The sequence below is a fragment of the Acinetobacter sp. EKM10A genome, from assembly GCF_011075215.1.
In the GTDB taxonomy this organism is placed as follows: Bacteria; Pseudomonadota; Gammaproteobacteria; order Pseudomonadales; family Moraxellaceae; genus Acinetobacter; species Acinetobacter baumannii.
Genome location: NZ_JAALLK010000004.1, coordinates 1 through 57671, shown reverse-complemented (window position 1 = coordinate 57671; position 57671 = coordinate 1). Strand labels below are relative to the sequence as shown.

Below are 57671 nucleotides of genomic sequence, written 5' to 3'. Positions count from 1 at the left end.
GGCCTCAACAATGTGTTCACCTTCTGTCACGGGTGCTTTTGCCATGAGGTAAGCATTTGGAGTAATGGTTTTAAAATCTTGTTCTAAATAATCTGGAATCAGTGCTGCATCAACTAAACGATCTTCGACCTGAACAGGTACATCATTTTCATAATGCACAATAATCGAGTGAAATAATTTTTGCCCTTCGCGAGTCTGCATTAACACGCTTTGCTCTGCATTTGCATAAATTTGTTCTAAGACTAAAACTTCAGCATGATGCTTATGGTTTCGTGCAATAATCTCATCGGCAATATTGTTAATTTGAAAAAGTGCAGTTCGGCCTTGCCCTTCAGCAACGAAAGAACCAACACCCTGAATTCGAACAAGTAAGCCTTCTGTTGTTAACTCGCGTAGCGCACGGTTTACCGTCATACGGCTACAGCCGAGTTGATTAACGAGTTCACTTTCCGAAGGAATTTTTTTATTTACAGCCCAAGAGCCTTCATAAATCTTTTGTGAAATCAGCTGTTTTACGCGCTGATATAAAGGAACTGGACTATCAGCTTCAATCGAAAGCTCAGTATGTTCTTGTTTTGATGTTCTGGGCATAACAAATACTCAAAAAGGCAGCAGGCAAAAAGGTATTTTAGTTGACATGCTATGTATATACAACCACATACAACATGTTAATTTATGAATTAAATATATTTTAAAAAGTTTAAAAAATAAACATAGCTCGACAAGAGCTAATTTAAAGTTTTATGTAGAGAAATTCAAATATATAAAGGCTTTATCAACATTTATTTAATAGTTATTTTTGCTAAGTCAGTGCCCCATCCTAGAAAACAAAAATATCATTTTTTCTGGTTTACGAAATGATGCTTAAATTTTTTATTTAAAATAACTGATCGATAGTATTCTTCTGCCACACAGTATATTAATAAAACTGGAAGCACATCGAATGCGTAATTATAAAATAGATATTCTTCGAGGAATTTCTATCCTTTTGGTTCTTTTACATCATTTTAATATTCCCTATAAACTTAAAGATACATGGTTAGGTTTTGATTTCTTAGGTGAAGCATTTAGCACAGTCATCGCAAGAAATGGAAATTATGGCGTCACCATGTTTTTTGTGATTTCGGGTTTTTTAATTACCCATCACACTTTAAAACGAGACAAACAATTTTCTGCAATTAACCTCAAGCATTTTTATATCCGACGAGCAGCACGTATTTTACCGTGTCTGGTATTACTCATTTTAGGTGTAAGCATACTTGGTTCATTTGACTTAAAACCCTTTATGAACCAAGCACCGAATGGCATTGAGGTCTCTTATCCTTTAACCATATTTGCAGCCTTAACCTTCTGGATGAATATCCTGATTATTAAATTTGGTTGGGTAAACTACGCTTTGGGCGTGTTGTGGTCGCTCTCTGTAGAAGAAGTTTTTTACTTTGTTTTTCCATTATTGTGTCTACTCACCCGTAGTAATAAGGTCTTTATTGCTGTACTTGTTGGAGTGATTTTATATGGGCCTTATTTTAGGTCTCTCCATTTTGGAGAAGAAAGCGGCGCTTATTTATATCATTATTTTTCAAGTTTTGATGGTATAGCGGTGGGCTGTTTAACGGCGATTTTTTCTCATAAATATCAGCCAAATTGGACTTATAAAAAACCTCTTTCGTGGTTAATTATTTTGAGCATGACTGCTCTATATTTATATGCACCAATTAAAGAAGTCAGCACATGGGGTATTAGCTTATTTGCTCTTGCCACAGGCTTACTGATTTTGTGTTTTCAGCATCCTTCCGAAACACAGGCGCATAACCTATTTACCAAAGTGATGGTCTGGTTGGGGCAAAGAAGTTACGAAACTTATTTGTTTCATCTGGTTGTGCTGGGCCTTATGAAGGTTGCTTTTATTCCAGCTCAAACCGACGCTAGCATCAAAATTATGCTTTTAATTGGCTATTTGGTCCTGACTTTCATCATTAGCGCTGCTATTGAAAAATATTATTCGACACCGCTTAACAGCTACATTCGAAAGGTTTTTATTAAAGATAAATCATAAAAAAATAAGCCCCTTGAAAATAGGGGCTTTTTTATTAAGCGATCAACATCGTTTCATCATCTTGCTTAAAAGGATTAGACCAGCTCTGCCATGCTTGTGGTCCTAAAGCCATTTCTTCATCGTTTAACAAGCAGCTATCTAAGCGTTGTATTAAAGCTTGCTCATCCATTTGCATACCAATTAAAACCAGCTCCTGACGCGCATCACCTGTGCGGGCATCCCAGTTTTTCTTAATTTCTTCAATACTGGCTAGGTCACTCGGCCAGTCTTCTTCTGCAACGGCTGCCCACCAATAACCAGCTAAACCGTGTCGAGCCATTGCTCCCGCTTGTGACCATGAGTAAGCCAATGTCGGTTCGGCAGCCAACCAGAAAAAGCCTTTGGAACGCACAACTCCCGGCCATTCAGCCTGTACCAAATCATAAAAACGTTCTGGATGGAAAGGTCGGCGGGCACGGTAAACAAAGCTACTTATTCCATATTCTTCAGTTTCAGGTGTATGCTCACCGCGTAACTCTTTTAACCAGCCCGGTGCTTGCGCAGCTTCATCAAAATCAAATAGCTGTGTATTTAAGATTTTGTCTAAAGCGACCTTTCCAAATTGAGCAATTTCAATTCGGGCACGCGGGTTTAACGTTTTTAAAATGGCGATAAGCTGGTCTTGCTGAGCCTGATCAATCAAATCAATTTTATTCAGTATAATCACATCACAAAACTCAATCTGATCGATAAGAAGGTCAACCACAGTTCTCTCATCTTGCTCGCCTAATGATTCGCCGCGTTGTTGTAGGGTGTCAACTGAGCTGTAATCTTTAAGAAAGTTAAAAGCATCGACTACCGTAACCATAGTGTCGAGTCGAGCAAACTCATTGAGTGAGTTTCCATCTTCATCTTCAAAGGTAAAGGTTTCTGCCACAGGTAATGGCTCTGAAATGCCAGTTGACTCAATCACCAATTGGTCAAAGCGTCCTTCATTGGCTAAACGTCTCACCTCAACCAATAAATCTTCTCGTAACGTACAACAGATACAGCCGTTACTCATTTCAACCAGTTTTTCATCTGTTCTTGAAAGCTCTGCCCCACCTTCGCGTACTAAAGCCGCGTCAATATTTACCTCTGACATATCATTAACAATCACGGCAATACGGCGGCCTTCGCGATTATTTAAAATATGGTTGAGTAATGTGGTCTTTCCTGCACCCAAAAAGCCCGATAAAACAGTGACGGGAAGCTTGGCAAATGAGTTGGCGATTGCAGTGTGCATGGCTTGATCTCTTTGAATAATATTTAAACTGATCATGGCTGGCCATTTAAATATGGCCAGATCACAGGCGTAATCTATTTCTAAAACACAATAATGTTATGTTATAACATAACTATTGATCAAGTTTTTATTCCAGTTTTATCTAAGCCAAATCACTTAGTCTTTGAAAAAGTTGCTTTTATAGTCCCTGACAAATTGAGGTTCTATAGTGATGGTCTGGCCCCCATGCTCTAAAACCTTGACTATCAATATGGATTTGTCCTGAAGCATAAACACCCAGTCCCATATTAAACGCTTGGCCTTTAGTCGCCCAGAACTGACAAAGCTTGGTTTTAGTTTGTTGAATATTGAACTGGTCTAAGTCGCTAGGCTGTTCTGGCCCAATTCTAAAATCAAGTGCTGCATTAAAGACATGTCGGGAAGCATCAGCACCACCTGCACAACGGTTTAAAGCTAAAGCTCGATAGACCGAAGTCACTTCAAAATCGTTAATTACGCCATCATCAACCAACGCTTTTAATATATTGAGCGTCGGAACAATATTGGACCAAATCTCGCGTGGTGGAACTGCGTAAGGCTCAACTCCACATTTTTGCCAGTCTCTGGCTGAACGTAATAACTCGTGGTCTGGAACTAAATCGGCAAGTCCTTTTTGCTTAAGAAATTGCTTATAAGCTTGTACAGACTGTCTGTGATCTAAGGTTGCGATCCAAACGACATAATCTTCAGGCTGTTGTTTGATTTTAACCACAGTTTTAGATGGTTGAGGCAAAGTGGGAGAACGATGAGTAATCGTCGGCTGGGGTGTTTGAGTACTACAAGCCGCCAGAGATAATACGAGTAAACCTAAATAACGCTTCATAAATATATTCTATCTTCCCTAAACATCTGAAAGCCTTTAATCATTTAATTTCAGAAATGTTATAATATAACAATTATTAAATCCTTTAATTTCTGTTGTAAATTTTAAAAAATAAAAAAGGACGTATTTATACGTCCTCTTTAGCTTCTAACTATCTGTTTACATATCGGCTTCTAAAGCATGAACAGGCTGCTCAGCTTTTATTTTACGGCGCTTAAATTGATAAGCCACCATCAAACACAAAATCCATCCTGGAATCATCATAACTGCCACACGCATGTCTGGCGTTAAAGACATCACAACTAAAATTCCAAGCATGAATGCCATGCAAAGATAGTTGCTAAATGGATACATGAAGCTTGGGAATTTAGTCGTTTGGCCTTGACGTTGCATGAATTTACGGAATTTTAAATGTGTCCATGAAATCACTACCCAGTTAATTACAATCGCTGCTACGACAAGCATCATGAGTAAACCGAATGCTTTTTCAGGGAATATATAATTGAGTAAAACACACAATACCGTCACAAATGCAGAGACTAGAACCGCATTGGTTGGAATACCTCGTTTATTAATACGGGCAAGAGCTTTCGGGGCATTACCTTGTTGGGCAAGACCTAAAAGCATACGGCTGCTGCAATAACTGGTTCCGTTATAGACGGAAACCGCAGCTGTCAAAATAACGAAATTTAATAATGTCGCAACACCTTGGCTATCTAAAGAGGCAAAGACCATCACAAAAGGACTGCCACCTTCTGCCATTTGATTCCATGGAAATAATGAGAATAAAACAAAAAGTGTCGCAATATAGAAAATCAAAATACGATAGATAATCTGGTTTACAGCTTTAGGTAAAGTTTTGTCTGGATCACGCGCTTCAGCAGCAGTAATACCGAAAAGCTCAATACCGCCAAAAGCAAAAATAATCACAGCCATTGCCATAACCAAGCCTTCAATACCAAATGGGAAGAAACCACCTAATGCCCAAAGGTTAGAAATACTGGCCTGAGGCCCTGCTGTGCCGGTTGCAAGTAAATATGAACCGAAACCAATCATAGCTAAAATTGCTAAGATTTTAACAATGGAAAACCAAAATTCCATTTCGCCAAAAAACTTAACATGCAGTAAATTGATGCCATTAATGAGAATAAAGAACGTTAGAGCAGATGCCCACGTTGGGATTTGCGGCCACCAATATTGAATATAAAGACCAATTGCACTTAACTCCGCCATACACACAAGTACATTGAGTACCCAGTAATTCCATCCTGACATGAAGCCTGCAAAAGGTCCCCAATATTTGTAAGCGAAGTGGCTAAAAGATCCACTTACAGGTTCTTCTACGACCATTTCACCGAGCTGGCGCATCATTAAAAAAGCAATAAATCCTGCAATCGCATAACCCAAGATTACCGATGGACCTGCCAATTTAATCGATTGTGATATACCAAGAAACAGCCCTGTACCAATCGCTCCACCCAACGCAATCAGCTGGATGTGACGATTACTCAAACCATGTTTCAGGTTTCCTTGCTCTTGTGTTGACATATGATTATTCTCATCCTTGTCACGTAATTTTTTTCCAATAAATTACGTATATCATAAATTGATCGGATTTTCATAGAGATTGATGAAAAAATAATTGCGTTACTTTTCTCACAACCGCGCATGAAAACAGAAAATGCAAGAAATAACAATTATTATGCAATGTGTAATTAAATTATGTATTGCGTAATTTGATGAATTCAGTATTATAAGAACCATGAAGTAATTGGTTGTTCTCGGTCTCTATCAAACTCATAAGTAAAAAGATGATCTAAATAACGGTTAAAACTTATTGAGTAGCTCAGTCCCTAGACCGAACTTTTATTTGTATAAGACGCGAGATGAAGACAAGGAAGCGAAAATGGAACAAAAACTAAACTCTTTTATTGAAGTTTCACCTCAATCTGATTTCACTATTCATAATTTGCCTTATGGTATTTTTAGTAGAACAGCCGAAGGCGAGCGTCAGGTCGGTGTAGCTATCGGTGATTGGGTCATTGATCTCGCTGCTCTTGAAAAGCATGGTCTTTTAAAACTTTCAGATCAAGACACATACTTTAACCAGCCTACACTGAATAAATTTATTGAATCGGGCAAAGCCAATTGGTCTAAAGTTCGTAAAACGCTACAGTCTCTTCTTTCAGTTGATAATTTAACGCTTCAAGAAAATGAAGCATTGCGCCAAGAAGTTTTGGTTAAGCAAGACAGTGTTACTTTGCATTTACCACTTCAAGTATCTGGTTATACCGATTTCTATTCTTCTAAAGAACATGCCACCAATGTAGGCTGTATGTTCCGCGACCCTAAAAATGCCTTACTTCCAAACTGGACTGAATTGCCTGTTGGTTACAATGGCCGTGCTAGCTCTGTTGTAGTCAGTGGAACTTACGTCGTACGCCCTTCTGGTCAGATTAAACTTCCAAATGAAGAACGTCCGGTTTTCTCAGCAACTCGCAAGCTCGATTTTGAACTTGAGACTGCATTTATTGTGGGGAAACCAACTCAATTAGGTCAACCAATCGCCATTGAAGATGCATGGGATCATATTTTTGGCATGGTTCTGCTAAACGACTGGTCAGCACGTGATATCCAACAATGGGAATATGTACCTCTAGGTCCTTTCAATTCAAAATCTTTTGCTAGTGCCATCTCACCTTGGGTAGTCACGCTTGAAGCACTTGAGCCATTTAAAGTGGAAGCCCCAAAACAAGAGCCTAAACCTTTAGCGTATCTACAAGAAAATATCGCGAATAGTTACGACATTAATTTGAGTGTTGAAATTCAAAGCCCGAAATCAACACAACCTGATGTGATCTGCCGTACTAATTTTAAATATATGTATTGGTCTATGGCTCAGCAGCTAACTCACCACACCATTGGAGGCTGTAACGTTCAGGTTGGTGATTTAATGGGTTCAGGTACTATCTCAGGTTCTACACCTGACTCTTATGGTAGCTTGCTTGAGTTGACTTGGAACACCACCAAGCCTCTAACACTTGCGAATGGTGAAACTCGTGGTTTCTTGCAAGACGGCGACACACTCATCATGAAAGGCCACTGTGAGAAAAATGGTATCCGTATTGGTTTTGGTGAAGTCCGAAATACGGTACTTCCTGCATTAACTTTTGATTTTGCAGAAACTTCGGAGCCTGATTATGAAGCTGTATAGTTACTTTCGTAGCTCTGCAGCTTACAGAGTACGGATTGGTCTCAACCTTAAAAATCTCGCTTATGAAACTGTACCCGTTCATTTAGTTAAAAATGAGCAGCAAAGCGAAGACTATTTAAACTTAAATCGCAGTGCCTTAGTACCAACTTTAGTGGACGGCGATTTAACCCTGTCACAGTCATTAAGTATTTTGGAATATCTGGATGAACAATATCCTGAAACCAAATTACTTCCAAATGATGTGAAAGAAAGAGCCAAAATCCGTGCTTTTGCCCAAGCAATCGCTTGTGATATTCACCCGTTAAATAACTTACGCGTGCTGAAATATTTAAAAAATGATTTAAATGTTTCGGACGAACAAAAAAATTACTGGTATCAGCACTGGATTCTTGAAGGTTTTCAAACACTCGAACAGCAACTTCAAGATTCAAATGGACAATTTTGTTTTGGACAACACGCAACCATTGCCGACTGCTGCCTAATTCCACAGGTTTACAACGCGAAACGCTTCAAGATTGATTTGTCGGCGTTTCCAAAAATTGAATCAATTTATCAACATTGTTTGTCTATCCCAGCCTTCTATAACGCGGCGCCAGAACAACAACCAGATTGGGAATAGTAAAAAGGAGTTTCAACATGACATTTGCCATTAAAAAAATACATCACGTTGCATATCGCTGTAAGGATGCGAAGGAAACTGTTGAGTGGTATAAAAAAATGCTCAACATGGACTTTATCTTAGCTTTTGCAGAAGACCATGTACCTTCAACGAAAGCTTTTGACCCGTATATGCATTTATTCCTAGATGCAGGCCAAGGCAATGTTTTAGCATTTTTTGAATTGCCAACCCAACCAGAAATGGGCCGTGATGAAAATACGCCTCAATGGGTACAACATATTGCCTTTGAAGTTGAAGATTTAAATGCCCTTTTAGCTGCCAAAAAACATTTGGAAGACAACGGTGTTAAAGTATTAGGTATTACTAACCATGGTATCTTCCACTCAATTTATTTCTTTGACCCAAATGGACATCGTTTAGAACTGACTTATAACGATGCACATGCTGAAGAAAAAATTGCAAAAATTACTGAAGAAATGAAAACTGAAATGTTAGAGGAATGGAGCAAAACCAAACGCGCTCCACACCATACTCATTTCTTGCATGAAGAAGAATTAGGCGCGTAATTCTTTCAAAGCAATCGTTTTAAAAGTCGGCATTGATGGGAATAGTTTAAATGAACTGTTCTATATCAATGCCGATTTATATTGTTTAAATCTACTAAACCTCTATCAATTTACGCTATAAATGTAAGATGAAGGTGTTTGTAAAAATTGTGGATTATTAAACATGTGAATTTCGCTAATAGAAAAAGGTGATTTCTATTTTTCTATAGGCTCAGGCATGATGTAAAACGCATCAATGCCAATTTATGTTCTGAACAAAACTGTTTAACTGTTGAAGTAAATCGATTAAGGGTATTTAAATGATTGAAGAAAAAATATCTGGGGGGGTTCAATCACTTGAAGTTGGCTTATCCGTACTAAATGCCCTTTTAGAGCACAATCAACCCATTATTCTCAAAGACTTATCTAGTAAGCTTGAGATGCATCCTGCCAAAGTACACCGCTACTTGGTGAGCCTAATTCGCATGGATTACGCCAAACAACTTGAAGATGGCCAATATGCCTTAGGTGATCAGGCATGGCGTTTAGGCTTAAACTGCATTCAGCACAGCGATACTTTACAGTTAGTACAACATTTAATTTACGACTTACAAAGCAAAATTGGCTGTGGTATTCAAATTAGTAAGTGGTCACCCAAAGGCCCTGTCGTGGTTCAATCGATTGAATCTAACCACCCAATTTCGATTGTGACCAAAGTTGGCTCAATTATGCCTTTAGTCAATTCTGCTGCTGGGCGTTTATTTGCTTCTTACCTTCCTGAACATTTTGTTCGTCCTTTATTAGAAACTGAGTGGCAAAAACATCAGGAACTTGGGCTAAACATTGCGCCACATAACTGGGAAGAGTTTTTAGAACTTAAAGAGACGATCCGCCAACAACAAATGTCTGCGGCGAAAGGTGATTTACTTACCGGTATTAACGCAGTAGGCCTGCCAGTATTTAACTCAAACCAAGGGATTGAGTTTTGTATTGTGGCGCTTGATAGTGAAATGTTTTTACCCGTCGATCCACAAAGTAAAATTATTGAAACGCTTAAAAATGAGATTAATTCAATTAATCAATATATTAAAAGCCGCTAATCAATAGCCATAAAAAAACCAAGAGCCTTGCTCTTGGTTTTTTTTAGATTAGAGACAAAGCAAAACTTATTTTGCTTCGAGCACACCACGGCGAATCTGGTCACGTTCAATCGATTCAAACAGTGCTTTGAAGTTACCTTCACCGAAACCGTCGTCATCTTTACGTTGAATAAATTCGAAGAAGACTGGCCCAATCATATTTTCAGAGAAGATTTGTAATAAAAGCTTCTTCTGGCCATCTTTAGTACTGCCGTCTAATAAAATACCGCGTTGTTTTAACTCTTCAGTTGGTTCACCATGTTCAGGTAAACGCTCTTCAAGCATTTCATAATACGTATTTGGCGGTGGTGTCATAAACTTAAGACCAAGGCCTTTTAACTTATCCCAAGTCGAAATTAAGTCATCACAAATAAACGCGATATGCTGAATACCTTCGCCATTAAAATCAGCTAAGAATTCTGCAATTTGGCCGTTACCCTTGTCTGAGTCTTCATTTAAAGGGATACGGATCATGCCATCTGGTGCAGTTAATGCTTTAGAGGTTAAACCTGTATATTCACCTTTAATGTCGAAATAACGAATTTCCTGGAAGTTAAAAATCTTCTCGTAGAAGTTTGCCCAATACTCCATACGTCCTTTGTAGACGTTATGAGTTAAGTGATCGATTTCTTTTAAGCCCGCACCTTCAGGGTTACGCTGCGCATCATCAAAGAAAACAAAGTCATTTTCATAAATATCGCGGTCAACTAAGAAGATTGGCATGCCACCAATACCTTTAATTGCCGGAATGTTAAGCTCCATTGGCCCAACTTTTGAGTACATTGGTTCTGCACCAAGCTCAACCGCCTTTTTAAAAGCTTTTGCTGCATCACGAGTTTTGAATCCCATCGCACAAGCAGATGGACCATGCTCATTAAAAAAGAATGAAGCATAAGATTCTGGCTGATAATTCAGGATAATATTGATATTTCCTTGACGCCATAAGTACGCTTTTTTCGATTTATGCTTGGCTACTTTTGAAAAGCCGATTGTTTCAAAAATTGGATCTAATTCATTTTCTTTTGAAACAAACTCAATAAATGCAAAACCGCATAATTCTAATGGGTTCTCTAAAATATCCATCTAGTTTCCCTCTGGTAATTACCTGATCCGTTTACTTCTCATGCTGATCTGGTCAGCTCCTTTCTCTATAGAATACGCATTTGCTGGGAGTATGTTTGAACCGTCAAAATGCCTTAGCCCAACGCATCCTATGAGAAAAAAACCAATAACTAAAACGAAGATTGAGTGAGCGCAAAGCCGATGATTAATTTCCCTTCTATATGGTGTTTGTTTTCCATACACACTGTCCTTTCTTATCTAAAAGTACGATTGAGATTTTTCAATAAACCTTTAAAAATCGTCTTTTCCTAAAGTTATTCCTAGATTTATGGAGGCCAACATCCTTGTTGGACCCCCAATGGCCATTTACCTTAAAACAGATGCTACTAAAAACAATTAAATTATGCAATACATAATTTAATTATGAATTGTGTAATTTATTAATCAAGTTACTTCGTTTGCTTGTGCTTGTTTTAGATTTCATATTTTATAAATCATTGGGTACACTCACATGGCTTTTAAAGTTCTAAGGGCGGAAAAAATCATGCTTTTAATCAGTGCCTGTTTAATTGGGGAGCCTGTACGCTACGATGGCCGCTCTTGCTTACACACTACACTTAAGCAGTTATTTTTAAATAAAAAAGCGCATGCACTTTGTCCAGAGTTATTAGGTGGATTTAGCACCCCTCGTCTACCCGCAGAAATTGTGGGAGGAACAGGGCAAGATGTACTTGATGGCAAGGCAAAAATCCTAGATTCATCTGGTTTAGATGTGACTGAGCTATATTTAAAAGGCGCCTATCGTACTTTAGACATTGCACGGCAAATACAAGCAACTTGTGTTGTTCTAAAAGAAAACAGTCCGTCTTGCGGTAGTCAAAAAATTTATAACGGTACTTTTCAAGGCGAGAAGATCACGGGTGTTGGAATTACCACGGCACTGTTACAGCGCCATGGTTTTGAAGTGATTTCTGAAAATGAGATTGAAGAATGGTTAGCAGCACATCCTCTTTGTTGATCTACCCAATCAAAAACCTCTTAATTGCTTTCTAAAACGAAAACAGAAGGCACTCAATACACAAGCTACTAAATAGCTTATGGCCGCCATACTCCAGAAACCATAAATTCCCATTGCAGATATAGAGTGACTCCCCCAGTGCAGCCCTTTATAAGCCATCCACCAACCACCGCCCAATCCGAAACATAGCACCACGACTAAAAAAATCAGCATGGGTAAAATCGACACATCCCAACAACGCAGCAAAGAGGTTAGTAACGTCATTAAGCCATCAAGAAAATGAGACATGCAGACAATCAAGAGCAGTGATGCAGCCAAAATTTGTACAGCCAAATCATCTGAATAGAACGTGACAATTAAGCCCCTCTCCAACCATAAACACAAGGATAAACTGCCACTCACTGCCATAATGACCCATATACTTTGTCTGGCAATTTTGTCTGCTTCTTTCATGTTTCCGCTGCCCATAGTTCTTGACACCAAAATGCTATAAGCCGAGGCAATTGAGGAAGGAAAAATAAACATAAAACCGCCAGTGCTCGCGACAATTTGATGGGCTGCAGACACCACACTCCCGAAAGGCAAAATCAGAATAGCAACTGAACAAAATGCAACAACGTCCATCAACGCCATGATCGCAGTAGGTATCCCTATTTTTAAAATCATACGCAGACTTTGCCGGCTATCTTCATCTGACCGTTCTGGATGTTGAATAAAGATGTACTTTTTCTCTAGAAAAAACAGGTAATAAACGGTCAACATAAACCACCGTACAATGATAGTGGCTAACAACGCCCCTATCGCCCCGAGTGGCGGAATTGAAAATAAAGCGACACCATAAATCAGAAGATAAGACAAAATAATTTTAAGAATGAAGAAAAGACTATCTGATAATAAAACCTTATAAGCATTTTCAGTGACCTGAGACAAAGCTGTAAATAAGCGCATCAGTAAATGGGCAGGTAAAATAAATACCAAAGCCCAAATACAGTTTTTAGTAATTAAAACGACATGTTCAGATGCACCAAATAATTTTGGTAGATCACGGAACAAGTAAAGCAAGGCAATACTTACAAATGCCGAACCTAACATCAGCCAAACGCCTTGGATAAAAGTTTGACGAATACGTGGTATGTCATGGCAACCATAAGCTTCCGAGAGCTTAAGCATCACACCTTGCAGTATCCCCATTCCAATGACATAAACCACTGTATATAAAGATAAGGACACCGATAAGGCGGCAACATGGTCATTACTAAAATGCCCTACATAAGCAATATCAATCAATCCACTTAAAATTAGAATCAAATTGCTAGAGAGCATGGGAATAAATAATTTAAAAATCTGGTTCATCAAAAAAATGCCTTATTTTTTTCTTTGCGATTTATGTTGATATTCACGTTATTTTTAGTGCATCAATTCGAAGCAAAAGACATACCAGTTTTAAATTCAGCTCAAATAAAAAGTGCTTTAAATAAAAAGACCAAACTATCCGTTTGGCCTTCTTTTCTAATGTATATCGTTTATATAGTTATTCTTGTTTGTGTTTACTTGCCCAATAAGTCGCAAGTGCAGGACCAGAAATATTATGCCAAAGGCTGAAAATAGCACTTGGTACGGCAGTAATCGGGGAAGCCGCAAAATGCACTGCTGCAAGCGCCACGCCCAAGCCTGAGTTTTGCATTCCTACTTCTACCGCAATTGCTTTACTGTCCGCATAAGGCAATTTAAAGAAACGCGCTGCGGCAAAACCTAATAAATATCCAAGCCCATTATGCAATATCACTACCGCCAAAATGAGCAAACCCGACTGTAAAATAGCTGCTTTACTGCCACCAATAATGGCTGCCACAATCGCTACAATTGCAATCACTGAAACTAATGGCATGACTTGAATATAGGATTCAACCTGACGTTTAAGCCAAGTTCGCAAAATCAGCCCAATCACAATCGGAAGTAGTACGACCTGCAAAATCGAAATAAACATCGAAGCCGCGTCAATCTTTAGCCATTGGCTGGCGAGTAGATAGAAAATTGCAGGTGTTAACACAGGAGCCAAGAGTGTTGATACCGAGGTACAGGCGACCGATAAAGCCACATTGCCTTTGGCCATATAGGTAATGACATTTGAAGCTGTTCCTCCTGGGCAACAACCTACCAAAATAACGCCGACCGCAATTTCAGGAGGCAAATTAAATAATTTACATAAAATAAATGCCAAGCCCGGCATCACCACAAACTGCGCGACAACCCCAATTAACACGGCTTTAGGGCTTTGTAGTACCCCTTTAAAATCATCAACGGTCATGGTCATTCCCATGCCAAGCATAATAATGCCCAAAATCCATGGGATGTACGCTTTGAGCCAAACAAAAAATTCAGGTTGCCATAGCGCCAGAGCTGCAAAAATAATTACCCATAGGGCAAACGTCTTTTGAACAAACTGAGTAAAACGGAGTAATGCAGACATACTGTTCATCCATACCAAATCGCAATTAAAGTCCAAGCATCAAAATCAGTATCTCTAGCATTCATTCAACAGATCAGTCGATTGAATACGAACAACACCTTGTTGCTGCATAGTTTGCCATGCTTGTTCTAATGAACCATTAAGATCAATACCTTTGCACGCATCTTCAATTACTAAAGTTTTAAAGCCTTGCTTAACCGCATCTAAAGCAGTCCATGCGACACAAAAGTCTGTAGCAATTCCGACCACATAGACCGTATCAATACCACGTTCTTTTAAATATCCCGTTAAACCTGTCATTGTGGTGTGGTCAGCTTCCATAAAAGCCGAGTAACTATCAATATGAGCATGAAAACCTTTTCGGATAATCAGTTGAGCTGTCGGGATATTTAAATCCGGATGAAATTCGGCATCATGAGTGCCTTGTATACAATGCTTAGGCCAAAGCACCTGTGATCCATAATCCAGTTCAATCGTTTCAAATGGCTGCTTGCCCGGATGGTTGGCTGCAAAAGAAATGTGATTATCCGGATGCCAGTCTTGAGTGAGGACTACATTTTCAAAACAACCTGCCAATTGGTTAATGGTCGGAATAATCGTATCGGCGTCGGCAACTGCTAGGTTTCCACCAGGGGTAAAACCATTTTGCACGTCAACTACGACTAAAGCCGAATTTTGTGGTTGTTTATTCATTTTCATGCCATCTTAAGTCCCATTCGGGAAAAATATGCATTTTATCTTGCCATAAAAAAGACCGTGTTAAGTAGAGGTTGGAAGAATTGCACCATATTCTCATTTTTACTGTCTTTTACTTGAAATCATCAAATTGGCATTCTATGTTTTGCTCAAGTTTACATAGGGTTTATCAGTCAAGCATATTGTTCTTATGCGTCTGATCAGTCATAATTTGCATAATTGTCATTCAACAATCTGTTATTGTTAGAACTGGACAATCAAAATACTGCAACCATCCCACATTTTGTTTTTCTTACCTCAGATTCGGATGGATAAATAGGATATTTTTTAAAATGACTCAGCAAGCACAGACCATTCAAGGCTCAATCGTCGCAATCGTCACTCCCATGTTGAAAGATGGCGGTGTAGATTGGAAGAGTCTTGAGAAGCTGGTTGAGTGGCACATAGAACAAGGTACAAACAGTATTGTAGCCGTCGGTACAACCGGCGAAGCCTCAACATTGAGCATGGAAGAGCACACACAGGTTATTAAAGAAATTATTCGTGTAGCCAACAAACGTATTCCAATTATTGCCGGTACTGGTGCAAACTCAACCCGTGAAGCAATCGAATTAACTAAAGCTGCCAAAGACCTTGGCGCAGATGCAGCTTTACTTGTAACCCCATACTATAACAAGCCGACTCAAGAAGGCCTTTACCAACACTATAAAGCGATTGCTGAAGCTGTTGAATTACCGCTTATTCTTTACAACGTACCTGGTCGTACAGGTGTAGATTTGTCAAACGATACAGCTGTTCGTTTAGCGGAAATTCCAAATATTGTCGGCATTAAAGATGCAACAGGTGACGTACCACGCGGTAAAGCTTTAATCGATGCTTTAAACGGCAAGATGGCTGTGTACTCAGGTGACGATGAAACTGCGTGGGAACTTATGCTTCTTGGCGCAGACGGTAATATCTCGGTTACTGCAAACATTGCACCTAAAGCAATGAGCGAAGTATGTGCGGTTGCAATTGCAAAAGATGAGCAACAAGCAAAGACGCTTAACAATAAGATTGCAAATTTACACAATATTCTATTTTGCGAATCAAACCCAATTCCTGTGAAATGGGCACTACATGAGATGGGACTGATTGATACTGGTATTCGTTTACCACTCACTCCTCTCGCTGAGCAATATCGCGAACCTCTCCGCAATGCCCTAAAAGATGCGGGAATTATTTAATAAGAGCAATTTATGATGCAATTACGTCTTGGTTTAGTCCTTGCAGTTTCAGCCTTAAGTTTAGCTGGCTGTGGTCGCTTCGCACTCAATAATCACTCTTTAGATTATAAAAATGCAAAGCAACTCGCCCCACTTGAGTACCCTGCCGATGCAACTGTACGACCAGCGACACCTTTGTATCCTGCACCAACAGTAGACCAGCTTGCTATCGATCACGCACCGAAGTTTGAAAACAAGCGTGGCAATCGTTTTGCATTGCCACGTCCTGAACCACTTCAAACTGATACGACAGCAGATGCATCTGCTCAAACAGGTAGTGCGCTTGGTCGCCCTCAACTTGTGACAGATGGTAATAAAAATCCACTGTTAAAAATTGATGGAAGTACTGCCGAGATTTGGCAATACACCAAAGCTACGTTAAGCACGTTAAATTACAACGTCATCGCTCAAGGTAACAATCAAGCGACGATTAAAGTAAATGACAATACATATGTGCTTAAGCTCACTGGTGTTGGCTCTAGTCATAGCCTTGCTCTATTTAATCCAGATAACACTTTTGCTAGCCCTGATGTTGCCGCAGAAGTGTTAAACCAGATTTACCAAAATTGGCCAGCCTAGTCGTTTACTAGGCATTTTTTTTAAAAAGGTTCCCTCATGTTAAAACAAACCTTGCTCTATACTGGTAAAGCAAAATCTGTATATGAAACAGACAATGCCGACCATCTGATTTTAGTCTTTCGTGATGATGCCTCTGCGTTCAATGGCGAAAAAATCGAACAACTAGATCGTAAAGGCAAGGTGAACAACCGTTTTAACGCCTTCATCATGGAAAAACTTGCTGAAGCGGGTATCGAAACGCATTTTGAAAAATTGCTTTCTCCAACTGAAGTTCTTGTTAAAAAACTTCAAATGATTCCTGTTGAATGTGTAATCCGTAACTATGCAGCAGGTTCTCTATGCCGTCGTTTAGGTGTAGAAGAAGGTAAAGAGTTAACTCCTCCTACATTTGAATTGTTCTACAAAGATGATGGCCTAGGCGATCCAATGGTTAACGAATCTCAAGCGATTGCTTTAGGTTGGGCGACTGCTGAACAGTTAGAACAAATGAAAGTGTTAACTTATAAAGTAAATGATGTATTAAAAGCATTATTTGCTGAAGGCAACATGATTTTGGTGGACTTCAAACTTGAATTTGGTGTTTTCCATGATCGTATCGTACTTGGTGATGAATTCTCTCCAGACGGTTGCCGTTTATGGGACAAAGATACTAAGAAAAAACTCGACAAAGACCGTTTCCGTCAAGGCTTAGGCGGTGTTGTTGAAGCTTATGAAGAAGTTGCTGCTCGTTTAGGCGTAGATTTATCTGACATCTAATCAGCTCAACTTTATAAAAAACCGAGCATTTCAGCTCGGTTTTTTTATTTTCAGCACCCAAGAATTTAGGAAAAGTAGACAGATTTGTATATTTAATTAAATTATGACTTGCACAATCTCAAAACAAGGCACTAAAATCAAAAAAAATATAAATTGCATCACAATAATTAAATTTTTAAATAGGATGAGTCTATGGAACTATTTAAGCCTGAAAAGAGATTAATGAATCATCCAATCCATTTTGGTGAAAATCCATTAGTGATTTTATCTAATTTTAGCCACTCTGCCTTAAAGCAAGGATGGAGCCAAGCTGAAGTCGAAGCTGTCATTTCTGAAGCTTCCCAAGGCGACTATATGAAACTCATACGTACCTTGAGAGCATATACCTTGTTTTAATTATTGTTGCTATTTGCATGACTACAAGCGCTTAGCTTCAACGTTACACTTTTTATAGCAGGCTGATTGAGTTTGCTATCTTTTCTTATACTTAACTTTTCTATCAGGTCTGGTCGATTCTTTTCTTCATGCATTATTGTTCTAGTTCGCTTACCCCCCGAGTGTTCAATTTATAAAAAAACACATAAAGCTGGTAGGAATCTTCTAGATTTATCCTGAACACTGCCTTAACAATAAATAAAAAACGATAAATATAAATTATTTATTCAGTGAGGAGTAAACCCGATGGACCATGAACTAGAAGAAGAGAAAGTCGATCAAACCCTAAGCTGGCGTGAAAAAATGGCAGTTGAAGAACACGAGAAACTGTCGCCCCGTTTAGTATATGAAATTATTCGCCGTGATGGTGCCGAAGAGTTAGATCGCCCGACAGCCGCGCTCATCTTTTCAGGCATTGCAGCCGGTCTCGTCATCAGTTTTTCATTTGTATTTAAAGCGATTATTGCTTCTTATATCCCAACTGATGCCATCTGGACCGATTTAATTACCAATTTCGGTTATACCATTGGATTCCTGATCGCTATTTTAGGACACATGCAACTCTTTACCGAAAATACCATTACTACAGTTGTGCCCCTATTTAAGCCCTTTACCTTAGACAAATTACGAGCTGTAGGCCGTCTATGGGGAATTGTGATTCTATGCAATATCATTGGAACAGCTTTGGCAAGTTTATTCTTCCTGACCACCGACCTGTTTACTCCAAACATTGACAAAGCCCTAGATGAGCTCGCACATCATGTTGCGTCTTTTTCCGCCACCCAAAATCTGCTTAAAGGGGTTATGTCTGGTCTTTTAATTGCTGCATTGGTCTGGATGCTACCTTCCGTCAGCAATAAATTCCTAGTCATCTTTTTCATGACTTATCTGATAGGACTAGGCGACTTTACCCATGTGGTCGTTGGCTCTACCGAAATGTCCTATCTGGTCTGGCAAGGAGAAGCTTCTCTTGGTGAATATCTGTTTAATTTCCTGATCCCAACCACCATTGGCAATATTATTGGTGGTACAGGCGTGTTTACCCTGCTGATTTATGGTCAGGTGACTGAAGAATTGGAACAATAGCAGGAAACAATAAACTATTGTTCCTGCTGCCATCTGCGTTGTTGTAAGCGTTCACCTTCAACTTCACGCTTGTTTCTTGCCGACTCATAGAGTTTGGTTCCCTTTAACTCAGGTGGCAAGTAGTCTTGCAGTACAAAGTGCTCTGGGTAGTCATGAGGATAGAGATAATTAATTCCATAACCTTGCTGTTTCATCAGCTTGGTTGGCGCATTTCTCAAGTGTAAAGGTACTGGTAAATTTGCCGTTTTCTCAGCAAGTTCCAAGGCCTTATTAATCGCGAGGTAAGTACTATTACTTTTTGCACTGGTCGCTAAATAAACTGCTGTTTGACCCAAAATAATTCGAGCCTCAGGCATTCCCACCGCCTGTACAGAACGGAAACATTCACCTGCAAGCAATAGTGCATTTGGATTCGAGTTTCCAATGTCTTCTGAAGCGGCAATCAACATACGTCTTGCAATAAAAACCGGATCTTCCCCACCTTTAAGCATCCGTGCCATCCAGTACAAAGCCGCATCCGGATCACTACCACGAATCGATTTAATAAAGGCAGAAACGAGGTCGTAATGCTGTTCACCCGATTTGTCATAACGCGCAATATTTTGCTGAGCGACTTTTACTACAACCGCATTGGTAATGGTATTTTCAACTTCGGGCTCAAAAGTACTTGCAATTAAGTCAAGTAAATTGAGTGCCTTACGAGCATCACCTGCTGCAAACTGTAAAAGAGCATCATACTCTTCAATATGAATATAGCGTTCTTTTAAAAATTTATCGTTTTGGAGTGCATTGTTAAGTAGCGTCTGAATTGCCTCACTGTCTAAACTGTTTAAGGTATAGACCTGACAGCGTGATAAAAGTGCACTATTGACTTCAAAAGACGGGTTTTCAGTGGTGGCGCCAATTAAGGTAATTTTACCTTTTTCTACGGCACCTAATAATGCATCTTGCTGTGATTTATTAAAGCGGTGGATTTCGTCAATAAAAACTACAGGGGTCAGTAAGTCACCACTTTCTGCAATTACTTCACGTAATTCTTTTACTCCCGTATTCAGCGCAGATAAGCTCACAAATGGACGATCTATTGCCTGAGCTAAAAGCAAAGCAATTGTCGTTTTACCGACGCCTGGCGGCCCCCAAAAAATAATAGAAGGCAAATGCCCCTGATCAATCATTTGACGTAAGGGCGCATGTTCACCTAACAAATGATCTTGCCCAATAATTTCAGACAAGTCTCTCGGGCGCAGGCGTTCAGGAAGTGGAATATGGGTGTCTGACATCTCAAATAGCTTTATCGTCTTTTCACTATAGTCTATTGTGTCTCACAGAAATCTACAATTTGAATCTATGAGACACATCCTTTATTTACAGGGTATTTCCTAGCATTAAGAGGGTTTCTTACTCAGCTTGAGTAAACGAGCATTGGGGCCATCTTCAATTACCCAAATTGAACCGTCTTGTGCTTCATGTAACCCACGAATACGTTGCTTCATCTCTAATCTTTGTACTTCTTTTACGGGCTTATGCTCTAAATCTACAACTACAATTGCTTCTGAAGATAACCCGCCAATTAAAGCTTTATTTTGCCATGCGGGAAATTGTTGTCCGCGATAAATAATTAAGCTCGACGGTGAGATTACAGGGGTCCAGTCAATTTCAGGTGCTTTAAACTCTGGGCGCGTGTGATGATCTGGAATAGGCTGCCCTGAATAATGATCTCCATTTGAAACAATCGGATAACCATAGTTTTCGCCTTTGGTAATAATATTAAGCTCATCACCACCTTTAGGCCCCATCTCAACCACCCATAGCTGTCCTTTACGGTCAAAGGCCATTCCTAATGGGTTACGATGTCCAAGTGACCATATTTCAGCAGTGACACCGCCTTGCTCATAAAAAGGGTTACCTAAGGCTGCTGAACCGTCGTCATTTAAACGCAAGATTTTGCCCAAGTTGCTTTTTATATTTTGGGCAGGGTCAAACTTTTGGCGCTCACCTGAACTCACCCAAAGCTTACCATCTGCGTCAAAAAGCATACGATGCCCATAATGGCCTTGCCCTGAAACTTTGGGCACTTGCTGCCAAATCTGCTTTATATCGATAAGTTTTGACTGATTGGGATTAGATAAATCTAATTTCGCACGTGAAATCACTGCACCAGATCCACCTTGTCCTTTGGCTGCATAACTAAGATATATCCAGTGATTTTTGGCAAAGTCTGGATGTAGAGCAACATCCCCTAAACCACCCTGTCCGCCATAGTTCACCGCTGGAACACCCTGAACATCTAGCACTTGTTTATTTTGTGGATTAAAAATTTTTAGCTTACCTTGCCGTTCAGTCACCAATAACCGCTGATCAGGCAAACTGGTGATCGCCCAAGGCTCATTAAAATGTGCGACTGCCGCGACCTGATAAGTTTGTTTGGCAGCACTGGTCTGCTCTGTTTTTGCAGTTGTATTTTGTTCAGGATTTTTTGAATTAGTATTATTAGAGCCACAGGCCATTAACAAGAAGAAACTACTACATAATAAGGGGGCTGCTAATCGTCTCATCATTTTTATCTCCTTTTGCTTTTATTTTTATATAACGGAGATGATTAAAAAATTTACGATAAAAATGTTACTTTATTATACGCTGTAATTAAAAATGCTCATCGGGAGCGTATTAACGCACCCAACGCACCACATAATCTTCGATATCATCTTCATGTACATCAGTTTCAGGAATACAACGCCCTGCTACCGACTTTTTCGCTTTCACTACGCTTTGTCTGGAACCCGTATTTAAATAGTGCCAAGAAGGTAAATTTTTGCCTTCATTCAAACGTTTATAGGCACAGCTCGATGGCAACCAGTGTATGGTTTTTAAAGTTTCCGGTGTTAGTTGTAAACAGTCGGGTACTTGCTGCTGACGGTTTGGGTAGTCAGAACAACGTCCAGTATTGCAATCAAGTAACTTGCACGCCACTTTGGTGTACGCAACTTCATGTGTATCTTCATCTTCTAGCTTGACCAAACAGCACAATCCGCATCCATCACACAGTGCCTCCCACTCAGCCTGAGTCAGTTGCTCTAGCGTATAATTTTTCCAAAACAATGGACGAAGTGAGGTCTCGGTAGACATAAGATTTTAACGGCTATATAGATCAAGCAAAGTCAGATTATAGCATTGAAGTACGCTGGTCTTAAGAAAAGAAGCCGTATTTTTGGCATCACAAAATGATTGTTTAATATACATTTCAACCACATAAACGACACATTTCGTGCAAAAAACACGCTATATAGTAAAAAGACAATGAAAAATAAGGAGGACAGCATATGTTCCGTTGGGCAATAATTTTTGCAGTGATTGCACTCATTGCCAGTCTATTAGGGTTTGGTGGTGTTGCAGGGTTATCTAAAGACTTTGCCGTGATTTTATTAGTGATAGCTGTAATTCTCGCTGTTATTGGTTTTATTTCGCGAGGCCGAACTTAATTTAATCATGACCATATCAAAAAGAAGGAACTCGTTCCTTCTTTTTTATTGCATAAATATTTCTATGCTTTTCTTTTGATGTAGTTTTTTACATAGTTATTTATATGGCTTTTATTTTTTATGCTTTAATCAAGCGTATTTAAATCGAATTTAATTTCAGGATTAATGTCATGAGTACAGCAATTAAAACCCGTGAAATTCAATATACTGCACCAGATGGTAGCCATTTAATTGGTTACTTTGCGGCTCCAGAAAGTGAAACACCTGTACCAGGTGTCATTATTGGTCCTGAGTGGTGGGGTCGTAACGAATACACTGAACAACGTGCGCGTGAACTTGCTGAACACGGTTATGCTGCACTTGCAATTGACATGTATGGCGATAAAAAAGTAACAACGACTGCAGCTCAAGCTTATGAATGGATGATGCAGACATTTGAAGATCTAGACACGGTGACTGATCGTGCCAACGCAGGGCTTCAGACTTTAGCTGCTCAACCGGAAGTGAATAGTGAAAAACTTGCAGCGGTAGGTTTTTGCTATGGTGGCAAAGTGGTACTCGATCTAGCTCGCTCAGGTGCTCCCCTCAAAGCAACTGCGACATTTCATGGTACATTAACGCCTAAAGCTCCTGCTCAAAAAGGCAACATTCAAGGTGAGGTATTGGTTCTACATGGTGAACTAGACAGCATGGTCACCTTAGAAGATGTTGCTAATTTTGAAAAAGAGATGCAAGCTGCTGAGGTTAAACATGAGGTAGTGGTTTTAAAAGATGCTAAACATGGCTTTAGTAACCCGCTTGCAGATGAAAGAGCTAAAGCGAATGGTGTAGACCTTGGCTACAACAGCGAAGCGGAGAAACAAGGCCTTGCTAAAATGTACGCTTTATTAGAACGTACTTTAAAATAAAAGAAGCAAATTTGGAGCAAATGGCATTTTTCGCATTTGCTCCCTTAAATGTTTATGACTTTGCAATATTTTTACTGTATTTTTTAAACCATACTTCAATAAATATACTCCCGTTGAGCTAGAGCAAAGCCTAGTCTTATTTCCCGCACTCGGGGTTTAATGGAATAACATGAGAGGATACAACAATGACTGACAAAAAATGTCCGTATTGCGATTTTGATGAATATGACATCATTGATAAGAATGAATTTGCTGTAATTTTACCAGACCCAAATCCGTTGTCTAAAGGTCACTGTGTAGTGACTCCGCTACGCCATGTCAGCTCGTTTTTTGATATTACTTCTAAAGAACATCAAGGCTTACTGACACTTCTTGAAATTGCCCGTCATGAAACCCAGCTTCGCCATCAGCCAGACGGTTTCCATATTGGCTTTAATGATGGTGAAGTGTTTGGACAGACTTCTGACCATTTTCACATTCATGTCATTCCATACTACAAAAATCAACCGTTGAAACTTGATCAACGTTGGGGTGTACAAAAGGATTAATCCTTTTTACTCATAGAACAGGGACTACATTTTTGATGTAGTCCCTGTTTTCATATGCCCATTTTCTTCGGTTGCTTTAAACAAAATTTCACCCAAATTTCAGCTATAATTTAGCCCTTACTTTTCTTCTATAGCTGTTCATGCCTGAATTTTCTTTTTCTGATGCCCTCTTAAACTGGTTCGATCAACATGGTCGGCATGATTTGCCTTGGCAAGTCGCAGATGATCCATACAAAGTCTGGGTTTCTGAAATTATGTTACAGCAAACTCAGGTAAAAACAGTTCTGCAATATTTTGACCGCTTTATGGAGCGCTTCCCAACTGTAGAAGCTTTAGGCTATGCAACTTGGGATGAAGTCGCCCCTTATTGGGCAGGTCTTGGCTATTACGCTCGTGCCCGCAATTTGCATAAAGCTGCCGGCCTTGTAGCACAGCAAGGCAAATTTCCTGAAACCCTAGAAGAATGGATTGCACTACCGGGCATTGGTCGCTCGACCGCAGGTGCACTCATGTCTTTAGGTTTACGTCAGTATGGCGTGATTATGGATGGCAACGTGAAACGCGTTTTAGCTCGCTTCTTTGCCATTGAAGATGACTTAAGCAAACCACAGCACGAACGTGAAATGTGGAAACTGGCTGAAGAGCTTTGTCCCACCCAACGCAATCATGACTACACTCAAGCAATTATGGACTTGGGTGCGACCATCTGTACGCCTAAAAAACCTCTTTGTTTATATTGCCCAATGCAAGCTCATTGTCAGGCTTACCAGCAAGGTTTAGAACAAGAATTACCTTTTAAAAAACCGAAAAAAACACCGCCTGTTAAAACGGCAGATGTTCTTGTTATTCAGTGCGAAGATGAATGGTTCTGGCAACAACGCCAAGCTCATGGTCTATGGGGCGGTTTATTTTGTTTACCTATTTTAGAAAATGAACATGAACGCTTGAAATTAAGTCAGCAATTTAAGCTACAACCTCAACCGCAAACTTTTCAGATCAGTCATAGCTTTACTCACTTCACATGGTTACTTAATGCTCATGTGTTCCACGTGGAACCTGATCAGAAAGAACATCTGGCGATTGAACTTGAAGGCCAATGGCTGAGTCCGGAACAAGCTATTGCTAAAGGTGTTCCAACTGCTATGAAAAAATTGATCTCGACAAGCCGTTCATGACATAGTGAGCAAAATAATTTTGATATGGCTGTGACAGGGAGTATTTTGTGCGACGTTTAGTTTCCCATCTCTCACTTGGTTTTCTCATTATTCTATTAGCAGCCTGCGCCAGTGCGCCTAAAAAACCTGCCCCGCTTTCACCAGCCCAAGTTAGCAAACTCAAGAGTATGCAGCTTCCAAGTCGGCTTCCTGTTCCGGTAAAAGGTGTCGATCGAGATGAGTTAAAAGATACATGGGGAGCTGCTCGGAGTCAGGGCCGTAGCCACGAAGGAATTGATATTTTGGCTCCACGTGGAACCAAAGTGTACAGTGTAACTGAAGGGCTCATTGCCGATCTTCGTAATAATAACCTCGGTGGCAAAGTCATCTGGATTTTAGGCCCGGCAGGAACATGGCATTATTATGCTCATCTTGATGGACATAAACGTGGCTTAAACGTAGGTGACTATGTCAAAAAAGGTGATTTAATTGGCTATGTCGGCAACACGGGCAATGCACGTTATACTTCACCTCATCTTCATTATGGTCTTTACTTAGATGGTAAAGGTCGTGGTGCTGTTAATCCTTATTCATATTTACGCTAGGAACATTTTATGTCGGAAGCGCTGATCAATCGCTTAGTAGAGTTTGCCGAGTCTGGCAACCAGCAAAAGATCATTTTAAATGGCAATAGCTATCAAGGCTGGATCATGGAAATCAGTGATGATGCCCTACTGATCAGTACTGGTTTTTCAGATAAAGTTGGTAAAGACTTTTGGCTAAAGTTTGAAGACTTAACTCAAGCTGAACTGTATTATTGGGATACTCGCCCAAATGAATGGGTACCATTCAAACTCTAAAATACCAAGATAAATATAAGGAGCATCATCATGAAAACTCAACGCTGCGGATGGTGTTCCGATGATCCACTCTATATTGCTTACCATGATGAAGAATGGGGCAAACCAGAACACGACGAAGCCCGATTATTTGAAATGCTCTGTCTTGAAGGGCAACAAGCAGGCCTATCTTGGATTACCGTACTGAAAAAAAGAGAAAGCTACCGTCAGCACTTTTTTAATCATGCTATTGCTGACATTGCCGCATTTACGGATGACTTTTTAGAAACAAAACTATCCGATGCAGGCTTAATTCGTCATTTAGGCAAACTCAAAGCCATTCGCGATAATGCGATTGCTTGGCAAGCCCTTAAAGCTCAAGTTGGTGATGTTTCTAAATGGCTTTGGCAGTTTGTAGATGCCACTCCTCAACACAATGATGTTGCAGATTATCGCAAGGCCCCTGCTCAAACTGAGCTCAGCCTAAAACTTTCCAAAACGCTTAAAAAAAATGGTTTCAAATTTGTTGGTCCAACCACCTGCTATGCGTTTATGCAGGCAGTGGGTATGGTCAATGACCATGAAAATGATTGTCAATTTAAAGCTTCATAACCCACCAGAACGGTTCAAATCCGCTTAAGGAGTTTCCGATGAGCAATAATACGATTCAGGCTTATGCTGCAATGCAGGCAGGTGAAAAACTGGTCCCATATCAATTTGATGCAGGTGAATTACAACCGCATCAGGTTGAGGTAAAAGTTGAATACTGTGGTTTGTGTCATTCTGATATTTCTGTTTTAAATAATGAATGGCGCTCAACCATGTACCCTGTAGTTGCAGGCCATGAAATTATTGGACGAATTGTTGCTTTAGGCTCAGAAGCCAAAGGACTACAAATTGGGCAACGTGTCGGTATTGGCTGGACCGCCGAAAGTTGCCAAGCCTGTGATGAGTGTATTGGCGGTCAGCAAGTTCTTTGTACGGGCGAAAATGTCGCAACAATCGTGGGACATGCGGGTGGCTTTGCCGATAAGGTTCGTGCTGGTTGGCAATGGGCCATTCCCCTTCCCGAAGATTTAGACCCCGAAAGTGCAGGCCCTTTACTTTGCGGCGGAATTACCGTTTTTGACCCATTACTCAAACACAAAATTCAGGCAACACATCACGTGGGTGTGATTGGTATTGGTGGTTTGGGTCATATCGCCATTAAGCTCCTAAAAGCGTGGGGCTGTGAAATTACGGCGTTTAGTTCTAACCCAGATAAAACCGAAGAACTCAAAGCTATGGGAGCCGACCATGTGGTGAATAGCCGCGATACAGAAGCGGTAAAAGCTCAAAAGGGTAAATTTGATTTATTGCTGAGTACCGTAAATGTGACTTTAAATTGGCGTGCTTTCATTTCTACGCTAGCACCAAACGGTTCTTTGCACTTTTTAGGACTAACCCTAGAACCTGTTCCTGTTTCTGTAGGTTCTCTCATTGATGGTGCCAAGTCAGTAACTGGTTCACCTACAGGTTCACCTGCTGCTCTACGTCAACTTTTGAAGTTTGCCGCACGCAAAAAAATTGCGCCTCAAATTGAGCTATTTCCAATGTCACAGCTCAATGAAGCAATTGAACGTCTACACTCAGGTCAAGCACGCTACCGCATTGTGCTTAAAGCAGACTTTGCAGAATAAAACTAACTCACTGTTTGCATCTGTTGTCGCGACCAGCCTGCCAAGCTCATAATTGCTTGGCGGACATCGGCAGTTAACTCATGGCCTGCGTTTAAACGAATGAAATGTCGATAGCGTTCATCCTCACCAAAAACATGGCCCGATACCACTGTAATTCCCTGAGCTTGTGCAGTGTAATAGAGCGCTAAACTATCTACACTCTTAGGTAACTGTATCCATAATGCATATCCGCCTTCGGGCTGGCTCAATGCAATTGGTATACCTTCAAAGGCTCTTAAAATACAGCTACGGTATTCTTCAACTTGCCGCATCAAGTTGGGTCTTAACTGCTCTAAATGTTCTCGATAAGCACGACTATAAATAAAATCAGCTAGACCTAACTGTAAGGGCGTATTCACCCCGATATTACTTACCAGCAGTTCAAGTTTTAAATGCTCTAACTTTGTCGTTAAACAAAACCATCCTACTCGATACGCACTCGACAAAGACTTAGAAACCGAACCACACCAAATGACATAACCTTCGCGATCCCAATATCGAATGGGTAATGGTCGCTCACTACTGTAGCCACATTCACCAAAAATATCGTCTTCAATAATAAAACACTGATATTTTGCAGCTAATTCAGCAATCTTCTGTTTCTCTGCATTGCTAAAACAATATCCCAATGGATTTTGATAATTGGCTGTCATTAAGCAAACCTTCGCCAAACCTTGCTGCATTAAAGATTCTAAGCGCTCAAGATCAATGCCACGATGATCTGCCGGAATCTCAACAATTTGTCGTTTTAAACTTGCTAATAACTGTAAATGACCATTATAGGTGGGTGTAGGAATAAGAATACTATCGCCCACTTCAGTGAGCTTCTGAATCACCAAAGACAAAGCAGGCATACAGCCATTGGTAATAAAAATATCTTCCGGAGCGATATAAATGCCATCTTCACGCCAATGATCGGATAGTGCTTTTCTTAATTGTTCATGACCTTGTTTATTACAATAAAGAAAATCTTGAGGCTGACAATTTTTTAAAGCACGTTGAATAGAACGACGTAAACCTTCTACAGGAATAAAGTGCGGCGTTAACTGAATCGATCCCAAAGGTACAAGATGACTTTGTAAGGCAGCTTCCTGAATTTGGTTATGCAACTCCAGATTTGAGACATGCCGAGGCAAAGATAAGAAATCCGGACTATCCGGAATAGGGCTGGATGGGGTACGAGCAACTACAAAATAACCTGACTTCGGCTTTACATAAATGAGTCCCCTCGCCTCAAGTAATTCATAGCAACTTTTTGCTGTACTTAAACTAATACCTTGTTGACGGGCAAAATCTCGTAAGGAAATGAGCTTTTGATGAGGTTTAAGTTCATCTTGATAAATACGATGTGCTAATTGATTGGCAAGAACCTGATATTGAAAAGTCATTCTGTGCTGCTTTTTTAAAAATTTCTGTATCTGTACTGGTTTATAGAACACCTTTAGGCTATGGAAATCAACTCGGAGAGTAGCAAACCAATGAAATTAAAAGTTATATTGTTATTTACTATTGTTTTAGCAGGTTGCCAACCACAACCCAAAAATGAACAGCACAGACACACGGTTTGCCAAAGTTTGATTGAAGGTTATTTAAAAATGACCAACCAGCAAGACTACAAAATGGAGCACCGCACTGATGACGAGACCAGTGCGATTTCTCATTATGAATATAAACGTAATAGCTCAAATGAAGTTGTTATGGTGAATTCAGTCTATTCCAAACTATATTTTAGCTGCCGAGAACAGCAAAAAAGCTATTTTCTGTCTCAACATTCGGCACAAGGACAAACGACACCTATTTTAGAAGTTCATATTCCAACCGATAGTTATACGACCTTTAGAGAGCGTTTTTAAAACCATCTTTTAACTGTTCTGCCAAAAATTCAATGAATAAACGGATTCGTTTTGGTAGATGCTCTTGTTGATAATACACAGCATGGATGCTTTGATATTGATGCTCAATTTTGTCTTCAAATAATGCAATCAATCGCCCTTCTTCCATATCTTTCCAAATTTCAAATTCAGATAGTCGCGCAATGCCGTGTCCTCTAATCGTCAGTTGGCGTACGGTCTCTCCACTCGATGCTTTAATTTTTGATTGGGCAAAAAAATATTGATCGCCAACTTTAATTGGCCAGCTATTGATATAAGTAGGTCTAGTAAAGCCAATTAAATCATGGTGTTCAAGTTCTTCAGGTTGTGTTGGCGTTCCCTTAAGAGCTAGATAGTCAGGACTTGCCACAATATATAAACGGCTCTTACATACCAATTTGGCGTGCAGACTAGAGTCATTAAGTTCCCCAAATCGAAATGCGACATCGGTTTTATGCTGAAGTAAGTCAATCACCTGATCATTGCTATTTAATTCGATTTCAATATCGGGGTAACACTCACGGAATTTATGCATTAATGGTGCAATCACGTGCAAAACAAACGGTGTGGCAGAATCAACCCGAATAAGACCGGCAGTACCTTGATCAGACTTTTGAAGTTCTTCTTCGGCCGCATTCAGCTCATTTAAAATTTTACGGGCCTTTATAAGAAATTGTTGCCCTTCTTGAGTCAGTTTCAATTTACGCGTTGTTCGCTCTAGCAAAGTCACATCTAACTTTGCTTCCAAACGGGTTAAAGATCGGCTCACCCCCGAAGGTGTTTGCTTTAAATGTTCTGCTGCTGCCACAAATGAACCTGTATCAACAATTGTGATAAAGGCAACAAGTTCTTCAATTGTTGATTTCATCGTTTATTCTATTATTGACTAAACATCAAAGATATTTTGCTTATTCATCTATTTTTTCGCAACAATAAAAAAAGCAAAATGCACCTCAAGTTAAACAATTATTTAATTTCAGGTGAATACATGAATATCCCACGTTTTGGTCTAGGAACTTTCCGCCTAAAAGAACAAGCTGTGATTGATTCTGTTAAAAATGCGCTAGATGTCGGTTATCGTGCAATTGATACTGCTCAAATCTATGAAAATGAAGCGGCAATTGGTCAAGCGATTGCTGAAAGTGGCGTATCACGTCAGGACTTATTTTTAACCACAAAAATCTGGGTAGATAATTTTGCTCAAGATAAGTTTATTCCAAGCTTAAAAGAGAGCTTACAAAAGCTTCGTACTGACCATGTCGATTTAACTTTGATTCACTGGCCAGCACCGGATTTAGGCGTTTCAATTCCTGAAATCATGCAGCTTTTACTTGAAGCAAAGCAACAGGGCTTAACCAAACAAATTGGTATTTCAAACTTCAATATTGCACTTACCCAACAAGCAATTGACACAATTGGTGTAGAGCATATTGCAACGAACCAGATTGAGCTGAGTCCTTATCTTCAAAACCATAAACTTGTGAATTTCTTACAAGAGAAGAATATTGATGTCACTTCATACATGACGCTTGCATACGGCAAAGTGCTTCAAGATCCTGTTTTAGCGGAGATTGCAGCAGCCCATAAAGCAACGACAGCGCAAATTGCATTGGCATGGGCATTGCAGCGTGGTTTTGCAGTCATTCCATCTTCGACTAAACGTGAAAACCTGATTAGTAATTTAAAAGCACAGGATATCGAGTTAACTGCGGCTGAAATGCAAATGATTGCCGAACTCGACCGTAACAGTCGTGAAGTTAGCCCAGAGCCATGGGCACCAGTTTGGGACTAAACTCATGAATACTCAATCAAATACGGCGTTCTCGTTATTGGCATTGGCAATAGGTGCCTTTGCCATTGGCACCACGGAATTTTCTCCAATGGGGTTACTTCCGAACATCGCTAATGATTTAGGGATTTCAATTCCAACAGCCGGTATGTTAATTACAGGCTATGCACTTGGCGTAATGCTAGGTGCACCGTTTATGACCCTATGGTTTGGTGGTTTTGCACGACGTAATGCGCTTATTTTTTTGATGGCGATCTTTACGGTCGGTAACCTGATTGCAGCGTTTTCACCAAATTATATGAGCTTATTAGGTGCACGTCTCATTACAAGCCTGAACCACGGTGCCTTTTTCGGAATTGGTTCTGTTGTGGCAGCGAGTATTGTACCAGCGCATAAACAGGCTAGTGCAGTGGCAACCATGTTTATGGGCTTAACCATTGCCAATATTGGTGGTGTGCCTTTAGCAACATGGGTTGGGCAAAACATTGGCTGGCGTATGTCTTTCCTTGCGATTTCCGTGCTCGGCATCATTACTATGCTCGCTTTGTGGAAAGCATTACCGCAAGGTATGGTTGCCCAAAAACCAAACGTGAAGGCCGAGTTAAAAGTATTAACGCGTACCCCTGTGGTTCTTGCATTACTCACTACCGTACTCGGTGCAGGTGCAATGTTTACGCTCTACACCTATATTGCGCCAAGTTTGACTGAGTTTACGCATGCTTCACCAACCTTCATTACGTTCATGTTGGTGTTGATCGGTGTCGGCTTCTCGATTGGTAACCATTTAGGTGGCCGTTTTGCAGACTTATCTATCAACAAAACTCTGATTGGTTTCTTGGTACTGTTGATTGTGATGATGGTGACTTTCCCAATTCTTGCTCAAAGCCAGATTGGAGCAGCCATTGCGTTGGTGATATGGGGTGCAGCAACCTTTGCTTTAGTACCACCATTACAAATGCGGGTAATGTCAGTTGCTCACGAAGCTCCAGGGCTTGCCTCTTCAGTAAATATCGGTGCGTTTAACCTAGGTAATGCAGTAGGCGCTGCTGCAGGTGCGTTAGTACTCGATTTAGGTTGGGGTTATAGTGCAGTATCTTTTGCGGGTGCCTTACTGGCGGGATTAGGTTTGTTATTGGTTTTATTCCAAATCAAACGAGAAAGCAGCCCCGCTCAAACCTTACAACAGTGTTCAGACTAATAAAAAAAGCGCCTGATCTCAGGCGCTTTTTTTAGCTTATTTATTTTAAAATTTCCGGCAACTTAGGTTGCTCATAAATCGGGTTCATTACTTCCCGTTTCATTTTAAGCAGCATCTGATAAGGCTGCTGTTGAACAAACATATTGACGAAGCTTAAAGGAATTGCACCCGCTGGATCAGCATAGCCACTAGTGGTGACTTTAACTTTATTATTGGCAAGTTTCTGGAATGTCCAATCCCCTTCATAGCGTGTTAGGCGCACGACATCGGGTTGTATCGGATAGTTACTATTAACTGCCGTATTTTTAATAGTAATTAGGCCATTGGCTGCTTTACTCATTTTTCCTTTAACCACTACATCGCGGTCTTTTAGCGGAAAAGGAAAATCTAACACCATATATAAAGTAAATTCGCCTTTCTTTTCATCCTGAGAAAGCATTTGGACCTTGCCCATATAAGGCACCCATTGAGCTGCACGATCTACATCTAAAATCACCGCCACAGCACGTTCAAGGGGTACATCAAACGTTGTTTCCGCTTTATATTGAAAGACTGGGTTATCTGCTTTTTGATAGGTCCACACTTTAATATGATTACGGTCTAGGCTGAGTTTAGCCTTGTCTGTAGAGGCAGCCCCTGTATAGAGGCTGCTTAAGCAAAGAAGAGTGGTCAAAGCAATTTGTTTTTTATTCATGTTCTGCTCTATCTTGTTTTTCTCGCCACATATGGGAAGTGTACAGATGGTTTACACCTGTACGTCGTTCAACCCTAAAACATCTTTCATGTCATATTTACGCGCTTCACGGCCCACAACCCATGCAGCAGCTCGTACTGCACCGGCGGCAAAGTTCATACGGTTAGTGGCTTTGTGAGTGACTTCAACACGCTCACCCTCACCAATAAACATGACCGTATGTTCCCCTACAATATCGCCACCACGGATGGTTTCAAAACCAATAGTTTGACGATCACGTGGACCGGTATGCCCTTCACGACCATAAACAGCAACTTCTTTTAAGTTACGGCCTAACGTATCCGCAATTGCTTCACCCATCATTAATGCAGTACCAGATGGTGCATCTACTTTATGACGGTGGTGAGCCTCAATCACTTCAATATCTACTGTATCGCCAAATACTTTTGCTGCAAGCTCAAGTAACTTGATTGATACATTTACGCCAACAGAGTAGTTCGCAGCATATACAACAGGTGTATGCGTTGCTGCTTCATCCAATTCAGCCTTTTGCTCATCAGACATCCCTGTAGTGCCAATCACCATAGCCACGCCAGCTTCACGACATAGCTTTAAATGCTGGGCGGTTGCAGCTGGTGCAGTAAAATCAATGATTACATCGCAATCTTTAAGTACATCAGCCAAGCTTCCTGAAACCTTCACTCCCACTGAACCAATTCCTGCAAGTTCACCAGCATCTGTGCCGACCAAACTACTTTCTGGACGCTCTACTGCCGCAGCCAATTGATAGCCTGCTTGTTGAACTGCCTGAATAAGTGTACGACCCATACGGCCGCCTGCACCCAAAATACCAATGCGTGGAGCTGCTGACATAATCCTTCCCAATCTTCTGTTTTACGTAATTGGCTTACTATATCAAAACTCTTTGCCCACAATAAAAAGTAAAAAATATTTTTTAAAGGTAACCGGAATTTAATCTGTTTTCACAAAAGTTAAAGAATTGATCTGCACACTACTGAGCCACGAATGAAAAAAAGATGACTATAAGGAGTTCAGCATGCATTCGAAAATTATTGGCCTAACCGCCATTATGGGGATAATAAGTTCAGTGGCATTTGCAGAACCTGCAATCCAGCCCGGAGAAACATTAGAGAGCTTATCTAAAGCACGTATTACAACAAACGTAAATACTCAAGCAGCAACGCCTACAGCGCAAACAAGCGATGCTACTGCTGAGGTTAAAGTTGAAGATATTGATCCAATCATTGAAGAAAAAACTGAAGAAACAGTAAAAGCAGCTATACAACCAGCTCCTCAAGCTACTGTCGAAGCTGTAGTGGCTCCAGTTGTATCAAGTGAACTCAACGTAAGTGTTGATGATATTGATGTCGCTCATCCTACAGAATAATTACGAGTCATTTTCTTTTAAGCAGAATAAAAATAATAAGATGAATCAGCGCAATAAAAAGGCGGATATTTTATCAATATCCGCCTTCTTTTTAATTTCTGATCTAATCAATCATTAATCGAATAAGCGATCAAAGAAAGATTTTTTCTTTGGTGAAGAAGCACTGTCTTCACCATCGAAAGATGCTTGTAATTCTTTAAGTAATTCACGTTGACGAGAGGTTAGGTTAACCGGTGTTTCTACCACGATACGGCAAAGTAAATCACCCACCATACTGCTACGTACAGGGCGCACACCTTTACCACGTAACCGGAATAATTTACCTGTTTGAGTTCCCTCAGGAATCTTCAAGCTAACTCGGCCTTCCAAAGTCGGGATTTCAATTTCTTTACCAAGTGCAGCATCAGCAATGCTTACTGGTACGTCCATATATAAGTCGGCACCATCACGTTGGAAAATTTCGTGTTCACGAACAACCACTTCAACGTATAAGTCACCAGCTTGACCATCACGAATAGCCTCGCCTTTACCACTTAAACGAACGCGGTCACCATTGTCCACACCTGCAGGAATCGTCACTTCTAATGTTTGCTGACGATCTGCTACACCTGAACCATGACATGCATGGCATGGGTTTTTAATAATTTTGCCTTGGCCACGACATGTGCCACAAGTTTGTTGTACAGAGAAGAAACCTTGCTGCATACGCACTTGTCCTGAACCGTGACAAGTTTTACAAGTTTCTACATCTTTTGGATTTTTAGAGCCTTTACCATCACACACATCACATGGTGCTGGAGCAGTAAAGGTAATTGTTTTTTTAACCCCTTTTACAGCTTCCTCAAGGGTAAGTTCCATGACATAGCGTAAATCTGAACCGCGACGTTGGCGTTGCTGACGTCCGCCGCCACCAAACGCTCCACCAAAGATATCACCGAACTGGCTAAAAATATCTTCTGCACTGAAACCGCCAAAGCCACCACCAGCGCCACCAAAGCCGCCTTCAAACGCATTATGTCCCATACGGTCATACATGCTGCGTTTTTCGCTGTCCGATAAAATCTCATAAGCTTCAGAAGCTTCTTTAAATTTTTCTTCAGCCTCGGCATTGTCAGGGTTTCTGTCAGGATGATATTTCATCGCCAATTTACGATAGGCTTTTTTGATCTCATCATCACTTGCGGTTTTTGAAACGCCTAAAACCTCATAATAATCACGTTTAGCCATGTTTGGCGGTGCTCCTCACGGAAATTTTATCAATACTCTATTGCCGACTAAATGGGGGGCTTTAGCCGAATTTACAAGGGGAAAACTTTCAAAAAACAGATATATTAAAAAACTGCCTTATTTTTTAAATATTTAGACAAGCCTTTTAACCATGCATTTAATAAAAATAACCAAGCAATAGCACTAAAAACTACACCAGCAACTGTTGAAGCCGTTACCCAAAGGTTGCTATCCCATGCAAAAAAGAAGAGAGGAATAAACCAGACCACAGCAAAAACTGACATGAGGAGGAATAGAATACCATTGCGCATAATCCATAGCGCATGAGCATGAATCCAAACTTCCGCATCATCCACAACAGCTACTTTACGAGCGACCAGATAAGCAAAGGCCGCAAAAATAACCGTAAACAATGCAAGAAACATGAACGCATAAGAAATTACAATATAACGGCGATGCTGTTCGATATGGTCTTGCCCCATCTGTATTTCACCTCAATTCACTGCATTATGCCTATTTTTTATGCAGCGAAATAATCCTGTATTTTTTGTGTAAAGACAGGTGCTACTATATTGGACTTTTCAATATTTCGCACCTTTATTCACAAAAAATTTATGTATTTTATGCTGTTTTTTTCACCTTAAACCACGCTGCATACAATGCAGGTAAGAAAAATAATGTCAGCAAGGTAGCAACAATGAGTCCGCCCATAATCGCAACAGCCATTGGACCGAAGAAAATACTCCGCGAAAGAGGGATCATGGCGAGTACTGCTGCCAATGCCGTGAGAATAATCGGACGGAAACGGCGTACTGTTGCATCAATAATTGCTTCCCACGTTGGATGCCCTGCCTGTCTGTCTTGTTCAATCTGATCAATCAGAATGAGTGAGTTACGCATAATCATGCCGGATAAGGCAATGGTTCCTAGCATGGCAACAAAACCAAATGGTTTATTAAACAAAAGTAAGAATAAAACAACGCCAATTAAGCCTAATGGTGCAGTCAAAAATACAATTGTTGCCCGAGACAAACTCTTCAGCTGAATCATGAGTAATGTCATGACCACTGCCAAAAAGAGTGGCATACCAGCATTGACCGAACTTTGTCCGCGTGCCGACTCTTCCACTGTTCCCCCCACTTCAATGAGGTAGCCACTTGGCAGCTCAGCGCGTAACTTGTCCATTGTTTCAGCTAACTCTCCAACAACGGTAGCTGGCTGTAAATTGGTACGAATATCTGCACGAACAGTAATTGTCGGTAATCGATTACGGTGCCAAATCAGACCATCTTCAAATTTGTATTCAATTTTCGCAATCTGGGCTAAAGGTACAGTTGTTCCATTCGCTGTTGGTACTGCAAGGCTCGCCAGTGAAGCTACTTCAACGCGCTCAGCTTTATCACCACGTAATCGGATTTCGATCAGCTCACGCTTTTCACGATACTGTTCAATTGCGCTACCTGTAATTGAGGCGTTCAGGAAATTCGCCAAATCCACACTAGACACACCCATTTGTCGCGCACGGTCTTGATCAATTTGAATGGAAATAATCTTGCTTGGCTCGCCCCAATCCAAATGCACATTGGTGGTATTCGGGTTTTCACTAATTACCCTAGCAACCTGCTGTGCTTCTTTACGTACCAGATTTAAATCTTCACCTGACACACGATACTGCAATGGATAACCAACAGGTGGGCCATTTTCGAGTAATGACACGCGAGTACGGACTTGTGGGAGTAACTGCTTAATTTGGGTTTCTAAAGAACGGCGAATTTCATCACGATCATCAAGCGATGATGCCAAAACAACAAACTGCGCAAAGCTAGCTTGCGGTAATTGCTGATCTAGAGGTAAATAAAAACGTGGTGAACCTGTACCGACATAGGCTACATAATTATCAATGCCTTTTTGTTTAGACAGGAATTGTTCAACCTTTTTCACCGCTTGCTCTGTAGCGGTTAACGATGCTCCTTCTTCGAGTTTTAAATCGACTAAAATTTCAGCGCGGTTTGAAGGCGGGAAAAACTGCTGTGGCACCAACTTAAACATGAGTACAGACAGCACAAAAATCCCCACCGTTGTTGCAATCACGGTTTTACGGTAGGTCACACAAAACTCGACCATTTTCCGAAAACGTAAATAGAAACTTGATTGATAAGGATCGTAATGATGGTCCTGTGAAATGGCCACAGTTTGCAGTTGCGGTTTTTTAGTTATTCTTGCCCACAAACGGACATACCAAGGTGCTTGATGACCCATCTTGGTAAAATCAGGTAGTAGTTTTTCACCCAAATAAGGTACAAATAAAACTGCGGCAACCCACGACACCAATAAAGCAATCGTCACGACCTGAAAGATAGAGCGTGTGTATTCACCTGTACTGGACTGAGCCGTAGCAATAGGTAAAAAGCCTGCAGCGGTAATTAATGTCCCCGTCAACATCGGAAATGCTGTTGTTTTCCATGCAAATCCGGCGGCCTTAATTCGGCTATACCCCTGCTCCATCTTAATGGCCATCATCTCGACCGCAATAATGGCATCATCTACAAGCAGGCCCAAAGCTAGAATTAGGGCACCAAGCGAAATCTTGTGCAGCCCGACATCGAATAAATTCATACCGGCAAAAGTCATTGCTAAAACCAAAGGAATGGAAAAAGCGACAACTAAACCCGTCCGGAAACCTAATGAGAAAAAGCTCACTAACAAGACAATAATGACTGCTTCAGCAAGTACTTTGACAAACTCATGGATACTGCGTTGTACCGCTACAGGTTGGTCAGAAACTTTCTGCAATTTCATGCCTAGAGGTAATGTTTTTTGCAGTTGGGCAAATTCAGTTTCCAGATTTTTACCTAAGGCAATAATATCGCCGCCTTTACGCATAGATACGGCAATACCAATACCATTGTCACCCATAAAACGCATACGCGGCTGAGCAGGTTGGCTAAAACCACGGTAGACATCAGCAACGTCACCAAGCTGAATAGTTTTATCGCCTACCAGTAAAGGCATTTTTTTAATGTCCTCTACGCTTTGTAATTGGCCACTTACTCGAATTTGAATACGATCCGTTCCAGTTTCAAAAAAGCCTGCACTTGCCATGCTATTTTGCTTTTGTAGGGCTTCTTGTATGGCAGAAACAGGAATCCCGAGCTGAACGGCTTTAGTGTTTGAAATTTCAATCCAGATTTTCTGATCTTGCAGCCCAATTAGCTCAACTTTGCCTACATCTTTGACTCTCTGTAGTTGTAATTGCAAACGATCGGCATATTCTTTCAAAAGCGCATAGTCAAAGTCTTTGCCTGTCAGTACATAAATATTACCGAAGGTATCGCCAAATTCATCATTAAAAAATGGACCTTGCACCCCACTTGGGAGTTCATGGCGAATGTCATTGACCTTCTTCCGAACGTTGTACCAAACATCAGGAATCTGCGCAGAAGTGAGAGAATCTTTAGCAACAAAAGTCACCATCGACTCGCCTGGACGGGAATACGCCATAATCTTGTCATACTGACCTGTGGTCATCAGTTCCTTTTCGATACGGTCCGTAACTAAAGTAGAAACTTCTTTGGCTGTCGCGCCTGGCCAGTAGGTTTGTACGACCATGACTTTAAAGGTAAATGGCGGATCTTCACTTTGTGAGAGTTTTGAATAAGAAATTGCACCAATAATGCCGAGCAAGAGCATGAAATAAAGGACAATACCTTTATTGTTCAGTGCCCATTCAGAGAGATTAAATTTCATGGTTATTTGGCTCCCTGAATTTTCACTGCACGATTTTCACGATCAATCGGGTGAATCTTCTGTTTATCGCGCAGCAAGTGCACACCACCAATCACTACCCAATCATTTGGTGTTAAACCCGATAATACCGGCACGCTATCTCTGCCATAAGCACCAATCGTTACAGGCACTTTACGTAAGGTCTGATTCGCATTCACTACCCATACATAAGGTTGGTTATCTGTTGCAGATATACTCGAAAGTGGCACACTCATGACATTAGTTTGAGTCGAACTAAAAAATACGCGTGCACTTTGTCCAAGCTGAATAGCAGACTGACCTTCTTTGAGTGCTACCTTAACTGTGAACGTACGGGACTGGTCAGCAGCTGGAGAAACTTCGCGTACATATCCGGCAAATCGTTCGTTCGGTTTAGACCACAAAGTTATCCATGCCGCCTGGCCAACTTTAATCTCGCTAACTGCTTGTTCCGGTACGCCGATGACCACTTCACGTTCACCATCAATTGCCAGTTGATAAGCCGCTTGCCCTGCTGCAACCACCTGTCCAATTTCAATATTACGCGCTGTAATCACCCCGTTTTTATTAGAAACAAGTTGGTTATAACCAGTCTGGTTGGCAGAAACTTCATAATTAGAACGAGCTTGTTGTAATGCTGCCTGAGCCGCATCATATTGATTTTTTACCGTATCGTATTGCGAACGGCTTACGGCATTTATGGGTAATAATTGTTGAAAACGTTTAAGCTCATCTGAGGCTGTTTTTGCTGCTGCCTGTGCGTTTTCTAATTGAGCTTTGGCAGCATTTAATTGTAGCTGTGCATCCGCCACATCGAGTTTTGCTAATACTTGCCCAACTCTAACCCGGTCACCTACATCCACATAGCGAGCCGTAACTTGTCCACCCACCCGAAATGCCAAGGCAGTTTGTTGTCGAGCCTGTACATCTCCAGCATAGCTTTTTTGTTCGTGAAGTGTGGTTGAAGGCTGGGTCACCATCACATAGGGTATTTCTTCTGTTTTGGGAGCCTCTTTACTACACCCCGTTAATGTGACCATGCAAACAATCATCATACTCATGATGAGAGGTTTTAACAGATTCATATCTTATCGCTCTTATTCAAACTGGTTTTTTAAGGCACAATATATTTGCATCATAGTTTGTTTGTTTTTTAATTAATATACCCGCTGGTACATTAATTAAAGAAAAACTTATAAGTATTTATTTTTATATAGTTTTATTAGAGGGTTTCGTGCAAACAGTTAATCAAAGTGGTCGCCCCAAAGATCTGGAAAAGCGTGCTCGTATCTTACAGGCCGCTAAAGCTATTTTTTTAAAGTCCGGTTATCACGGTACCAGCATGAACCTGATTGCACAGGAAGCAGGCGTTACTAAACTCACGGTTTATAATCACTTTCAAGACAAAGCAAACCTGTTTATCTGTGCCATTACAGAAACTTGTGAAGAGACTCTAGGCACTAAACCATTTGAATTAGATGCATCGGCAGACTTTTATCAAACACTTTATATGGTGTGTTCACGTGCCTTGCAGATTATTTATTCCCCCGAAGCACTTAAACTCGAGCATGTATTATTTGAACTTGCAGCAGAGCAAAGTCCACTCGCCCTACAGTTTTTTAATGCATCCCATACCCGTCTGCAAAATCAGTTAGTTGAGTTTTTTCAAAAAGCTGCTCAATTAGGTTTTATTCAAGCCGATGATCCGCTATATCAAACAGAGCTGCTTTTGACCTTATTGCTTGGTGTACGCCATCACAAGGTTCTACTTGGAATTATTCCTGTACCGAATACTCAAGAGATAGATCGGTTTATTCGGGATGCTATTGATTTATTTCTACTCAAATATCGGCATTAAACCAAAGTCCGATTGCCAAAATTTGCAACGGGTGCATGTCGACTTTTAAAGCGTTATAAGCGATTTAAATGTTATTTTTTAAGCAAAAATTCACATTTTCTTACGCTCAAAGCTTGGAATGTTCGTTAATCGCGCTATATTCGAAAAGAATAAGAACAGGAGAAAATAGCATGGTTCAGCAAATCGATGCGCCACTGCGTGAGGATGTCCGCTTACTTGGCAATTTATTAGGTGAAACCCTAAAACAGCATGCAGGACAAGAACTGTTTAATCAGATCGAGCAAATCCGTGCTCTTGCCAAAGGTGCACGTGATGGTCAAGCTGAAGCCGAAAAGCAATTAGAACAATTATTTTTAGAATTGCCCGATGAAGAGCTATTGCCTCTTACCCGCGCTTTTTCTCACTTCCTCAATTTTGCCAATATTGCTGAGCAATATCATGTGGTACGTAGCCGCAGACAGGCAGAGTTTGATCCGGATGCAAACTCCCCGAATCCCCTTGTTCACTTATTTAAAAAGTTTAAAGATAAAAATATTTCGACAGAAAAACTGTTCCAGCAAATTTGTGATCTTAAGATTGAATTGGTACTTACGGCGCATCCAACAGAAGTGAGTCGTCGTACCCTGATTCAAAAATATGACGATATCAATGCTTGTCTATCACAACTTGATCAGCAAAAACTTACTCCGCGTGAACGACAAAATGCTCTTGCCAATTTAAAACAACAAATTAGTTCGGCTTGGCAAACAGATGAAATCAGGCAGCACCGCCCGACCCCGGTAGATGAAGCAAAATGGGGGTTTGCCACAATTGAGCAAACGCTTTGGAATGCTGTTCCTAAATTTATCCGTGAGCTAAATGAACTGGTTCAAGACAATTGCCAACAAAACTTACCACTTCATATTGCTCCGGTACGTTTTGCATCTTGGATGGGTGGAGACCGTGATGGTAACCCGAACGTTACTCATCAAATTACCCAAGAAGTATTGTGGTTATCACGCTGGCAAGCTGCCGACCTCTACCTAAGAGATATCGAAAACTTACGTTGGGAACTATCAATTCAGTCTTGTTCCGAAGAAATGGTTCAAGCCATTGGTAGTCCACACCCAGAACCTTATCGTGAGTATTTACGTGCAACACGAGAGCGTTTAAAAGCAACTCGTCATTGGTTAGCTCAGCGCCTACAAGGCTTAGAAGCTGATGACAGCAATGTCATTAAAAGCAAAGATGAACTGTTACAACCATTATTGCTGTGCTATCGCTCTCTAATTGACAGTAATCTACCTGAAATCGCGAATGGTCAACTACTCGACTTTATCTACCGTGTGAACTGTTTTGGTATTGAACTACTTAAGCTCGATATTCGCCAAGAATCAGGCCGTCATCGCCAAGCCATTTCAGCAATTACCGAATACTTAGGTCTGGGTAATTTTGAGTCATGGACTGAACAAGCGCGCCAAAACTTCCTTATCCAGGAACTCCAAAGCAAACGCCCACTTTTACCGAAGTATATTAATGAGCCAGAAGGTAGTTTGATTGGTCACCCAGATGTACAAGAAGTATTTGCAACCATGCGTACTTTGGCAGACCAACCACCTGAGTCTTTAGGGGCTTATATTATTTCTATGGCTGAATATCCAAGTGATGTTTTAGCTGTATTGTTATTGCAAAAAGAAGCCGGTATTCAGCATCCTTTACGTGTAGTGCCTTTATTTGAGACTTTAAAAGACTTAGACGGCGCAGCAACTACCATGAATACGTTGTTCAATATGCATTGGTATAAGCAGCATATTCAAGGTAAACACGAAGTCATGATCGGCTACTCGGATTCAGCAAAAGATGCCGGTTTCATGTCTGCCAACTGGGCCCAATACCGCGCTCAAGAAGAGCTGACTGCAATTGCTCGTAAACACGGCGTACAGTTGACTCTGTTCCACGGTCGTGGCGGCTCAATTAGCCGTGGTGGTGCTCCAACGCAACAAGCACTCTTTTCGCAACCACCGGGCTCAATCTCTGGTGCAATTCGTGTGACAGAACAAGGTGAAATGATCCGCTTCAAATTCGGTCTAGAAGGTATTGCCATGCAAAACCTTGAAATCTATACCGCAGCAACGCTTGAAGCGACATTATTACCACCACCAGAGCCTAAGGTTGAGTGGCGTGAACTTATGAACCGTATGACAGATCATTCTGTGAAGGTTTATCGTCAAACAGTGCGTGAAAACCCGCATTTTGTGAAGTACTTACGGACTGTCACTCCTGAGCTTGAATTACAAATGTTGCCGCTAGGCTCACGTCCGGCAAAACGTAAAGTAAGTGGCGGTATCGAGTCTTTACGTGCCATTCCATGGGTGTTTGCTTGGACACAAATCCGTTTGATGTTACCTGCATGGTTAGGTACAGGTGCGGCGATTAATGAAGTGATTGCTGATCAGCAAAAAGCAACGCTTGATGAAATGCTTCAGCAATGGCCTTATTTCCAGACACTTATTGATATGCTGGAAATGGTATTGTCTAAAGCCGATGCCAATATTGCACTCTACTACGAGTCTCATTTGACTGAAGATGAAGACTTAAAAGTGCTGGGCAATCAGTTACGCCAACGTCTAAAAGATGCTGTGGAAACCTTACTTACGTTAAAAGATGAATCAAAACTATTAAGCGACAATGAAGTTTTGGATCAGTCTATGCAAGTTCGTAAACCTTATTTACTGCCTTTGCATCTTTTACAAGCTGAACTCATGAAACGCCGCCGTGATTATCTTGCTGAACGTCAGGCAGAGCATACCCCTGTTGACCATGCACTTATGGTAAGTATTGCCGGAATTGCTGCTGGTTTACGTAATACAGGCTAAGCTCATTTTACTAACTACTTTCTTAAAGCAGTGCATCTTGGATGTGCTGCTTTTTACTTGCAAAATTCCTTGTTTTTCTCAAATTTTCCCCGATTTTTCATTTTTTAGAATATTTTTTTAAAAATCATAAAATTAATTTTTATCAGAAAAAAACACCTAATTCCTTATATTTAGAATTTATAAAATTATACCGATCGTTAAAAAATAATTACTTTTCACTTTCATATTCAATACAAGAGATTAAATGCTTTTACAAGAAAGAGTATCATTGCACCAATTAAAGAATAATGAGCTTATTTTATGTCCAACTGGTTTCCCAAATGGCAGCCTTACCAAGGTGATGTTGACCATCGACCGGTCTCTACCAATGAATATCTCCCTCCAGTTCAAAGTGCTATTTTAGGTATCCAACATGCCTTTGCCATGTTTGGAGCGACTGTTTTAGCACCTTTACTCATGGGCTTTAACCCTAACCTTGCTATTTTAATGTCAGGTATCTGTACCATCCTGTTCTTCTTAATTACAGGTGGTCGTGTTCCTAGTTATTTAGGATCGAGTTTTGCCTTTATTGGTGTTGTTGCAGCAGCCACGGGGCATATCACAGGTTCAGGGGCCAATCCAAATCTTTCTATTGCGTTGGGCGGGATCGTAGCGTGCGGTATCTTTTATGCACTCATCGGTTTTATTGTCATGCTCACGGGTACACGCTGGATTGAAAAACTTATGCCGCCTGTGGTGACTGGTGCAATTGTGATGATTATTGGTCTCAACCTTGCCCCTGTTACCATTAAAGGCGTTGCAGGCCAACCTTTTGAAATGTGGATGGCCTTAATTACTGTACTTTGTATGGGCAGTATTGCAGTTTTTACACGAGGCTTATTGCAGCGTCTACTTCTATTGGTAGGTTTGATCTTGGCTTATGTAATCTATGCGATTGCGACAAACGGTCTAGGTTTAGGTAAACCGATCGATTTTAGCCAGATCTCACAAGCTTCGTGGTTCGGTATTCCAAGCTTTTCACATCCTACTTTTGATACCAAGGCTATTTTAATTATTGCACCGGTTGCACTGATTTTAGTAGCAGAAAACTTAGGCCATATCAAAGCAGTAGGTGCAATGACTGGAGAAAACCTAACTCCACAATTAGGCAAAGCCTTTGTCGCTGATGGTTTAGCTACGACACTTTCTGGTAGTGTTGGTGCGCCAGGGATGACGACTTATGGTGAAAACATTGGTGTGATGGCAGTCACTCGTGTGTACTCAACCATTGTATTTGTGATTGCAGGCATCTTTGCTATTTTCTTAGGTCTATCACCAAAATTTGGCGCTGTCATTAGTACCATTCCAAGTGCAGTTCTTACAGGTGCATCTATTGTGGTATTTGGCTTAATTACCATTGCCGGTGCAAAAATCTGGATTGAAAACAAAGTCGATTTTTCTAACAATAAAAATCTGATTGTGGCCTCAGTAACCATTATTTTGGGTGCTGGAAACTTTGAATTATTGTTTGGTAATTTCAATTTAGGTGGTATTGGTACAGCAACGTTTGCAGCTATTATTTTAAACTGGCTGTTTAGTTTAAAAGATAAAACCTAAATTCTAAAAGGCAGCGCAAGCTGCCTTTTTTCATTCCGATTTAGTATGATGAATTTTTGCATTTCAATACGTTCCTATCATGCGTTTTGATTTTTTTGATTTACAGCTGGTTCTTCATATTGTCTCGACTGGTAGCCTCACCAAAGGCGCTGACCGCTCTGCGATTTCACTTCAGGCAGCGAGTGAACGTATAAAAAAACTTGAACAGTATTTTGAAACCCCATTATTTATTCGCCAAACCACAGGTGTAGAACTCACTACAGCTGGACATGCATTTGTAGAGCATGCTCGTCAGCTTTTAGCTCAAAAAGATCAACTCGAACACGAAATGCAGCGGTTCAGACAGCCGACAACAGAAGCATTAACACTTTGGTGTAACTCATCTGCTCAAAGTGAATATCTACCTACGTTATTACCGCAATATTTGGTGCTTCATCCAGAAATGAATATCGATTTGCATGAAGCAGAAAGTTCAGAAATTGTAGATGCATTAACCCAAGGGATTGCAAGTCTTGGCCTAGTCTCGAGTTTTTTCAATACCCGACATTTGCAAACTAAAGAGTTTGCAAGCGACCCATTAGTACTTATTTGCCCTGTGACACATGAGTTAGCCCACTACAAAGAGCTAAATTTAGTAGATGCTTTAAGCTATGGTTTTATTGGACTCAAATCACATCACTCTTTACAACAGTCCATTGAAACCCAAGCCAAATTATTAGGCTTTAATATCCAGTATCGGTTGCGCTTACCTAACTTTGGCGCAATTGTCGAGGTAGTCGCTAAAGGTGTAGGAATTGCGATTATGCCTGCCCGTGCTGCACAGCGCCTACAATCGGACTATGATTTTCATTCAATTCAACTGCTAGGCGCATGGGCAAACCGTAAACTACTTTTGGCCACACAAAGTTTCAATCAGTTGCCCAGTAGTTATCAACAGTTTGCAGACTTTTTATTGCAGCATCGTCCTTAAAAATTGACTTAATGCAAAATCATATAAAGTCCTAATGACATCAAGCCTATAAAAAAGATACGGCGAAATATTTGCTCATTCAGTCGATAGCGGATTTTTTTACCGATCCACATTCCAATGAGCGCAGCCAACAACGCAGCGAAAGATAAACGATAGTCCAGTGATATCCCTGACATCGGGTTATGGTGTAAAAACACAGCAAGGCAAATGGTAGAGACCGTAAACGTTAATCCTAAAGCCTGTACCAACTCATCACGTTTTAAATGCAAAGACTGCAAATACGGTACGATAGGAATAATAATGACGCCTGTTGCTACAGTCACTGCCCCGCCGATATATCCAATAATGGGTGATAACCAACGCTCATGCTTTCCTAAATGCGGAAGTTTCTTTACGCATAGACCATAAAGCCCATATAAGGCCAACATGCAGCCTAATAAAATTTCACTACTTTGACCATGACTTTGACTTAAGGTAGGTAGAAAACTCCATATTGAGCCCACCACAATACCTGCGAGCAACGTCCAGAAACGGCGAATAAAAGTCCAGACATGTCCTTCAGCAAAAAGCTGCCAGACGTTGGTGACCATTGAAGGAACAATTAAAAGAGATGCAGCCTGAAAAGGACTCATTGTGATGGTGAGTAAGCCCATTGATACCGCAGGCAAGCCTAAGCCGATCATGCCTTTAATCATGCCCGCAAAGGCAAACACCATCATAATAATTGCTAGAAATGTCACTGTTTATCTCCGATTCCCTACAAGGTTATGCTACGGAAAAAAACAGGCCTTGCCCTATTCTTGTTTTTAGGAGTAGGCCTCAATTAGAAGTTGAGGCCGTTTTGTATTTTTCTTCTAAAACATTGCTAAAAATACTTTCAATCATCCAAACCCGATACAGGCTATTAAATACATAGCTTTGCCCATCGATACGTAACTCTAAAACCGGCAAATCAGGTTGATGCTTGTCTTGGCAAAGTGCATCATTTTGCGCTAAAACCGACTGTATATCCTGTTCAGTTAACTGCTCAATACCCAGTTGCTGCTGTAACTGTTGGAAATGCTTCTGGAAAGATAGATCTTTTCCTTTCGTCCAAACAGCCTGCAAAATAGTGAAAATTGTATCAAGTTGCTGATTTTCCGGCACACTATAGAAAAGCTTTGCCATCCCAAGCGTACTTTCTTCTGTAGGTCGGCAAAAAGGTGTAAAAGCAACCTCGGTACGTTTAGACACACGTGTTGCCAAGCTCCAGTCAAACCAGTCTCGGCCCCGATAACTCAAAGGATAAACTTTTAGCTGAATATCATAATAGTCTGCGAGCTCTTCTTTAATATAGGCAAGCAACAACCAGCTCATCGGGTCTTCTAAAGCGATAAATACATCAAGTTCAGGATGCAGAGCCTGAATTTCATTTAACGCCTCAGCATCATTAATCAAATGTTCACGCCATTCGATATGATTAATTAAAAATATCGGATTACCTGTCAGTAACTTTTGTTGTTTTAAACGTCGGGTTAAACGTAATAAATCATCTACTGCATGATATTTACGTCCACCAAACTCAAAGTATGCCGCTCGAACAGGTTCATCCGTAAAAATACGTTCTGGAAAATGCTGAGGAACCTGATGCTTGACTGCCATGGCATGTAGAGTACGCAATTTTCCATATTGCTGTTGCCAAAGCATGTGAAAGATATCTTCAAGTAAATGTAAGAAGTTCTGACCTTGTAGTGGGGTTCTTTTTAATATGACAGCGGCTTGTTTTAAAGATTCTGGACTTGGGATTTCTGGAAACTCATCAAAAGCAAACCGGTGCTGATTTGCTAAAATTTTGGCATCATTTAAACAATAATGCTGCCACTCCTCATGCGTCATGCTATTTGGAGGTTCAGAAGCCGTATGGGAAATAATAATTTTTAAAGGTTTAAGTTCATCACTTAAAATTTCATCTAGCTGAGACAATTGCTGAACAGCCAGATAGCTATACACATCATCAAGTCGTAAATAAATACTTAAACCATTTTCCGTGGGTAACACCGCTTGACGAGAAGGCTTTTGGTAAAACCAGCTCGATCGGATAGGGTCAAACCAACGGCGTAGCAGTGACATGAGTAGTGCCTCTAAAAATAAATCCTAAGCGAGATCAAAAGTTATTTTGATCATAGTGCAAGGTGAAACAGTAGTCGAGATAGAAAAATGACTACCTAAGTTCGCACAGAAAATATGTCATGTTATTTCGCGAGTTTCTGCGTAGGTGAAGATTTTATCACCATTTTATGGCAAACCCATAGAATGATCTGAAACCACCTTTTTCTACAAGCGGATTTTTTTTACCAGACATAAAAAATGCACCCTTAACATGATAACAATTCATCGTGTTAATGGGTGCATGTTTCCTAATCAATTATTAAAATTGAATATTTTATAGAACGCGTACAGCTCCTTTTGCTGCACTTGTGGTATGCATTGCATAAACTTTTAACGCTTTTGATACCTTACGTTTACGTTCTTCCTTCGGATGCCAACCTTTCGCTTCTTGAACTGTACGACGGTGCGCCAAAGTCGCATCATCAATATTCAAGTGAATGGTACGGTTTGGAATATCAATTTCGATGGTATCGCCATCTTCAACCAAACCAATCGCACCGCCTTCAGCAGCTTCTGGCGAAACGTGACCAATTGAAAGACCTGATGAACCACCAGAGAAACGGCCATCTGTAACTAACGCGCAGTCTTTTCCTAAACCTTTTGATTTAAGATAGCTGGTTGGGTAAAGCATTTCTTGCATGCCCGGACCACCACGTGGACCTTCGTAGCGAATAACAACCACATCACCAGCTTTAATTTCATTGCCTAAAATTGCTTCTACCGCTGCATCTTGACTCTCAAAAACTCGTGCTGAACCTGTGAATTTTAAAATAGATTCGTCAACGCCCGCAGTTTTTACAATACATCCATCAAGCGCAATGTTGCCGTAAAGAACAGCTAAACCACCATCTTTAGAGAATGCATGCTCTGCATTACGAATCACACCCTTTTCACGGTCGCCATCTAAAGTTGAGTAGTAACGGTTTTGTGAGAATGCAACTTGAGTTGGAACGCCACCCGGAGACGAGCGATAGAACTCATATACATCTGGATCTTCAGTACGGATAATATCCCACTTATCTAACGCATCTTTTAATGTTTTCTCATGTACAGTTGGTACAGATACATCAAGTAGATTCGCACGATCAAGCTCGCCTAAAATGGCCATGATACCGCCTGCACGATGTACATCTTCCATATGTACGTCTTGTTTTGCTGGTGCTACTTTTGAAAGCACTGGTACTCGACGTGACAACTCATCAATATCATCCATCGTAAAGTCAACTTCAGCTTCATTTGCTGCAGCTAACAAGTGGAGAACTGTATTGGTTGAACCACCCATTGCAATATCAAGTGTCATCGCATTTTTAAAGGCAGCTTTAGTGGCAATTGAACGAGGCAAAATACTTGCATCATTTTGCTCATAGTAGCGTTTGGCCAATTCAACAATAAGCTGACCTGCTTTTAAGAATAATTTTTTACGGTTTGCATGCGTTGCAACGATAGAACCATTGCCCGGTAACGATAAACCTAGCGCTTCTGTTAAACAGTTCATTGAGTTCGCAGTAAACATACCTGAACACGAACCACAGGTTGGACATGCTGAACGTTCAAATTCTGCAACTTCTTCGTCTGTGTAGCTGTCATCAGCTGCAACAACCATAGCATCTACAAGGTCAATTGCTTTTTCATCACCGCGGAATTTAACCTTACCTGCTTCCATTGGTCCGCCAGACACAAACACCACAGGAATATTTAGACGCATCGCAGCCATCAACATTCCCGGAGTAATTTTGTCACAGTTCGAAATACACACCATCGCATCGGCGCAATGTGCATTCACCATATATTCAACTGAGTCCGCAATTAAATCACGTGATGGTAATGAATAAAGCATGCCGTCATGCCCCATTGCGATACCGTCATCCACCGCGATTGTATTGAACTCTTTAGCAACACCACCTGCTGCCTGAATTTCTGCCGCGACAAGCTGTCCTAAATCTTTCAGATGGACGTGGCCCGGAACAAATTGGGTAAATGAATTGACCACTGCAATAATCGGTTTGCCGAAATCTTCATCTTTCATTCCTGTTGCACGCCATAAGCCACGTGCGCCAGCCATATTTCTTCCGTGTGTCGATGTTTTTGAACGATAGTCAGGCATTTGTGTTTCCAACAAGTTGTGCTTGAGTGAAATGACTTCCACTCTGGCTGAATGATACTGATATAGCGTTAGATCAGTCGGAATATTGACTCATCATCATAATTTGATCATTCTCCATTCTATAGAAGCAAATAATATTGGGAAAGCCAAGAACGATAATACTCAGTCAATATTTAGCAAAACTTACATGAATAATTTTTTATTTTTTTATAACATTTTTTTATCAATAAAAGTTTTTGAATAATTTTTTGTTCACTATTTATGGCTTTAGCTCTCCTTTGTACCTCGATTTAGGGCTTCAATCGTTTTTCACGTATACTAGCGTTAAACTTTTTTTGGATTGCATTTGTGAAAATTATTTTTGCTGGCACCCCCGAATTTGCTGCAACAGCATTGGCGGCTCTACTAAAAACTTCCCATGAAATTATCGCGGTTTATACTCAACCAGACCGTAAAGCAGGTCGTGGACAAAAACTAACACCGTCTCCTGTAAAACAGCTTGCGCTGGAACATAATATTCCTGTTTATCAACCGCTTCACTTCAAAGCTTCAACTGAAGAAGGCCTGGCAGCTCAACAAGAACTTGCTGCTTTAGGCGCTGATGTCATGGTAGTTGCAGCATATGGCTTAATTCTTCCACAAGCTGTGCTCGATACACCTAAATATGGCTGTTTAAATATTCACGGCTCATTATTACCACGCTGGCGCGGTGCAGCACCGATTCAGCGTGCAATTGCAACAGGTGACGATGAAACTGGTATCACCATCATGCAAATGGCGGCGGGTTTAGATACAGGCGATATGATGTATAAAACCTATTGCCCAATCACTTCCGAAGATACATCAGCGACGTTGCATGACAAACTTGCAGCTCAAGGTGCAACAGCAATTTGTGCGGTACTTGAGTCAGAAGAAACTCTGCAAAAATATTTAGCAGAACGCGAAGTTCAAGACGAAAGCTTAACAGTCTATGCGCATAAACTCGTGAAATCAGAAGCTCGTATTGATTGGTCTATGAATGCAGTTCAAGTTGACCGCAATATCCGTGCATTCAACCCATGGCCTGTTGCCTTTATTCAACTTGATGAAAATAATGCGCTGCGTGTTTGGAATTCAACAATTTCTAATCAAAACAAAGCAGATGCTCAAGCTGGTGAAATTATTGCAATCGATAAACAGGGTGTACATGTCGCTTGCGGTGAAAATACATTTATTTGTTTAACGAGTGTGCAGTGGCCGGGTGGTAAAGCATTAAATGCTCAACAAATTGCACAAACTCAAAAACTTCACGTAGGACAGATTCTGCCATGAGTCAGGTTACTTCAAATTCATCACGTTTTAACCTGCGCGCTCAAGTCGTCCAGACCTTGCTAAAAGTTCAGCAAGGTCAATCGCTCGCTAGTATTTTAAATACACAGCTGAATCAAGTAGCAGAGCGTGATCGTGCATTATTTCATGAACTTGTTTTAGGTACATTGCGCCAATGGTTCGCACTTAAGTCAATTAGCCTGCCTTTACTCAGCAAACCTTTAAACAATGAGACAGTAGAAACCTGCCTATACGTTGGCCTTTATCAAGTTTTATGCACGCGTATTGCAGCGCACGCTGCCATCTCGGAAACAGTCGATGCAACTAAACAACTTGGTTTCCCTGCACTCAGTGGTATTGTTAATGCAATTTTGCGCCGAGCAACTCGCGAAACTGAAGACTTTGAACAAGGTTTACAGCAAGCGCATGGCTTACCAAGTTGGCTTTTTAAACGCTTAAAAAAGGATTGGGGAGAACAAACAGAAGCTCTCTGCCAATCGTTAAAGCAAGTTGCGCCTTTAACTTTACGGGTGAACCAGCGTCATATTGGTCGAGATGCTTATTTAGCAAAACTGCAAAGTTTAGACATTCAGGCACGTGCGTGTTTGTTTTCCGAAGCTGGTATTGTCCTTGAGCAATCTGTACAAATCACTCAGTTACCGGGTTTTGAACAAGGCTGGTTCTCTGTACAAGATGAACATGCACAGCTATGTGCCACCTTGTTGCCTGATTTAAACAATAAAACGGTTATTGATGCTTGTGCTGCGCCAGGGGGTAAAACGGCTCATTTGCTTGAAAAGTTTAAACCAGCACAGCTTATCGCTATTGATCAGGACCCAAGTCGTTTAGTCCGTGTGACTGAAAACTTAAATCGCTTAGCACTCGATCAAAGCCATACGGAAATTTTGGCAGCCGATGCAACCAGGTGGACTCCTGTGCAACCTGTAGATTGTATCGTACTTGATGCTCCTTGTTCTGCGACAGGTGTGATTCGACGTCATCCTGACATACGCCTATTGCGCCAATCTAGTGATATAGCCCAAACCATTGAGCTACAAAAGCAGATCTTAGAGCACATGTGGCAGCAACTCAAAGTTGGCGGTACATTGCTTTATATCACCTGCTCAATTTTAAAATCTGAAAACGAACAGCAGATGATTAACTTCTTCACAGAGCATACTGATGCAAAAGAAGTGAAAATCGAGACAGATTGGGGAATTGAACAAGCTTATGGCAGACAACTGTTGCCAGAAGCACAATCTGGTGATGGATTTTATTATTGTAAAATTCAAAAGATTGCATAAAAAAAGCAGGCGTTATGCCTGCTTTTTTACTAGATCAGAATATCAAAGCGTATGCTGATCTTTTACTTCTTCTAAAACTTCATCTAACTCTTCAGGATGCTTTGTTAAATGTAAGATGGATAATGCTAATCCACCCCATACAAATACCATCGAAATTATTAACATCACGATTGCCGAAGTATTCATTATTTTATCCTCCTAGCGATCTTTCATTTTACTTAACACGATAGCAACGACTGCACAGAAAATCACACTGCCCCAGCCGAAGACACCTTGTAAGCTCATACTATAAGTATCATAGCCATTTTTGATCAAATTAAAAACAGTCATACAGAGTGTTGTTAATAAGATTAAAGAGGTAATGACTGTTAAAGTGAAGTCCCAGCCTTTACCCAATTGAATGGTTGAGATACGGTTTACATGGTCGCGAAGCTCTTTAAGTGCTGAACGTTTAAACCAAGCTACGCTAATAATTGATAATAAAGCCCCACCAATAATCCCAATGTTATTAATAAAGTGATCAACAATATCAACGAGCTTAATTGCGTTTACACTTGAGAATAAAATAATTGAAACCAGTGCACTACCACCACCAATAATCGTTACCGCTTTCTTACGTCCCCACTTTAACTTATCTTGCATTGCTGCAATAGGCACTTCCAAAATACTGACCATTGAAGAAATACCAGCAACAAATAATGAAGAGAAGAACAAAAGACCGAATAGATCAGCACCAGAACCTAAACTTGAAATAATTTTAGGGAAAGCAATAAATGCGAGTCCGATACCGCCACTCACAACATCCTTAACTTCAGTACCTGCGGCATGTGCCATAAAGCCAAGCGCTGCAAAGATACCAATACCCGCTAAAATCTCTGTTGATGCATTTGCAAAACCAACGATTAAACCAGAACCAGTTAAATTCGTTTTTGGCTTTAAATAGGATGCATAGGTGACCATGATCCCGAAACCAACTGAGAGTGAAAAGAAAGTATGGCCATAGGCAGCTAACCAAACTTTATAATCCATCATTGCAGACCAGTTCGGTGTAAAGAATGCATTTAAACCTTGTACCGCACCTGGTAAACGTAATGATTGAATAACTAAAATAGTGAAGAGAATGAATAATAAAGGCATGAAAATCTTATTTGATAATTCCACACCTTTTTTCACACCACCATAAAGAATGATGAGAGTAAGTGCCCAAATCCCAACAATTGGCCAGAATAAATGACCTACAAACTGTAGATCAAAGCCGGTTGCTTTTGTGGTCTGCAAATAGGTATTAAAGAAGAAACCTTCCGGATCACTTCCCCACATTTGGCCAATAGAGAAGTAAACATAGCTACCAGCCCATGTAAGTACACTTGCATAGTACAAACCAATGATGATACAGACACAAACCTGCCACCACCCTAATGTTTCACCACCTTTAAATAAGGCACGATATGCCTTAGGAGGTGAACCAGTACTACGATGGCCTACCGCATAATCTAAAAATAATAACGGTAAACCAGCAGTAATGAGTGCTAATAGATAGGGAATAAGAAACGCACCACCGCCATTTTCATACGCAACGTACGGAAAGCGCCAAATATTACCTAAGCCTACAGCCGAACCAACGGCTGCAATAATAAAACCAGATCGTGACGTCCAGTTTTCACGAGTATCTGTCATAGAACACCTAATGTTAAAAGATTACTTATTTTTACTGCTATTGTTGATTGTTATTCCGCATGCAAAAAAAGAACCAAAAAATACTTTTGTGTTTGTAGAAAATAAAATGCACCTTTTGAGTATTTTTATTTCCTTAACAAACAAGCAAAAATAGAAAATTCTTCCTTAAAGATTTTTGTCCATTTTTTGCCCCTATATAGCTGAACAATACCTGTTTTTATTTCTTTTTACTGTAATTTCCGTCTGAAAATTTACGTTTTTTTAGAGATTCTTATCTAGATTGGTTATTTTTTAGCTAATATTCCTGTTTTAAAGCATATTATTACCTTCTTACATTCAATGATATTTTCTACCATTAAAATTTCATTCCCATCCATAAAGTAGATATATCAACTAATTTATAGATGAGTAAAATATCAAAGTATTATCGATCCCTTACACAAAATTTATACTAAAACCTCTAAAACTAAAATCACTATAAGTTATTAATTTTTATATGAAAATTAATTAAATAAAAGAATATTAAAAATTGAAGATATAGAAGCTTTATATTCACCATTTTTCATCAATGCATAACTGCAAAGATATCTATATCATGCGTTCAAAGATTTTCTTTTTTTAGGATTGATGATGAAAATATTAAAACTGTCTTTTTTAGCACTCGGGATGGGTCTTAGCGGATTCGCACAAGCAGATTTTATAGGCGTAAAAGGAGACGTTGGCTACTGGTTTTATGACGGCAAAGCTAATATGTCTTCACAATCTCCTGAAGATCAAGATCTAGACAGAAAAGGTAGTGCTCAACTTTCATTAGCTTTTGAGCACCCAATCCCATTTATTCCAAATGCAAAAATTCGTTATGTTAATTTAGATACTCAAACTAAATCAGAAACTTTGGGTCAAGCTAACTATAACGTTGATTTAGATCATAGTGATTTTATTCTCTACTATGAGTTACTAGATAATATTGTCAGTGTAGATGCAGGTCTTGGTGCAACTGTAATAAATGGAGATATTACTGCCTATACCGGTAAACGTGTAGATATTGATAAGACATACCCGATTGCTTATTTATCAGGTGAAGTAAAACTTCCATTTACAGGGTTAAGCGCTAAAGGTGAAGCAACATATACAAACTTTGATGATGCAAAAATTACAGATGCGTTAGTAGAAGCAAAGTATAAGTTTGCCGATAATTTATTAATCGATTTAGGCTTAACAGCTGGTTATCGTATCCTCAATATCGATTTAGATGATTACGATAACAATGACCTTAAATTTGAATTTAAAGGGCCTTATGTGGGCTTAGAAGCACATTTCTAAATTAAAATAGAATTTTGATCTTCCCCATATAAAAAAGAACTCTATAAGAGTTCTTTTTTATTCAACCATACTCACATATTTTGGGCATTTTTGAATTCGTTGACACCATTCTTGAATATTTGGGTATAACTTTAAATCGAAGCCGCCTTCCTCAGCTGCATGCGTGTATGCATATAAAGCAATATCAGCAATTGTAAATTTATTTCCAACAAGATAGTCGTGCTCTACTAAAGCTTTATTCATAATAGATAACGCTTTATGGCCTTTTGGTTGTAATTTATGATATTCCTCTATTCTTTCTGGCGGTAATCCTAGATATTTATTAATAAAACGAGCAACTGCAATAAATGGTTCATGGCTATATTGTTCAAAGAACATCCATTGATACATTTTTGCCTTCATATAAGGATCTGCAGGAATCAATTCCGTTCCCTCAGCCAAGTAGCCTAAAATAGCGTTAGACTCACTTAGAACCCGTCCATCATCTAAAACTAATACAGGTATTTTCCCATTAGGATTTAAAGATAGAAACTCTGCTGTTTGAGTATCTTTATTTAAAATATCAACATGAATCCATCTATGATGTATATTTAATAGGGATAGTAACAGTTTGATTTTATAACAATTACCTGAATCTACATCACCATAGATTATCATAGGTACTTACCCCCTTATTCTGCATATTTAAATATATAATTTTCTTATTGTTTATAACACAACACTTCCATAATATTTTTATTTCCCATATAAAAAAACACCCCAACCTCTTTTGAGGTTGGGGTGTTTAGAATAATGAGCTGGCGATGACTTACTCTCACATGGGTAATCCCACACTACCATCAGCGCTAAGAGGTTTCACTTCTG

General features: G+C 40.3%; 55 protein-coding genes (1 of these 55 running past the window's edge). 30 read left to right on the top strand and 25 right to left on the bottom strand.

Features of this window, described 5'->3' with window-relative positions; all coding sequences use genetic code 11:
* Positions 1-591: the 5' portion of a histidine utilization repressor gene (gene hutC, locus G9371_RS06750; protein ID WP_001138319.1), read on the bottom strand. It extends 162 nt beyond the left edge of the window; 591 of the gene's 753 nt are visible here — the first part of the coding sequence; the start codon lies at positions 589-591; its stop codon lies beyond the left edge, outside the window.
* A 352-nt stretch (positions 592-943) separates the two neighbouring features.
* Between hutC and G9371_RS06745 the strand changes: the two genes are divergently transcribed.
* Positions 944-2056 (top strand): acyltransferase family protein, encoded by a 1113-nt coding sequence (locus tag G9371_RS06745; protein WP_029424053.1) that lies wholly within the window; start codon positions 944-946, stop codon positions 2054-2056.
* Between the two features lie 34 nt (positions 2057-2090).
* Here the strand turns inward: G9371_RS06745 and zigA are convergent, their stop codons facing one another.
* The 3 genes from zigA to G9371_RS06730 all read right to left on the bottom strand — a co-directional run bounded on the left by zigA (position 2091) and on the right by G9371_RS06730 (position 5730).
* Entirely contained in the window at positions 2091-3356 is a 1266-nt protein-coding gene (zigA, locus tag G9371_RS06740; protein ID WP_029424052.1) for a zinc metallochaperone GTPase ZigA, read from the bottom strand.
* A 142-nt stretch (positions 3357-3498) separates the two neighbouring features.
* Positions 3499-4182: a D-Ala-D-Ala carboxypeptidase family metallohydrolase gene (locus G9371_RS06735; RefSeq protein WP_000833247.1), complete on the bottom strand. Its 684-nt coding sequence runs from the start codon at positions 4180-4182 to the stop codon at positions 3499-3501.
* Positions 4183-4341: 159 nt separating this feature from the next.
* The gene (locus tag G9371_RS06730) at positions 4342-5730 is read right to left on the bottom strand and encodes an amino acid permease (protein WP_000107088.1); all 1389 of its coding nucleotides are present in this window, start codon (positions 5728-5730) and stop codon (positions 4342-4344) included.
* A gap of 358 nt (positions 5731-6088) precedes the next feature.
* Between G9371_RS06730 and fahA the strand changes: the two genes are divergently transcribed.
* The 4 genes from fahA (at position 6089) to G9371_RS06710 (ending at position 9660) form a co-directional block, all read left to right on the top strand.
* The gene (gene fahA, locus G9371_RS06725) at positions 6089-7396 is read left to right on the top strand and encodes a fumarylacetoacetase (protein ID WP_029424051.1); all 1308 of its coding nucleotides are present in this window, start codon (positions 6089-6091) and stop codon (positions 7394-7396) included.
* Positions 7383-8015 carry a maleylacetoacetate isomerase gene (gene maiA / locus G9371_RS06720; protein WP_029424050.1) on the top strand — a complete coding sequence of 211 codons (633 nt, stop codon included), beginning with the start codon at positions 7383-7385 and terminating at the stop codon, positions 8013-8015. Before fahA ends, maiA begins: the two co-directional genes overlap by 14 nt.
* Before the next feature lie 17 nt (positions 8016-8032).
* Positions 8033-8581, top strand: a complete 549-nt coding sequence (locus tag G9371_RS06715; protein ID WP_000141645.1) for a VOC family protein — start codon at positions 8033-8035, stop codon at positions 8579-8581.
* A 299-nt stretch (positions 8582-8880) separates the two neighbouring features.
* Positions 8881-9660: an IclR family transcriptional regulator gene (locus G9371_RS06710; RefSeq protein WP_000568800.1), complete on the top strand. Its 780-nt coding sequence runs from the start codon at positions 8881-8883 to the stop codon at positions 9658-9660.
* A 66-nt stretch (positions 9661-9726) separates the two neighbouring features.
* Here the strand turns inward: G9371_RS06710 and hppD are convergent, their stop codons facing one another.
* Positions 9727-10782: a 4-hydroxyphenylpyruvate dioxygenase gene (gene hppD, locus G9371_RS06705; protein ID WP_000353163.1), complete on the bottom strand. Its 1056-nt coding sequence runs from the start codon at positions 10780-10782 to the stop codon at positions 9727-9729.
* 523 nt (positions 10783-11305) lie between these two features.
* Between hppD and G9371_RS06700 the strand changes: the two genes are divergently transcribed.
* Positions 11306-11779 (top strand): DUF523 domain-containing protein, encoded by a 474-nt coding sequence (locus G9371_RS06700; RefSeq protein WP_029424049.1) that lies wholly within the window; start codon positions 11306-11308, stop codon positions 11777-11779.
* A 9-nt stretch (positions 11780-11788) separates the two neighbouring features.
* Here the strand turns inward: G9371_RS06700 and G9371_RS06695 are convergent, their stop codons facing one another.
* From G9371_RS06695 to pncA, 3 genes are all read right to left on the bottom strand, one after another.
* Positions 11789-13132 (bottom strand): MATE family efflux transporter, encoded by a 1344-nt coding sequence (locus tag G9371_RS06695; protein ID WP_029424048.1) that lies wholly within the window; start codon positions 13130-13132, stop codon positions 11789-11791.
* A gap of 178 nt (positions 13133-13310) precedes the next feature.
* On the bottom strand, positions 13311-14249 hold the full coding sequence (locus tag G9371_RS06690; protein ID WP_001275071.1) for a bile acid:sodium symporter family protein: 939 nt from the start codon (positions 14247-14249) through the stop codon (positions 13311-13313).
* A gap of 54 nt (positions 14250-14303) precedes the next feature.
* The gene (gene pncA / locus G9371_RS06685) at positions 14304-14948 is read right to left on the bottom strand and encodes a bifunctional nicotinamidase/pyrazinamidase (RefSeq protein ID WP_001985076.1); all 645 of its coding nucleotides are present in this window, start codon (positions 14946-14948) and stop codon (positions 14304-14306) included.
* Positions 14949-15277: 329 nt separating this feature from the next.
* Here pncA and dapA point away from each other — a divergent pair, with 329 nt between their 5' ends.
* The 5 genes from dapA (at position 15278) to G9371_RS06660 (ending at position 19066) form a co-directional block, all read left to right on the top strand.
* Positions 15278-16171 carry a 4-hydroxy-tetrahydrodipicolinate synthase gene (gene dapA, locus G9371_RS06680; protein WP_000193600.1) on the top strand — a complete coding sequence of 298 codons (894 nt, stop codon included), beginning with the start codon at positions 15278-15280 and terminating at the stop codon, positions 16169-16171.
* A gap of 15 nt (positions 16172-16186) precedes the next feature.
* Positions 16187-16789: a hypothetical protein gene (locus G9371_RS06675; RefSeq protein WP_001177091.1), complete on the top strand. Its 603-nt coding sequence runs from the start codon at positions 16187-16189 to the stop codon at positions 16787-16789.
* 36 nt (positions 16790-16825) lie between these two features.
* A complete protein-coding gene (purC, locus tag G9371_RS06670) occupies positions 16826-17545 on the top strand; it encodes a phosphoribosylaminoimidazolesuccinocarboxamide synthase (protein ID WP_000917863.1) in 720 nt (239 codons plus the stop codon).
* A gap of 192 nt (positions 17546-17737) precedes the next feature.
* A complete protein-coding gene (locus G9371_RS06665; protein WP_029424046.1) occupies positions 17738-17941 on the top strand; it encodes a hypothetical protein in 204 nt (67 codons plus the stop codon).
* Positions 17942-18226: 285 nt separating this feature from the next.
* The gene (locus G9371_RS06660) at positions 18227-19066 is read left to right on the top strand and encodes a formate/nitrite transporter family protein (protein ID WP_000349494.1); all 840 of its coding nucleotides are present in this window, start codon (positions 18227-18229) and stop codon (positions 19064-19066) included.
* A gap of 14 nt (positions 19067-19080) precedes the next feature.
* On the opposite strand, the gene G9371_RS06655 is transcribed toward G9371_RS06660, so the two are convergent.
* The 3 genes from G9371_RS06655 to G9371_RS06645 all read right to left on the bottom strand — a co-directional run bounded on the left by G9371_RS06655 (position 19081) and on the right by G9371_RS06645 (position 22192).
* A complete protein-coding gene (locus tag G9371_RS06655) occupies positions 19081-20346 on the bottom strand; it encodes a replication-associated recombination protein A (RefSeq protein ID WP_001285409.1) in 1266 nt (421 codons plus the stop codon).
* A 105-nt stretch (positions 20347-20451) separates the two neighbouring features.
* On the bottom strand, positions 20452-21621 hold the full coding sequence (locus G9371_RS06650) for a PQQ-dependent sugar dehydrogenase (RefSeq protein WP_077932461.1): 1170 nt from the start codon (positions 21619-21621) through the stop codon (positions 20452-20454).
* Positions 21622-21733: 112 nt separating this feature from the next.
* Positions 21734-22192, bottom strand: coding sequence for a YcgN family cysteine cluster protein (locus G9371_RS06645; protein WP_000102817.1), 459 nt, complete (start codon positions 22190-22192; stop codon positions 21734-21736).
* A 194-nt stretch (positions 22193-22386) separates the two neighbouring features.
* On the opposite strand from G9371_RS06645, the gene G9371_RS06640 reads away from it, so the two are divergent.
* The 8 genes from G9371_RS06640 (at position 22387) to ahr (ending at position 27673) form a co-directional block, all read left to right on the top strand.
* Positions 22387-22545, top strand: a complete 159-nt coding sequence (locus tag G9371_RS06640; protein ID WP_000490267.1) for a DUF1328 domain-containing protein — start codon at positions 22387-22389, stop codon at positions 22543-22545.
* Positions 22546-22715: 170 nt separating this feature from the next.
* On the top strand, positions 22716-23453 hold the full coding sequence (locus G9371_RS06635) for a dienelactone hydrolase family protein (protein WP_000100768.1): 738 nt from the start codon (positions 22716-22718) through the stop codon (positions 23451-23453).
* A gap of 185 nt (positions 23454-23638) precedes the next feature.
* Complete coding sequence (locus G9371_RS06630) at positions 23639-24001, top strand: HIT family protein (protein ID WP_000130110.1); 363 nt, start codon at positions 23639-23641, stop codon at positions 23999-24001.
* A 140-nt stretch (positions 24002-24141) separates the two neighbouring features.
* Positions 24142-25176 (top strand): A/G-specific adenine glycosylase, encoded by a 1035-nt coding sequence (mutY, locus tag G9371_RS06625; protein ID WP_029424044.1) that lies wholly within the window; start codon positions 24142-24144, stop codon positions 25174-25176.
* 47 nt (positions 25177-25223) lie between these two features.
* Positions 25224-25760, top strand: a complete 537-nt coding sequence (locus tag G9371_RS06620; RefSeq protein WP_001253745.1) for a M23 family metallopeptidase — start codon at positions 25224-25226, stop codon at positions 25758-25760.
* A gap of 9 nt (positions 25761-25769) precedes the next feature.
* Positions 25770-26015, top strand: a complete 246-nt coding sequence (locus G9371_RS06615; RefSeq protein WP_001287365.1) for a hypothetical protein — start codon at positions 25770-25772, stop codon at positions 26013-26015.
* A gap of 30 nt (positions 26016-26045) precedes the next feature.
* Positions 26046-26606 (top strand): DNA-3-methyladenine glycosylase I, encoded by a 561-nt coding sequence (locus tag G9371_RS06610; protein WP_000857008.1) that lies wholly within the window; start codon positions 26046-26048, stop codon positions 26604-26606.
* Positions 26607-26644: 38 nt separating this feature from the next.
* On the top strand, positions 26645-27673 hold the full coding sequence (gene ahr, locus G9371_RS06605; RefSeq protein ID WP_029424043.1) for an NADPH-dependent aldehyde reductase Ahr: 1029 nt from the start codon (positions 26645-26647) through the stop codon (positions 27671-27673).
* A 2-nt stretch (positions 27674-27675) separates the two neighbouring features.
* Here the strand turns inward: ahr and G9371_RS06600 are convergent, their stop codons facing one another.
* Positions 27676-29100 (bottom strand): PLP-dependent aminotransferase family protein, encoded by a 1425-nt coding sequence (locus tag G9371_RS06600; protein ID WP_029424042.1) that lies wholly within the window; start codon positions 29098-29100, stop codon positions 27676-27678.
* A 90-nt stretch (positions 29101-29190) separates the two neighbouring features.
* On the opposite strand from G9371_RS06600, the gene G9371_RS06590 reads away from it, so the two are divergent.
* On the top strand, positions 29191-29565 hold the full coding sequence (locus G9371_RS06590; RefSeq protein ID WP_000770091.1) for a hypothetical protein: 375 nt from the start codon (positions 29191-29193) through the stop codon (positions 29563-29565).
* Here the strand turns inward: G9371_RS06590 and G9371_RS06585 are convergent.
* Positions 29549-30451 (bottom strand): LysR family transcriptional regulator, encoded by a 903-nt coding sequence (locus G9371_RS06585; RefSeq protein ID WP_029424041.1) that lies wholly within the window; start codon positions 30449-30451, stop codon positions 29549-29551. The genes G9371_RS06590 and G9371_RS06585 overlap by 17 nt on opposite strands.
* A 120-nt stretch (positions 30452-30571) precedes the next feature.
* Here G9371_RS06585 and dkgB point away from each other — a divergent pair, with 120 nt between their 5' ends.
* Entirely contained in the window at positions 30572-31375 is an 804-nt protein-coding gene (gene dkgB, locus G9371_RS06580; protein WP_001025223.1) for a 2,5-didehydrogluconate reductase DkgB, read from the top strand.
* A 4-nt stretch (positions 31376-31379) separates the two neighbouring features.
* A complete protein-coding gene (locus tag G9371_RS06575) occupies positions 31380-32570 on the top strand; it encodes an MFS transporter (protein WP_001097146.1) in 1191 nt (396 codons plus the stop codon).
* Between the two features lie 40 nt (positions 32571-32610).
* Here G9371_RS06575 and G9371_RS06570 read toward each other — a convergent pair whose 3' ends face one another.
* A complete protein-coding gene (locus tag G9371_RS06570) occupies positions 32611-33264 on the bottom strand; it encodes an START domain-containing protein (RefSeq protein ID WP_001036017.1) in 654 nt (217 codons plus the stop codon).
* A gap of 51 nt (positions 33265-33315) precedes the next feature.
* On the bottom strand, positions 33316-34137 hold the full coding sequence (dapB, locus tag G9371_RS06565) for a 4-hydroxy-tetrahydrodipicolinate reductase (RefSeq protein WP_001271389.1): 822 nt from the start codon (positions 34135-34137) through the stop codon (positions 33316-33318).
* A gap of 184 nt (positions 34138-34321) precedes the next feature.
* Between dapB and G9371_RS06560 the strand changes: the two genes are divergently transcribed.
* Positions 34322-34672 carry a hypothetical protein gene (locus G9371_RS06560; RefSeq protein ID WP_000555698.1) on the top strand — a complete coding sequence of 117 codons (351 nt, stop codon included), beginning with the start codon at positions 34322-34324 and terminating at the stop codon, positions 34670-34672.
* Between the two features lie 114 nt (positions 34673-34786).
* On the opposite strand, the gene dnaJ is transcribed toward G9371_RS06560, so the two are convergent.
* The 4 genes from dnaJ to G9371_RS06540 form a co-directional block, all read right to left on the bottom strand.
* The gene (dnaJ, locus tag G9371_RS06555; RefSeq protein ID WP_001119029.1) at positions 34787-35899 is read right to left on the bottom strand and encodes a molecular chaperone DnaJ; all 1113 of its coding nucleotides are present in this window, start codon (positions 35897-35899) and stop codon (positions 34787-34789) included.
* 104 nt (positions 35900-36003) lie between these two features.
* The gene (locus G9371_RS06550; protein WP_000529425.1) at positions 36004-36381 is read right to left on the bottom strand and encodes a hypothetical protein; all 378 of its coding nucleotides are present in this window, start codon (positions 36379-36381) and stop codon (positions 36004-36006) included.
* Between the two features lie 139 nt (positions 36382-36520).
* Entirely contained in the window at positions 36521-39646 is a 3126-nt protein-coding gene (locus G9371_RS06545; protein WP_029424040.1) for an efflux RND transporter permease subunit, read from the bottom strand.
* Between the two features lie 2 nt (positions 39647-39648).
* Positions 39649-40749: an efflux RND transporter periplasmic adaptor subunit gene (locus tag G9371_RS06540; RefSeq protein WP_029424039.1), complete on the bottom strand. Its 1101-nt coding sequence runs from the start codon at positions 40747-40749 to the stop codon at positions 39649-39651.
* Positions 40750-40898: 149 nt separating this feature from the next.
* On the opposite strand from G9371_RS06540, the gene G9371_RS06535 reads away from it, so the two are divergent.
* From G9371_RS06535 to G9371_RS06520, 4 genes are all read left to right on the top strand, one after another.
* The gene (locus G9371_RS06535) at positions 40899-41522 is read left to right on the top strand and encodes a TetR/AcrR family transcriptional regulator (RefSeq protein ID WP_001195320.1); all 624 of its coding nucleotides are present in this window, start codon (positions 40899-40901) and stop codon (positions 41520-41522) included.
* Positions 41523-41692: 170 nt separating this feature from the next.
* The gene (ppc, locus tag G9371_RS06530) at positions 41693-44377 is read left to right on the top strand and encodes a phosphoenolpyruvate carboxylase (protein WP_000250589.1); all 2685 of its coding nucleotides are present in this window, start codon (positions 41693-41695) and stop codon (positions 44375-44377) included.
* A gap of 300 nt (positions 44378-44677) precedes the next feature.
* A complete protein-coding gene (locus G9371_RS06525; RefSeq protein WP_000073454.1) occupies positions 44678-45973 on the top strand; it encodes a solute carrier family 23 protein in 1296 nt (431 codons plus the stop codon).
* Positions 45974-46052: 79 nt separating this feature from the next.
* Positions 46053-46943 (top strand): LysR family transcriptional regulator, encoded by an 891-nt coding sequence (locus G9371_RS06520; RefSeq protein WP_004745165.1) that lies wholly within the window; start codon positions 46053-46055, stop codon positions 46941-46943.
* A gap of 8 nt (positions 46944-46951) precedes the next feature.
* Here the strand turns inward: G9371_RS06520 and G9371_RS06515 are convergent, their stop codons facing one another.
* From G9371_RS06515 to ilvD, 3 genes are all read right to left on the bottom strand, one after another.
* The gene (locus G9371_RS06515; RefSeq protein ID WP_029424038.1) at positions 46952-47683 is read right to left on the bottom strand and encodes a sulfite exporter TauE/SafE family protein; all 732 of its coding nucleotides are present in this window, start codon (positions 47681-47683) and stop codon (positions 46952-46954) included.
* A 79-nt stretch (positions 47684-47762) separates the two neighbouring features.
* Positions 47763-49052 (bottom strand): hypothetical protein, encoded by a 1290-nt coding sequence (locus tag G9371_RS06510; RefSeq protein ID WP_000055250.1) that lies wholly within the window; start codon positions 49050-49052, stop codon positions 47763-47765.
* A 313-nt stretch (positions 49053-49365) separates the two neighbouring features.
* On the bottom strand, positions 49366-51195 hold the full coding sequence (gene ilvD, locus G9371_RS06505; RefSeq protein WP_001113593.1) for a dihydroxy-acid dehydratase: 1830 nt from the start codon (positions 51193-51195) through the stop codon (positions 49366-49368).
* A 348-nt stretch (positions 51196-51543) separates the two neighbouring features.
* Between ilvD and fmt the strand changes: the two genes are divergently transcribed.
* Positions 51544-52506 carry a methionyl-tRNA formyltransferase gene (gene fmt / locus G9371_RS06500; RefSeq protein WP_000691198.1) on the top strand — a complete coding sequence of 321 codons (963 nt, stop codon included), beginning with the start codon at positions 51544-51546 and terminating at the stop codon, positions 52504-52506.
* Complete coding sequence (gene rsmB / locus G9371_RS06495) at positions 52503-53807, top strand: 16S rRNA (cytosine(967)-C(5))-methyltransferase RsmB (RefSeq protein WP_029424037.1); 1305 nt, start codon at positions 52503-52505, stop codon at positions 53805-53807. Before fmt ends, rsmB begins: the two co-directional genes overlap by 4 nt.
* Before the next feature lie 42 nt (positions 53808-53849).
* Here rsmB and G9371_RS06490 read toward each other — a convergent pair whose 3' ends face one another.
* Both G9371_RS06490 and G9371_RS06485 read right to left on the bottom strand, forming a co-directional pair.
* Entirely contained in the window at positions 53850-53993 is a 144-nt protein-coding gene (locus G9371_RS06490) for a methionine/alanine import family NSS transporter small subunit (RefSeq protein ID WP_001097630.1), read from the bottom strand.
* A 12-nt stretch (positions 53994-54005) separates the two neighbouring features.
* Positions 54006-55484, bottom strand: coding sequence for a sodium-dependent transporter (locus G9371_RS06485; protein WP_000132725.1), 1479 nt, complete (start codon positions 55482-55484; stop codon positions 54006-54008).
* A 630-nt stretch (positions 55485-56114) separates the two neighbouring features.
* On the opposite strand from G9371_RS06485, the gene G9371_RS06480 reads away from it, so the two are divergent.
* Positions 56115-56807, top strand: coding sequence for a TIGR04219 family outer membrane beta-barrel protein (locus G9371_RS06480; protein ID WP_002132340.1), 693 nt, complete (start codon positions 56115-56117; stop codon positions 56805-56807).
* A 57-nt stretch (positions 56808-56864) separates the two neighbouring features.
* On the opposite strand, the gene G9371_RS06475 is transcribed toward G9371_RS06480, so the two are convergent.
* Entirely contained in the window at positions 56865-57464 is a 600-nt protein-coding gene (locus G9371_RS06475) for a glutathione S-transferase family protein (protein WP_002132289.1), read from the bottom strand.
* Positions 57465-57671: the final 207 nt, after the last annotated feature.

Coding starts and splice junctions, on each gene's coding strand:
- G9371_RS06600 (WP_029424042.1), bottom strand. CDS start 29,100: ATGACTTTTCAATATCAGGTTCTTGCCAATCAATTAGCACATCGTATT.
- G9371_RS06635 (WP_000100768.1), top strand. CDS start 22,716: ATGAGTACAGCAATTAAAACCCGTGAAATTCAATATACTGCACCAGAT.
- G9371_RS06640 (WP_000490267.1), top strand. CDS start 22,387: ATGTTCCGTTGGGCAATAATTTTTGCAGTGATTGCACTCATTGCCAGT.
- G9371_RS06735 (WP_000833247.1), bottom strand. CDS start 4,182: ATGAAGCGTTATTTAGGTTTACTCGTATTATCTCTGGCGGCTTGTAGT.
- hppD (WP_000353163.1), bottom strand. CDS start 10,782: ATGGATATTTTAGAGAACCCATTAGAATTATGCGGTTTTGCATTTATT.
- G9371_RS06525 (WP_000073454.1), top strand. CDS start 44,678: ATGTCCAACTGGTTTCCCAAATGGCAGCCTTACCAAGGTGATGTTGAC.
- G9371_RS06510 (WP_000055250.1), bottom strand. CDS start 49,052: ATGTCACTGCTACGCCGTTGGTTTGACCCTATCCGATCGAGCTGGTTT.
- ahr (WP_029424043.1), top strand. CDS start 26,645: ATGAGCAATAATACGATTCAGGCTTATGCTGCAATGCAGGCAGGTGAA.
- G9371_RS06690 (WP_001275071.1), bottom strand. CDS start 14,249: ATGTCTGCATTACTCCGTTTTACTCAGTTTGTTCAAAAGACGTTTGCC.
- G9371_RS06675 (WP_001177091.1), top strand. CDS start 16,187: ATGCAATTACGTCTTGGTTTAGTCCTTGCAGTTTCAGCCTTAAGTTTA.
- dapA (WP_000193600.1), top strand. CDS start 15,278: ATGACTCAGCAAGCACAGACCATTCAAGGCTCAATCGTCGCAATCGTC.
- G9371_RS06700 (WP_029424049.1), top strand. CDS start 11,306: ATGCTTTTAATCAGTGCCTGTTTAATTGGGGAGCCTGTACGCTACGAT.
- G9371_RS06745 (WP_029424053.1), top strand. CDS start 944: ATGCGTAATTATAAAATAGATATTCTTCGAGGAATTTCTATCCTTTTG.
- G9371_RS06520 (WP_004745165.1), top strand. CDS start 46,053: ATGCGTTTTGATTTTTTTGATTTACAGCTGGTTCTTCATATTGTCTCG.
- G9371_RS06545 (WP_029424040.1), bottom strand. CDS start 39,646: ATGAAATTTAATCTCTCTGAATGGGCACTGAACAATAAAGGTATTGTC.
- ilvD (WP_001113593.1), bottom strand. CDS start 51,195: ATGCCTGACTATCGTTCAAAAACATCGACACACGGAAGAAATATGGCT.
- G9371_RS06730 (WP_000107088.1), bottom strand. CDS start 5,730: ATGTCAACACAAGAGCAAGGAAACCTGAAACATGGTTTGAGTAATCGT.
- G9371_RS06590 (WP_000770091.1), top strand. CDS start 29,191: ATGAAATTAAAAGTTATATTGTTATTTACTATTGTTTTAGCAGGTTGC.
- G9371_RS06655 (WP_001285409.1), bottom strand. CDS start 20,346: ATGTCAGACACCCATATTCCACTTCCTGAACGCCTGCGCCCGAGAGAC.
- pncA (WP_001985076.1), bottom strand. CDS start 14,948: ATGAAAATGAATAAACAACCACAAAATTCGGCTTTAGTCGTAGTTGAC.
- zigA (WP_029424052.1), bottom strand. CDS start 3,356: ATGATCAGTTTAAATATTATTCAAAGAGATCAAGCCATGCACACTGCA.
- G9371_RS06475 (WP_002132289.1), bottom strand. CDS start 57,464: ATGATAATCTATGGTGATGTAGATTCAGGTAATTGTTATAAAATCAAA.
- G9371_RS06575 (WP_001097146.1), top strand. CDS start 31,380: ATGAATACTCAATCAAATACGGCGTTCTCGTTATTGGCATTGGCAATA.
- maiA (WP_029424050.1), top strand. CDS start 7,383: ATGAAGCTGTATAGTTACTTTCGTAGCTCTGCAGCTTACAGAGTACGG.
- rsmB (WP_029424037.1), top strand. CDS start 52,503: ATGAGTCAGGTTACTTCAAATTCATCACGTTTTAACCTGCGCGCTCAA.
- G9371_RS06560 (WP_000555698.1), top strand. CDS start 34,322: ATGCATTCGAAAATTATTGGCCTAACCGCCATTATGGGGATAATAAGT.
- G9371_RS06550 (WP_000529425.1), bottom strand. CDS start 36,381: ATGGGGCAAGACCATATCGAACAGCATCGCCGTTATATTGTAATTTCT.
- G9371_RS06665 (WP_029424046.1), top strand. CDS start 17,738: ATGGAACTATTTAAGCCTGAAAAGAGATTAATGAATCATCCAATCCAT.
- G9371_RS06660 (WP_000349494.1), top strand. CDS start 18,227: ATGGACCATGAACTAGAAGAAGAGAAAGTCGATCAAACCCTAAGCTGG.
- G9371_RS06710 (WP_000568800.1), top strand. CDS start 8,881: ATGATTGAAGAAAAAATATCTGGGGGGGTTCAATCACTTGAAGTTGGC.
- G9371_RS06615 (WP_001287365.1), top strand. CDS start 25,770: ATGTCGGAAGCGCTGATCAATCGCTTAGTAGAGTTTGCCGAGTCTGGC.
- G9371_RS06645 (WP_000102817.1), bottom strand. CDS start 22,192: ATGTCTACCGAGACCTCACTTCGTCCATTGTTTTGGAAAAATTATACG.
- dnaJ (WP_001119029.1), bottom strand. CDS start 35,899: ATGGCTAAACGTGATTATTATGAGGTTTTAGGCGTTTCAAAAACCGCA.
- G9371_RS06695 (WP_029424048.1), bottom strand. CDS start 13,132: ATGAACCAGATTTTTAAATTATTTATTCCCATGCTCTCTAGCAATTTG.
- purC (WP_000917863.1), top strand. CDS start 16,826: ATGTTAAAACAAACCTTGCTCTATACTGGTAAAGCAAAATCTGTATAT.
- G9371_RS06630 (WP_000130110.1), top strand. CDS start 23,639: ATGACTGACAAAAAATGTCCGTATTGCGATTTTGATGAATATGACATC.
- mutY (WP_029424044.1), top strand. CDS start 24,142: ATGCCTGAATTTTCTTTTTCTGATGCCCTCTTAAACTGGTTCGATCAA.
- G9371_RS06585 (WP_029424041.1), bottom strand. CDS start 30,451: ATGAAATCAACAATTGAAGAACTTGTTGCCTTTATCACAATTGTTGAT.
- G9371_RS06490 (WP_001097630.1), bottom strand. CDS start 53,993: ATGAATACTTCGGCAATCGTGATGTTAATAATTTCGATGGTATTTGTA.
- G9371_RS06650 (WP_077932461.1), bottom strand. CDS start 21,621: ATGAGACGATTAGCAGCCCCCTTATTATGTAGTAGTTTCTTCTTGTTA.
- G9371_RS06540 (WP_029424039.1), bottom strand. CDS start 40,749: ATGAATCTGTTAAAACCTCTCATCATGAGTATGATGATTGTTTGCATG.
- G9371_RS06570 (WP_001036017.1), bottom strand. CDS start 33,264: ATGAATAAAAAACAAATTGCTTTGACCACTCTTCTTTGCTTAAGCAGC.
- G9371_RS06485 (WP_000132725.1), bottom strand. CDS start 55,484: ATGACAGATACTCGTGAAAACTGGACGTCACGATCTGGTTTTATTATT.
- dapB (WP_001271389.1), bottom strand. CDS start 34,137: ATGTCAGCAGCTCCACGCATTGGTATTTTGGGTGCAGGCGGCCGTATG.
- G9371_RS06480 (WP_002132340.1), top strand. CDS start 56,115: ATGAAAATATTAAAACTGTCTTTTTTAGCACTCGGGATGGGTCTTAGC.
- dkgB (WP_001025223.1), top strand. CDS start 30,572: ATGAATATCCCACGTTTTGGTCTAGGAACTTTCCGCCTAAAAGAACAA.
- G9371_RS06715 (WP_000141645.1), top strand. CDS start 8,033: ATGACATTTGCCATTAAAAAAATACATCACGTTGCATATCGCTGTAAG.
- G9371_RS06610 (WP_000857008.1), top strand. CDS start 26,046: ATGAAAACTCAACGCTGCGGATGGTGTTCCGATGATCCACTCTATATT.
- fahA (WP_029424051.1), top strand. CDS start 6,089: ATGGAACAAAAACTAAACTCTTTTATTGAAGTTTCACCTCAATCTGAT.
- ppc (WP_000250589.1), top strand. CDS start 41,693: ATGGTTCAGCAAATCGATGCGCCACTGCGTGAGGATGTCCGCTTACTT.